The sequence below is a fragment of the Bifidobacterium sp. LH_419 genome, from assembly GCF_056356955.1.
Map to the genome: position 1 here is coordinate 115343 of NZ_JBKEVG010000004.1, position 40961 is coordinate 156303.

Consider the following 40961-nt stretch of genomic DNA (forward strand, 5'->3'; position numbering starts at 1 on the left):
ACAAGCGCGCGGCAATCCCCTTCGAAAGGCCGCCATCGCACGGCCGAATGCAACAAAAAGAAGTGAACATGACTGAGAACACGCATCACGATCCGGCGGCGCTCGACAAGCTGGTCGAGCCGTTCACCGTACTGCCGAACGAGAATCCGGCCTCCGACGCCAAGCGCGCCGAACTCATCGACAAGCCGGCCTTCGGCCAGGTCTTCTCCGACAACATGGCCCACATGACGTGGACCAAGGGCGAGGGCTGGGGCGACCGTCGCATCGAGCCGTACGCGCCGCTCAAGATGGACCCGGGCGCATCCGTGCTGCACTACGCGCAGGAGTGCTTCGAAGGCCTCAAGGCCTACCGTCACGCCGACGGCTCCACCTGGCTGTTCCGCCCGGACGCGAACGCCGAGCGTTTCCAGAACTCCGCGAAGCGCCTGTACCTGCCCGAGCTGCCGGTCGACGACTTCATCGGCTCCGTCGCCGCGCTCGTCAAGCGTGACGTGGACTGGGTCCCGTCCCGCCGCGAGTACACGCTGTACATGCGTCCGTTCATGTTCGCCTCCGAGCCGTTCCTCGGCGTGCGCGCCCCGCACGAGGTCGACTACTGCGTGATCGCCTCCCCGTCCGGCCCGTACTTCCCGGGCGGCGTCAAGCCGGTGAGCATCTGGGTGGAGGACAAGTGGTTCCGCACCGGCCCCGGCGGCACCGGCTTCGCCAAGTGCGGCGGCAACTACGCCGCCTCCCTGCTCGGCGAGTACACGGGCATCGAGAACGGCTGCGAGCAGGTCTGCTTCGTCGACGCGGCGACCAAGACCTACCTCGAGGAGCTGGGCGGCATGAACATGATGGTCGTCCACAAGGACGGCCATGTGGAGACCCCGTCGCTGACCGGCAACATCCTGCCGGGCGTGACCCGCCGCTCCCTCATCCAGCTGCTGCAGGACCGCGGTATCGACGTGGTCGAGACGATGATCGCCCTCGAGCAGCTGCTCGAGGACATCAAGTCCGGCGAGGTCACCGAGGTGTTCGCCTGCGGCACCGCCGCCATCATCACGCCGATCGGCCGCTTCAAGTCCCCGAAGTTCGACGTGACCGTCGCCGAGGGCGGCGTCGGCGAGCTCACCCAGTCGCTGCGCGACGAACTGCTCGGCATCCAGCTCGGCGAGATCGAGGATCCGCACAACTGGATGTGGAAGGTCTGCTGAGGCGTTTCGCCGAATCCGGCCCCCGCGGTGCGATTCGCACCCGCGGGGGCCTTGCAGTAGGGGGACGATGCCGTTCGCGGCGGGGAAAATGGAGCCATATACGAGGATGCGCTGACCGCCATGCTATTATGTGGAGCAGCATACACGGCGAGGCATCCATGAGAAAGGGATAGGGCAGATGGAGATGGGGTTTCCTACAGCGTTCCGCGGCTATGACAAGGAGTCGGTCGACGGATACGTCACGCACATGGCCCAGGAAACTTCGACGCTGCAGCAGCAGATCGACGATCTGAAGAACTCCCTCTCCCAGCTGCAGAGCGACTACCAGTCCTCCCAGATGCAGCTCGCCGATGCACGCAAGCATGCCGCCAAGGCCGAGGAGGAGGCCCAGAACACGGCCCAGAACTCGGTGAAGTATCTGGGTGCCAGCGCGCAGCAGCTGCTCAACGCCGCCGAGAAGACCAGCACGGAGCTCATCGCCCGCGCCAAGAGGGAGGCGGCCGACCACAAGCGTGAATCCACGCAGCAGATCGCGGACATGGTCCAGCAGGCCAACAACGACGTGCAGCTCATCCTCGCCGAGGCACGCAAGAAGTCCGCGGGCATCCTCGAACGTGCCAACGAGGAGGCCAAGCTGCTGCAGAAGAACACGGCGGAGAAGATCGACGCCGACAAGAAGCGTGCCGCCAAGGAGATCTCGGAACGTCGCAGCGCCCTGGACATGGAACTCGAGAACATGCGCGAGGCCACCAAGGCCGATCTGGAGAAGCAGCGCGCCATCTGGCAGACCACGCTCGCCGCCGAGAAGGTGGAGCAGGCGAAGACCCTCGCCGCACAGCGCCAGGACGCCGAGCAGGAGGCCGCACGCATCAAGGCCGGCGCCAGCGAGGAGGCCCAGCGCAATCTCACGGAATCCCGTCGCCAGCTCGACGAGGCCCGCAGCAAGTCCGAAGCGATGCTGAACGACGCGAAGGCGAAATCGGCGAAGATGCTCAGCGACGCGAACGAACGTTCCAAGCAGATTCTCGGCGATGCGGAGATCTCGAAGGCCGAGACGCTCAAGAAGGCCGCCGACGAGCTCGAGCAGGCCCGTTCCGTGATCACCAAGCAGCGCGAGGACACCTCCGCCGAGATCAACGACATGCTCAAGAGCATCAACCAGCGCCGTCTGGAGGCCCAGCAGGAGTCCGACAACATCCTCGCCAAGGCCAAGTCGGTGCTCGCCAACGCGAATCAGGTGGCCACCGAGAAGGAGGAGGAGGCGGAGAAGTTCCGCGTCTCCATCATCCAGGAGGCCAAGGAGACCTCCGAGCAAGAGACCCGCCAGCGCCGCGCCGCCGCCGACCGCGAGATCTCGCGTCTGCAGTCGCGCATCGACAGCCTGCGCGACATGGAATCCCAGCTCATGACCCGTGTGAGCGACATGCGCTCGGTGCTGCTGAGCTCCTTCGACTCCCTGGACGACGGCTCCCTGTCCGCGGCGGCGGGACGCTCCCGCGTCTCGGGCGGCGAATACGCCAAGAAGACGATCCAGAACGTGCTGGTGGGCGTGGACGCCGGCGGCGACACGGATCCCTCGCTGGTCGATCCGTCGAAGTTCCCCGGCAGCCTGAAGTCGTCGTCGGGGGCCACCGACAGCTTCATCTGATCCATCCCGCCGGGGAGCCGGGACATGGTCATTGCATACTAGATTCGATTGACGGGTGCGTTCGTGGACGTTGCACAGACTAGGGAAACGGAGACTCACGGTGCATCGCGACATGTGCCGGAGTCCCGCTCCGTCCTGCTCGATCTCGATGAGAACCTCCATATCGACGTCCACTCGTATGTGAACGATCTGATCGAGCGCCAGCATATGGCCGGATTCGAGGATGACGAGAGCGAATCCACGCATGCGGACGAGGAGTCCTTCGACCTCATGCTCAACCGCGTGAGGCGCATCGCGGAGCAATGCTCCGAATCCCACGTCAGCGCCGAACTTACCGCCTTGGCGCGCACGATGCCGGAATACGACATCTCGCGGCTGCGGACCGAGGACGACGAGGAGCCGGCGGTCTCCGCATCATCGGAAGCGGACGATATCGACGGGAACGACGATGCGGATGCATCGAGGCCGGCGCGTACCCGACGACGGCACGGGGCCGCCGCCGGCAGGAAGAGGGGGACGGGGCGCGGACGCCATCGACGCGGGGGTGCCGATGAGCCGCGGGGGGACCGCAAACGCCAGGCGAGGCGGCACGCCGCCCGCAGGCGTGGACCGTCCGTCGGCCTGTTGGCGGGATCCGCGGTCGCCGTCGTGCTGATCGCGGTCGTCGTATGCGTCGTCGTCCTGTAACGACGGAAGGGGGCTGCTCATGCAGGTGGCGTTGGAGAGCAACGCGTTCTTCATGGGCGTGGAATATCTCGCGGTGTTCTGCTGCGGTCTCGTCGGCGGGCTCGCGGCCGTGCGCAAGCGGTACGACCTGTTCGCCATCCTCGTGATCGCGTGGCTCACCGCCCTGGGGGGCGGCATCCTGCGTGACGTGCTGCTCGAGGTGCCTCCCGTCGGCATCACCGATCGATGGTCGGTGGTCACCGCGCTCGTCTCCGGCGTCGCCATCGCGATCGTCCACCCGGAGGTCAACAAGCTCAAATGGTCGATGATCACGCTCGACGCGCTCGCGCTCGGCCTGTTCGCGGTCAACGGCACGGCGAAGGCCATGTACCTCGGCACGTCCGGCATGACCGCCGGGTTCCTCGGCATGGCGACCGCGCTGGGCGGCGGCCTCACCCGCGACATCCTGCTCAACGACGTGCCGATGATCATCCGCGACAAACACTGGTATGCGGTGCCCTCCGCCATCGGATGCGTGTGCACCGTGTTCGTGTGCAAGGGGCGTATAGCGGGACTGCTGAACGCCGAACAGGAGATCGGGCTCGACGTGCTCATCATCGTGCTCATCGTCGGGATGCGTCTGGCCTCCGTGATCTACAACATCACGTTCCCGGGCGCCGTGGAACGGCACAACGTCTATCTGCCGGGGGAGAGCCATTACCTCAGGCGCCCCGACATCACACCGCAATCCGGCTCCGCGGGCCGCGGGCCGCGCGCCCGTTGGGACGATGACGACGACGTCTGACATCCCTCCCGACGCCCGTCCGGTACGGGGACGGGCGGGCCGCGCCGGCCGGCCGCAGACGGCGCGTCGTGTTATCCGCATGGCGTGCTATCATCTACGTCTCGTATGTCCTTATAGCAAACGTCGTTTGGAGTTACATTGGCAAACATCAAGTCGCAGAAGAAGCGCGTCATCACCAACGAGAAGGCGCACAAGCGCAACGTGGCCGTCAAGTCCGGTCTGAAGACCGCCGTCCGCGCCACCCGCGAGGCCATCGCCGCCGGTGACAAGGCCGCCGCCCAGGCCGCCTACCAGGTCGCCGCCCGCAAGCTCGACAAGGCCGCCGGCGCCGGCGTGATCCACAAGAACCAGGCCGCCAACCGCAAGTCCGGCCTCGCCCTCGCGATCAACGCCCTGTGAGACTGAATCCGCTCCGTTGAGCGGATGGTCGAGGAACCCCGCAAACCCGTCGGTTTGCGGGGTCTCTTATTTCGCGTACACTAATGTAGGTTTGACTACAGTCGATTAGGAGGCATGCTCAGTGGCCACCCAGCACAACCAGCCCGGTTCCACCGACCAGTCGTTGATCCGCAACTTCTGCATCATCGCGCACATCGATCACGGCAAGTCCACCGTGGCGGACCGCATCCTGCAGCTGAGCGGCATCGTGCCGGAACGCGAGATGCGCGACCGCTTCCTCGACCGCATGGACATCGAACAGGAGCGCGGCATCACCATCAAGTCGCAGGCCGTGCGCGTGCCGTGGACGTTCGACGGCACCGAATACACGCTGGGAATGATCGACACCCCCGGCCATGTGGACTTCACCTACGAGGTGTCGCGCGCGCTGGCCGCATGCGAGGGCGCGGTGCTGCTCGTCGACGCGACGCAGGGCATCGAGGCGCAGACGCTGTCGAACCTGTACATGGCCATCGACCATAATCTCACCATCATCCCGGTGCTCAACAAGATCGACCTGCCGAGCGCCGAACCGGACAAACACGCCGAGGAAATCGCCGGCCTGATCGGCTGCGAGCCGAGCGACGTGCTGCGTGTGTCCGGCAAGACCGGCGAAGGCGTCGCCGACCTGCTCGACCAGATCGTCATGGAGGTGCCGGCTCCGGAAGGCGACCCCGAGGCGCCGGCACGCGCCCTGATCTTCGATTCCGTGTACGACTCCTACCGCGGCATCGTCACCTACATCCGCATGGAGGACGGCGAGCTGCACGACCGCGAGAAGGTGCACATGATGGGCATCGGCATGACGCACGATCCGATCGAGATCGGCGTGATCAGCCCGGACATGACCCGCACCAAGGCGCTCGGTGCCGGCGAGGTCGGCTACATCATCACCGGCGCGAAGGACGTGAGCCAGTCGAAGGTGGGCGACACCCTGACCTCCGCCGTGCGCCCCGCCACGGAGCCGCTGCCTGGCTACCGCGATCCGAAGCCGATGGTCTACTCCGGCCTGTTCCCGATCGACAACGCGCAGTTCCCCGAACTGCGCGAGGCGCTCGACAAGCTCAAGCTCAATGACGCCGCCCTCGTCTACACGCCGGAGACGTCCGTCGCGCTGGGCTTCGGATTCCGCTGCGGCTTCCTCGGCCTGCTGCACATGGAGATCGTCTCCGAGCGTCTCAGTCGTGAATTCGGACTCGACCTCATCCAGACCGCGCCGAACGTCACCTACGAGGTGACCAGCGAGGACGGATCCGAGCACCACGTCACCAATCCGAGCGAGTTCCCGGACGGCAAGATCAAGAAGATCGTCGAGCCGATGGTCGCGGCGGACATCATCACGCCGAAGGATTTCATCGGCGCGGTCATGGACCTGTGCCAGGACCATCGCGGCCAGATGGGCACGATGGAGTACATCTCCACCGACCGCGTGGAGATGCACTACCGCATTCCGCTGGCGGAGATCGTGTTCGACTTCTTCGACCAGCTGAAGTCCCGCACCAAGGGCTACGCCTCGCTCGACTACCATGAGGACGGCGAGCAGTCGGCCGACCTCGTCAAGGTGGACATCCTCATCCAGGGCGAGAAGGTGGACGCGTTCAGCGCCATCGTGCACCGCGACAAGGCGTACTCCTACGGCGTGATGATGACGAAGAAGCTGCGCGAGCTCATCCCGCGCCAGCAGTTCGAGATCCCGATCCAGGCGGCGATCGGCTCGCGCATCATCGCGCGTGAGAACATCCGCGCGCTCAGGAAGGACGTGCTCGCCAAGTGCTACGGCGGCGACATCACGCGTAAGCGCAAGCTCCTCGAGAAGCAGAAGGCCGGCAAGAAGCGCATGAAGATGCTCGGCCACGTCGAAGTGCCGCAGGAGGCGTTCATCGCCGCCCTGTCCACCGGCGAGGATGCGAACGACCGCGACACCAAGGACAAGATCCGCGCCGCCCAGAAGACCGAAGGCTGATGTTCGAGGTCTACGTCCACGTGCCGTTCTGCATGCGGCGCTGCGGGTACTGCGATTTCAACACGTACACCGCGCGCGACCTCGGAGCGGGGGCGTCGCGCGGCAACTATGCGAACATGGTCGTGCGCGAGATGGAGCTCACGCGTGAATGGCAGCTGGCGCACGGCATCGAGGAGCCTCCGGCCGACACCGTGTTCTTCGGCGGCGGCACGCCCACCATCCTCTCCGCGGACGACCTCGTGGCCATGCTGGACGCCGTCCGCCGCATCTGGGGCATCGCTCCCGGCGCGGAGATCACCACCGAAGCCAATCCGGACACGGTCAACGAGTACTACATCGACCGTCTCGCCGAAGGCGGGTTCACCCGTGTCTCCTTCGGCATGCAGTCCGCCGTGCCGCACGTGCTCGAAACCCTCGACCGTACGCATACGCCCGAAAACGTGGCAGCCGGTGTGCACGCGGCGGACAAGGCCGGTCTGCGTTCCAGCGTCGACCTCATCTACGGCGCGCCGGGGGAGAGCCTCGATGATTGGCGCACGTCGGTGCGCACGGCCATCGATCTCGGCGTGAACCACATCTCCGCCTATGCGTTGACCGTGGAGCCGACCACCAAGATGGGCCGTCGGATCGCCGCCGGCACCCTGCCCAAGCCGGACGACGACGACGAGGCGGCGAAATACGAGATCGCCGACGACCTGCTCACGGCCGCGGGTCTCGCATGGTACGAGGTGTCCAATTGGGCGAAACCCGGGTATGAGAGCCGGCACAACCTCGGCTATTGGCGCAACGTCGACTGGGCCGGCATCGGCCCCGGCGCGCACTCGCACTACAACGCCGTCGCCTCCGGGGGCAACGCCGCGACGCACGCCCTGCGCGCGTGGGACATCGCCCACCCGCGCATGTGGGCCACAGCCATCAACGAGAGCCGCGTCCCGTGGGGAGGCAGCGAGGCGATCACGCCTGGCGAGAACCTCGAGGAGCTCATCATGCTCGGCCTGCGCATCCGCGAAGGTCTCGACCTGACCCGCATCAACCGGGCCATCGCCTCCGCGCGCGGTGCGCACGGCTCCACGTCCCTGCGACCCATCGACGCCGCGCAACTGCGGCCGATGGTCGAGGACGGCCTCATCGTCATCGAGACCGATGCGCAAGGCCGCACCCATGTCATCCCCACACGCAAGGGGCGTCTGCTCAACGACGCCGTCATCGAACGCGTCTTCGACCTCGCCGGCGTGTGAACCCCAGAAACGAAACCGTACGAAGCAGCACCATGTCCTATCTTGAACCCACCTCGTTGAGCGAGCGTCGCCGCGCGCTCATCTTCGTCAACATCATGCTTTCGTGCATCGCGACGACCATCATGGCCACGGCGCTCACCACGGCGCTGCCGCCCATCGTGCACGATCTGGGTATCGACATGCGGACCGGCCAGTGGCTCACCAGCGGCTACTCGCTCGCCATGGGCATCGTCATGCCGTTGACCGCGTTCCTCATCACGCGGTTCCCGACCAAGCCGCTCTACCTCGCCGGCGCCGTGCTGTTCATCGTCGGTTCGCTGGTCTGCGTGGCGCCGGTGCCGTTCGCCGTCATCATGGTCGGCCGCGTGATCCAGGCGTGCGGCAACGGACTGCTCATGTCGATGGCGCAGGTCGTGCTCATGACCATCTACCCGGACGATCGCGGCACGGTCATGGGCTGGTACGGGCTCGCCGTCGGCGTCACGCCGGTGATCGCGCCGACGTTGTCCGGACTGATGGTCGACGCGTTCGGCTGGCGTTCCATCTTCTACCTGGTGACCGGCGTGATGGCGGTGTCGCTGGCCGCCGCGTGCCTCGTGTTCGACAACGTGCTCAACACGTCCGAACGGTCCTTCGACATGCTGTCGTTCGCGGTGAGCGTCGTCGCGTTCGGCGGCGTGACGCTCGGCATCGGCAACATCGGCTCCATACCGTTCACGAGCATGACGGTGCTGCTCCCGTTGGCGGCGGGCGTCGCGGCGTCCGTATGGTTCGTGATGCTGCAGCTGAGGCGCGAACGCCCGTTCCTCGACGTGCGCATCCTGCGTCGTCGCGGATTCGCGTTGAGCGTGGTCGGCAGTATGCTGCTGTACTTCGCGATGATGGGATCGTCGGTGATGCTGCCGCTCTACGTGCAGACCATCAAAGGCGGCTCCGCGTCGATGGCCGGTCTGGTGAGCCTGCCCGGCTCGCTCGCCATGGCCGTCATCAGCCCGATGGCAGGCCGTCTCTACGACCGGTTCGGCGTGAAGCGCCTGTTCCTCGTCGGCGGCGTCTGCCTGACCGCCAGCAACCTGTGCATGGGACTGCTGCCGTTGTCCGCGTCGATCTGGGTGGCCGCCACGATCAACGTGGCGCGCTCGCTGGCGATCGGCTGCCTGATGATGCCGCTGGTCACCTGGGGCACGAGCGCGGCGGGCGAGGGGCGTCTCGCCGACGCGAACGCGCTGCTCACCGCGCTGCGCACCATCGCCGGAGCGATCGGCCAGGCCGTGTTCGTCGGGATGATGACGGCGCTGGCGGCGTCCGCGCACGCCGGCGGCATGGGCATGGCCGCCGCCGACATGCACGGCCTGAACCTGACGTATCTGGCCATGGGCGCATGCGCCGTCCCGCTGATCGTCATCCCGCTCGTGTTCCTGCGCGGCGAAGGCGCGGGCCGTCGCAGGGGCTGACGGTCCGGTACGGCGGGGATAATCGAAGGAACGCCGGAGACGCCATGGCGTCCGCGTCCGCTGACGGATCCGGAGCGTCCGGAGCATAGGGGGAGGGGCCGATGATCATCGCCGGATTGTTCATAGTGCTGATCGCGCTGTATATCGTCATGCTCGCCGTCATGGCCGTCGAGCTGGCCATCTTGGGCGTGGGCGCGGCCCTGGCCGTCGGAGCGGGCGTATGCCTCGGCATCGCCTTCCTGCTCGCCGTCGAAGGGGCGGCGCTGCTGGCGTGGAGGGCCTGGCGCGTGTACCGCCGCAAGCCCGTGCCGTCATGGTGCAAGGGCGTCGGCATCGGAACCGCGGTGGTCGGCGGCGTGTGGTTCGTCATCTCCTGCGCCCTGCTGATCGCGTTGGCGGCGCAGATGGTCGGCCTGTTCGTCTGAGATGCGGAGTGCTCCCGCCCGGTGATTCGCGGTGGGCCTTCGCCTATCCCCGCTCCATGCCGGCGAGCAGCGTATGCGTATAGGTGTGCAGCTGCTCGCGGGTGAGCGTGTGCCCGCGCAGATACGCCCAGTCGAGGACGAGCATCACGGTGTTCGCGTAATGGTCGGCGATCAGATCGGCCGGCAGGTCGAAGCGGTCACGGTCGACGCAGGTGCTCATGATCTCATGCGACTTCCGCTCGATGAACATGCGCAGACTGGAGAACAGCGGCCCCTCGGGCGGATTGTGCTCCAGCACCGCGCGCAGCAGGTCCGCGTTGGACTCCAGCAGGTCGGCCATCGCGTCGAGCGCCGTATCCACCCGATGTTCCGGTTCCGATGACGCGAGATCGGAGAGATTCGCCTGATCGGACAACGCCGTCCAGCAGTAGTCGAGCAGGTCGTCGCGGTCCTCGAAATAGTTGTAGAACGTGGCGCGCGGATAGCCGGCCCGTTCGCACAGCGCGTTGACGCTGATTCCGGTGAACGGCTTCTCGGCGAGCAGGGCGGTCATCGCGTCGAAGAACGCGTCGAGCGTGCGCTGCGTGCCGCGCGTGAGTTTGGCGTTGAGATCCTTCTTCATGATCGTCCAGCATAGCCCATCGTCCATGATTTTGCATATGTCCAACTTTATGATAGATTGGACAACTGTATAAATATGGACGTATGGAAAGTTGGAATCATGACGAACGACAGGACCGTGACCGCACCCGCGACGCCGATCGCCGAACCGTTGACCCTGCCCTGCGGCGTGAGAGTGAAGAACCGGTTCTACAAATCCGCGATGAACGAGGCGCTCGCCGGCCGCGGCTGCGAGCCGACCGAAGCCCATGTGCGCCTCTACCGCACGTGGGCGAGGGGAGGGGTCGGCGTGCTCGTCACCGGCAACGTGATGGTCGACCGCACGCAGCTCGGCGAACCCGGCAACGTGGCCGTCGAGGACGAACGCGACCTGAACATGCTGCGCCGGTGGGCGGCCGCCGGTACCGGGCACGGCGTGCACTGCTGGATGCAGATCAACCATCCCGGCCGCCAGTCGCCCATCACCATCAACCCGCATCCGCTCGCCCCGAGCGCCGGCGGCGTCGACGGCGAATACGGCAGGTTCTTCGCCGAACCGACCGAACTCACCCACGGGCAGATCCGCGACATCGTCCGCCGGTTCGCCGTCACGGCGCGCATCGCGAAGAAGGCGGGCTTCACCGGCGTGGAGATCCACGCGGCGCACGGCTACCTCATCAACCAGTTCCTCTCGCCGCTCGACAACCGGCGCGCCGACGAATACGGCGGAAGCCTCGAAAACCGTGCCCGATTCCTGTTCGACGTGTTCGACGCGGTGCGCGAGGCGGTGGGCCCCGATTTCCCCGTGGCGGTCAAGCTCAATGCGCAGGACGGCGTGCCTGGCGGCTTCAGCGAGGAGGAATCCATCTGGGTCATGAAGCAGCTGGAGAGACGCGGCGTCGATCTCATCGACATCTCCGGCGGCACCTACGCCAAACCGGTCATCCAGACCAGCGGCGGCGCTGCGGAGGACCGCCGTCGCGGCGTCTACTTCACCGATTTCGCGCGCCGCATCAAAGGCGAACTGACCGTGCCGGTCGCCCTGACCGGCGGCTTCCGCAACGCGCGCGACATGGAACGCGCGCTGGACGAAGGCATCACGCAGATGATCGGCATCGCCCGCCCTCTGGCGCTCGTGCCCGACCTGCCGAACCGCATCATCCGCGACCGGTGGGACGGCTCCGTCGACCTGCCGCGTGTGACGACCGGCATCACGCCGCTCGACAAGGTGTTCGGCGGCATCCTCGTCATCAGCTGGTTCGAACTGCAGATGAACCGCATCGCGCGGGGCGAACGCCCCGACCTGCGCATCGGCGGCCTCAGGGCGCTCATGTTCGCCATCAAGCGGCATGGCCCGGCCGCCCTCGCTCCGCGCCGTCGCAAAGGGCGGCAGTGATGACCGTGTCCGGCCCGCCGGTGACGTGTTCCCGCACGGTTGCGGCGATGGCCCAGCGCCCGATGGGCCATCGCGTCACCACAGCACGTCGATGGGGGCGGTGGTCTTGTTCTTCTCGATGATGTGGCAGATCTCCTCGGGCGTCTCCCGGCATCCTCGGCGGATCCACAGCCAGATGATCGAGGAGACCGCGGAAACGAGGATTTCCATCGCATAGTCCGCCGGGATGCCGTTGTAGGCTGACTGCGGGTCGGCGCCGAGCCGTTGCGCCTGCGTGACGATCAGCTGCTTCAGCACCTTCTTCAGCTTGTCGTAGAGCTGCATGTCGTTGCCGGAACGGGAGATCGCGTTGAAGAACGCATAGTCGTCGCGCACGTAGCGCAACGCGGCGGAGATCGATTCGGCCTGGAACGCGTCGCAGATCGCCCGCCCGGTGGTGTCGGACACGGTGCGGGCGTCGGAGTCGGCGTTGCCGATGAGGATGGTCGTCAGATCGGCGATCGTGTCGTCGATGAGCTGCTGACGCAGATCGAACTTGTCGAGATAGTGCATGTAGAACGTGCCGCGGTTGATGCCGGCCGTGCGGGCGATGTCGCTCACCGTCATCGCGTCGAATCCCTTCGACTGCACAAGCGTGGTGAACGCGGCCTTGATCTTCGCCTCCGTCTTCGTGTGGCGTTTGCCTGCCATGATCCTCCCGTCTTCGTCGAACCTGACACCCGATTCTATCAACATGTTGTCGATATAGGGTGGTGAATCACCAATTTCCTCCGATGTGTCCAATCTGAACGCAATCGGGGAAACCGTTCATTGACCGCCGTTCCCATGCGTCCCTACCATCGTGACAACACAATCAACACGTTGTTCATTCATGGTACGCAGGCGGCGACCTGCGACTACCCCTCAGTCGGCTTCACCGACAGCTCCCCTGACAGGGGGAGCCGAGGAAACACAGGGAAAGGAAGACCGTCATGGCATACATCGAAATGGTGCACAGCTTCAAGCGGTACCACATGGGAGACACCACGATCACGGCCAACAACGACGTGAGCTTCGGCATCGAGCAAGGCGAGCTCGCCATCATCCTCGGCGCATCCGGCGCCGGCAAATCGACGGTGCTCAACATCCTCGGCGGCATGGACACCAACTCCGAAGGCCAGGTGATCATCGACGACAAGGACATCTCGAACTACACCGCGCGCCAGCTCACCGACTACCGCCGTTACGACATCGGCTTCGTGTTCCAGTTCTATAATCTCGTCGCCAACCTCACCGCGCGCGAGAACGTGGAACTCGCCTCCGAGATCGTGCGCGACGCGCAGGACCCGGTGCAGGCGCTCGTCGACGTCGGCCTCGAACACCGCATCGACAATTTCCCGGCGCAGCTCTCCGGCGGCGAACAGCAGCGCGTCGCCATCGCCCGCGCCGTCGCCAAGAACCCGAAGATCCTCCTATGCGACGAACCCACCGGCGCGCTCGACTACAACACCGGCAAACAGGTCCTGAGGATCCTGCAGGACCAGAGCCGCGAGAAAGGCGCCACCGTCGTCATCGTCACCCACAACTCGGCCATCGCGCCGATCGCCGACCGCGTCATCCATATGCACGACGCACGCGTCAAATCCATCGAGACCAACGCGCATCCGATGGACATCGAGGATCTGGAGTGGTGAGCATGGCATACCGTTCCCGCACACACCGCAAGGGCAGCACGGCGTACCCACGCAAACGGATGCTGTGGAAGGACATCCGCATCACCCTGCGCAAATCCAAAGGCCGGTTCCTCTCCATCGTGAGCCTCATGGTCCTCGGTTCGTTCGCGCTCGTCGGACGGTTCGTCACCGGACCCGACATGCGCATCACCGGCACCGACTTCTACGACCGCCACGACCTCGCCGACGTCACCGTCATCAGCGACTACGGGCTGAGCCGCGACGACGAGAGGATCATCCGCACGACCGACGGCGTCGCACAAGCCGAATTCGGCTACTTCAAGGACGTCGTCATCCGGAACTCGAACCACAGCCTGCGCGTCTATTCGAAACCCGACACGGTCTCCACCTACGAGGTGGTCGAAGGCCGCCTGCCCGAACACGCGAACGAAATCGCGCTCGACCGGGCGGAACGCGACACATACGCGGTCGGCAGCACCATCAGGCTCACCGAACGCCCCGACATCGCCGGCGACACCGTGCTCACGCGCGACAGCTTCACCGTCGTCGGATTCGTTGACGCCAGCGACACCGTCTCCAACCTCAACATGGGCCAATCCACCGCCGGAACGGGCGAACTCGACGGCTACGCGGTCGTCACGAAAACCGTATTCGACTCCGACGTGACGATGATCGGACGCATCACCTTCCGCGACACCCGCGGCGTCGACTATTGGACTGCCGACTACCGCGACCGGGTGAACGCGCACAAGACCGCACTGACCAAGCGGCTCGCCAACCAGCCAGACGCGCGCGCCGCCTCCATCCGCGAAAACCGACGCGCGCAGATCGACAAGGCGCAACGCAAGGTCGACGACGCCAAGCAACAGCTCGCCGACACGCAGCGACAACTCGACGACGCGAAAACCCAGATCGAAGACGGCAAGGACCAACTCGCCGACGGCACCATCCAAGCCGCCGACCAGGCGTCCTCCGCCGTGGCCGAACTCGCCGGAGCGACCGCCCAGATCGCCTCCGCCGACTCCCAGCTCGACGCCGCGCAGACCGCGCTCGCCGCCAGCGCACAGCAGCTCGGCCAAGGCCAAGACAAACTCGACGAATCATGGACCGAACTCGTCCAGGCGAAAAGCCAACTCGACCAGGCACGCACCCAGCTCGACACCGCCAAAACCGTGCTCGACAAGATCGGCGCGCTCCTCGCGCAATGGGAGTCGAGCGGACTGACCGGCGGTGCGTACGACAGCGCCGAAGCGCAATACGACAAGGCGCTCGCCGCCTACAACGCCGCCGCTGCGCAGTACAACACGAAACTCGCCGCCTATGACGACGCGCTCACGCAATGGAACGCCGGGGCGTCACAGCTCGAACAAGGCTCGCAGGAATACCAGAGCAACGCCGCCGCCATCGCCGACGCGCGAAACCAGCTCGCCGACAAGCAAAGCGAACTCGGCACGGCCGTCTCCACGTTGGCCGACAGCGGCTCCGATGGGGCAGAGACGGGATCCGGCGTCTCCCAGCTCGTCGAAGGCCAACGGCGGATCGAGAAGGCGCAGGACGAGTACGACGCGAGACTCGCCGAATTCAACGCCGCCAAACCCGCGGCCGAGAAGAAGATCGAGAAAGCCGAACACGACATCGCGCTCGCCCGCGAGAAGGTGGACACGCTCGAAGTACCCGCCTACTCGATCGACGGGCGGCGCGAGGGACTAACCTCCGAGGGCTACCGCGTGTACGAGATCATCGCGAACATCGTGGAGAAACTCGCCATGATCTTCCCCGTGTTCCTCTACCTCGTGGCCGCGCTCGTCACCTTCACCACGATGGGCCGCATGGTCGACGAGGAACGCGTCAACTCCGGCACGCTCAAAGCCCTCGGCTACGGGAACGCGGACATCCTCGGGAAATTCGTGTTCTACGGGTTCACCGCCTCCACGATCGGCACCGTCATCGGCGTGATCGCCGGACATACGCTGTTGCCGCTGATCGTCTACCACGCCTACGACAGCGGCTTCACGATGCCCCGCATCCGACTGGCGTTCCACCCCCTCGTCACCGTGGCGGCGTTCCTGCTCGCATGGGTGAGCGCCATCGTGCCCGCGATGCTCGCCACGGCCCGCGAGCTGCGCGACAAGCCGGCGGCCCTGCTGCTGCCCAAACCTCCAGCGAAAGGTTCGAAGATACTCCTCGAACGCGTGGGATTCATCTGGGGCAGGCTCAACTTCACGCGCAAGGTCACCGCGCGCAACCTGTTCCGCTACAAGTCGCGCGGGCTGATGACCATCCTCGGCGTGGCCGGCGCGGTCTCGCTGCTCACCGCCGGACTCGGCGTGCAGGCGTCCATCGGCCAGATCGGCGAACGGCAGTTCGACGAGCTCATCCACTACGACCTCATCGTGGCCGAACGCGCCGACGACAACCAGCAGGAACGCAAGGCCGTGGCCGACGCGATGCGCCGTGACGCCGTGGAATCCTCCACCCCGATCAGATACGAGGAACTCACCAAAACGGCGGGCGAGGAGCACGACAAGCAGACCATCACACTGCTCGTCACCGACGACGCCTACAACTTCGGCGACTACCTCACCCTGCGTTCGCGCATCGGGCACAAGCCCCAGGTGCTCACCGACCGCGGGGCGGTGATCTCCGAACGCATGGCGGACATGCTGGGCGCGGACGTGGGGGACACGATCACCGTCACCGACGCCGAAGGCGTGGACCGTCAGGTGCGCGTGGACGGCGTCAGCGAGATGTACATCGGGCATTTCATGGTGATGACCTCCGGCGGATACGGCCGCACGTTCCACAAGACCTACCGGTCGAACGCCTACATGGTCCGGCTCAAGGACGGCGGCATCGGCAATGCCGGGCGTCAGGGTGCCTCGTTCATGAACGTGGACGGCGTCAGGGGAGTGGTGCAGAACACCACGATGAAGAACCAGGTGGCCACGATCGTCGACTCGCTCGACCAGATCATGGAGGTGCTGATCCTCGTGGCGGGGCTCCTCGCCGTGGTGATCCTCTACAACCTCACCAACCTCAACGTGTCCGAACGCATACGCGAGCTGTCCACCATCAAAGTGCTCGGCTTCCACACCAACGAGACCACGATGTACATCTACCGGGAGACCATCCTGCTCTCCGCGATCGGCATCCTCGCCGGATACGGGATCGGCGCCGGCCTCCACCGGTACATCATCACCGAGGTGCCTCCGGACGAGGTCATGTTCGACCCCGCGCTCGGATGGGCGGCGTTCGCCGCGCCCTTGGTCCTCATCGCCCTCGTGCTCGCCGCGCTCGGGCTGATCGTCTACCGCAGGCTGTGCGACGTGGACATGCTCGCCGCCCTCAAGTCGGTGGAATGAACGGGGACCGGGCGATTATGCCGAACCAACGCGCGATCAACGCACGATCAACCACATCGGAACGAATCACACATCGGAATGAATCATGAGATACACGCACAAGATAGATTTCCAATCGCATTACCTGCCGCCCGCATACCTGGATTTCCTCAAACGACATCACCCCGGGGACCCGGACGGCTACCCGACGCCGGACTACTGGGACATGGACTGGCAGCGCGACAAGATGGAGTTGCTGGGCGTCTCCTATGCACACCTGATGCTCTCCTCACCGAACATCTGGCTGCCGGACGCCTACGAATGCCTCGGCCTGGCACGGCGCATCAACGATCAGGGCGCCGCGATGGCGGCCTCCGACCCCTCGCGTTTCGGCCTGATCGCCACGTTGCCGCTGCCCTATGAGCGTGAATCCGTGGCCGAGGCGAGGCGAGCGATGGACGAGCTGCATGCGGACGGCGTCGGATTGACCACCAACCACCACGGATGCTATCTGGGCGACCCCCGGCTCGACCCGCTGATGCGCGAACTCGACGCGCGCGGAGCCCTGGCGATCATCCATCCCACGGCGCCGGCCGCACACGTGCCCGGCGCATGCGAGGGGCTGTCCCTGCCCGCGTTCGAATACTTCGTGGAGACCACGCGCGCGTTCGCCAACATGGTGATGAACGACACGTTCGTCAGATTCCCGGACATCACATGGGTGCTGCCGCACGCCGGCGCGTTCACGTCGATCCTCGCCGACAGGTTCGAAAGCTTCGCGTTGATCCTGCGCATGGACGACCCCGACCGCCGCGCCGACTTCAAGGAGGCCATGGCCCACGTGTACTTCGACGTGGCGGGATTCAGCGAGCCCAAACAGCTCGCCGACCTGCTGCTCGACGTGCCCGAATCGCACCTGCTCTACGGATCGGACACGCCTTATACGCCGATCGAGGCGTGCCTCGGCCAGGCGCGCGCGTTGGAGGAGACCGACAAGCTCACCGACACGCAGAAGAGGGCGCTCTTCACTGGCAACGCGCTCGCCGTCAACCCGCGGTTGGCTTCGATCCCGGCCCTTGCCGAAGCCGCGCGCGAACCGTCGCCGGCCGCCCGGGACAAGATCCGCGTCCGATCGGTCGGGGCGTCCGGCGATGCCCCGCGTCCGCGCCCCGGCCGTCGCCATTGGATGGAGCGTCTCCGCCGTCGTCTGTTCGCCGAACGTCATGTGGCGTTGCCGGTTCCGGTGCCGCCGAAGGCCGCGCAGCTGGCCGTGCGGCATACCGTCGCCGAGGAGAGGGCGTTGCGGTTCGGTCTCGACGCCGCGGACGATCCGAAGCTCGCGGACCGGTACGTCGTGTATGTCGCATCGCCCGTCGGCGAGATCGTCATTCCGGTGATCGTCGTGTTCGATGACGCCGGCAGGACGACGTTCCACGGCAAGGCGAAGGTCATGGGCCTCGTCGCCGCATATCGTGACGGACGCCGCGTGGCCCGGGAAGCGGGAGCGCAGGACGCGGAATACGTTTTCGACATTCGTGTGCGGCTGCCCTTCGGTCTGCTGGACGTGCATCTCGACGTGACGATGGATGAAGGCTCCGGCGAGGTGCGCGGCGTCGCGACGGCTCCCCACCGCAGACCCATGAGGCTCACCGGGAACCGGATTGCGGCGATTCCTCCGGCATCGTGATCTCCATCGCTCCCGCATGGACCCGCCGGAGGCATGCGGCCCCGTTGCCGGTCCATGAGGTCCCGGGTCTTTCGGGTCTTTCACCGCGCCACCCTTGTCCTGCTTGGCCTCTTATATATAACTGCGTTTTGATATGTCGACATCGGCCGGATGGCCGTGCAGAGGGAGATCGGGAGGGACGCATGGCGAGAAGCACGGGACATTCCCGTCCGGTGATCAAGGACGTCGCCAAACTCGCCGGCGTCTCCGCGCCCACCGTCTCCCGCTACCTCAACGGCACGGTGAAGGTCTCTGAGGAGAAGCGCGCGCGCATCGCCAAGGCCATCGAGGAGCTCGGCTACGAGCCGAGCGTCGTCGCACGCGCCCTGTCCAACCGGGAGATGGACACGGTGGTCGTGTTCGCCGCCAACCCGGAGGCCTTCTCCACGTCCGAGACCAATCACGGCGTCGAGAAGGCGGCGCGCGCATGCCGGTTCCTCATGAACATCGTCTCCCTGGACGAATCCGACATGGACTCCGTCGAGGCGCGCGTCAGGATGGGCCTGTCCGTGCGTCCCGCCGGCGCCATCGTCTACCAGTACGACCGCGCCGGCATCAAGGCGCTCGACTACCTGCCGAAGGACCTGCCGCTGGTTGTCGTCGGCGGCGGATTCGGCGATGCCGACCGGCAGATCGTCAACGCGGAACGCGAGGCCGGACGATGGATGACCATGCACCTGCTCGACCTGGGGCACGAGACCGTCTTCCACGTGACCCGTCCGAAAGGCCCCACCGACAACACGCGCACCGACGGTTGGCGCGACGCGCTCGAGGAACGCGGCGCCGCGATCCACGAGCCGATTGTCGTCTCCCGTGATCTGGAGGAGGCCGCCGCGGCCGGCCGCGCGCTGGGGGAGCGCGACGACGTGACCGCCGTCTTCGCCGGCGACGACGAGACCGCCATCGCCGTGATCCGCGGATTGAAGGAGAAGGAACGCCAGGTGCCGGACGACGTGAGCGTCGTCGGATTCGACGACCGCAACTTCGCCGCCATGTGGTCGCCCGCGCTGACCAGCTACGGCCAGAACTATCTCGAGATGGGGCGGCGCGCCTTCCGCATGCTCTACGAGCAGGTGAAGGCGCGACGTGACGGCGTGGAACCGCCGCCCGCCCGCGTCGACGTGGTCGAAGGCCAGCCCGCGCTCCGCGACTCCGAGACCGAATACGTTCCCTGGCGTTGACACGCCGTCAAGCGTCGCGGCGGGCCGCGCCGCGGAAACGGTTAAAATTGGGTATTGACTTTTTCAGCAACTCGGTATATGGACAGCGAAACGCGGAGGACATAGTGCGACGCTACGCTGTCAACAGCAACTGACCCAAGTGGCGCGTTTCCGCGCGCCCGCAACCAATTGAGGTGATTTCGGTGACATTCAAAGCCCCGCTTGATCTCACGGTCCACGCTCCGGATGGAATGTACGACCCCTCCAACGAGCATGACGCCTGCGGTGTGGGCATGGTCACCACGCTCAACAAGCGCCCCGAACACAAGATCGTCAAGGACGCCATCGAGGTGCTGGTCAACCTCGACCACCGCGGCGCGGTCGGCGCCGAGGAGAACACGGGCGACGGCGCCGGCATCCTGATGAGCATGCCGGACGAGTTCATGCGCGCCACCGTGCCCGCCGAGCTGCCCGAAGCCGGACACTACGCCGCCGGCATCGCGTTCCTCGACCGCGACATCGAGACCTCCGGTCAGCAGGAGCAGGCCATCGCGAAGATCGCCCGCGAGGAGGGCCTCGAAGTCCTCGCCTGGCGCGTCGTGCCCACCAATCCCGACGGCCTCGGCCTGCAGGCGCTCGCCGCCATGCCGAGCTTCAAGACGCTCGTCCTCGCGGACCCGGAAGGCGGCCTCGCCGGCATCGAACTCGACCGCAGGACGTTCCGCGTCCGCAAGCGCGTCGAACACGAGGTGGGCGTGTACTTCGCCTCCCTGTCCGCCCGCACCATCACGTACAAGGGCATGCTGACCACCATGCAGCTGACCCACTTCTTCCCGGATCTGGTCGACGAGCGCATGAAGGCCACCGTCGCCATCGTCCACTCCCGCTTCTCCACGAACACGTTCCCGAGCTGGCCGCTCGCCCAGCCGTTCCGCCTGCTCGCCCACAACGGCGAGATCAACACCATCCAGGGCAACCGCAACTGGCTGTCCGCGCGCGAAGGCCGCCTGAGCTCCGAACTGCTCGGCGAGTTCGAGCCGCTGCTGCCGATCACCACGCCCGGCTACTCCGATTCCGGCACCTTCGACGAGTGCCTCGAACTGCTGCACCTCGCCGGCCGCTCCCTGCCGCACGCCATCTGCATGATGCTGCCGCCGGCCTGGGAGAAGAACGACGACCTCGACCCGGACCTCAAGGCGTTCTACGAGTACAACAACACGCTCATCGAGCCGTGGGACGGCCCGGCCGACATCGTCTTTACCGACGGCATCCAGGTGGGCGCCCTGCTCGACCGCAACGGCTTCCGCCCCGGACGCTGGCAGCTCACCGACGACGGTTACCTCGTGCTCGCCTCCGAGGCGGGCGTCCTGCCCGAGACCGAGCAGGAGCACATCGTCGCCAAGGGTCGTCTCGAGCCCGGCAAGATGTTCCTGGTCGACACGGCCGAAGGCCGCATCATCCCGGACGAGGAGATCAAGAAGTCCCTCGCCGCCCAGCACCCGTACCGCAAGTGGGTGGAGGGCAACTCCGTGGAGATGAGCGACCTGCCCGCCCGCGAGCACGTCAACCACTCCGGCCAGTCCGTGCAGCGCCGCCAGCGCGCCTTCGGCTACACCGAGGAGGACCTCAAGATCGTCCTCACGCCGATGGCCAACACCGGCAAGGAGCCGCTCGGCTCCATGGGCAACGACACCCCGCTGCCCGCGCTCTCCAAGCGCCCGCGCATGCTCTTCGACTACTTCCACCAGAAGTTCGCGCAGGTGACCAACCCGCCGCTCGACTGGGAGCGCGAGGAGATCGTCACCTGCCTCGAATCCGCGATCGGCCCCGAGCCGAACCTGCTCGCCGATTCCGAACTGCACGCGAAGAAGATCCTCATCCCGCTGCCCGTCATCGACTCCGACGAGATGGCGCAACTCAAGCGCCTCGACAAGGCGCGCATCCTCGGCGGCTACTACCGTCCGTACGTCGTCAAGGGCCTCTACCAGGTGGCCGGCGGCGGCGACGCCCTCCAGGAGCGCCTGGACGAGATCTTCGCCGAGATCGACGAGGCCATCGACAACGGCAGCAACTTCATCGTGCTGTCCGACCGCGACTCCAACCACACGTGGGGCCCGATCCCGTCGCTGCTGCTCACCTCCGCCGTGCAGCACCACCTGCTGCGCCGTCACACCCGCACACAGATCTCCATGGCCGTCGAAGCCGGCGACGTGCGCGAGATCCATCACGTGGCGCTGCTCATCGCCTACGGCGCGGCCTGCGTGAACCCGTACCTCGCGTTCGAATCCGTCGAGAACCTGTCGCGCGAAGGCTACGTGAAGGTCGATCCGGCCACCGCCGTGAAGAACCTCACCAAGGCCCTCTCCATCGGCGTGCTCAAGATCATGGCGAAGATGGGCGTCTCCACCATCATGAGCTACCGCGGCGCCCAGCTGTTCGAAGCCGTGGGTCTGAGCCAGAACGTCGTCGACGAGTACTTCACCGGCACCACCACCCGCGTGGGCGGCGTCGGTCTCGACGAGATCGCCGAGGAGGTCGCCTCCCGCCACCGCGTCGCCTATCCGAACCAGTGGACCGCCTCGCCGCACCGCAACCTCAGGACCGGGGGCATCTACAAGTGGCGTCGCACCGGCGAGGACCACCTCAACGATCCGGAGGCCATCTTCCTGCTGCAGCAGTCCACCCAGCGCGGCGACTACGGCATGTTCAAGAAGTACACGCACCACATCGACGACACTTCGAACCGTTTGATGACCCTGCGTGGCCTGATGAAGTTCAACCACAACCGCAAGCCGATCGACATCTCCGAGGTCGAGCCGGCCAGCGAGATCGTCAAGCGCTTCTCCACCGGCGCGATGAGCTACGGCTCCATCTCCCAGGAGGCGCATGAGACGCTCGCCATCGCCATGAACCAGATCGGCGCGCGCTCCAACTCCGGCGAAGGCGGCGAATCCGACGACCGCATCGAGGATCCGCTGCGCTACAGCCGCATCAAGCAGATCGCCTCCGCGCGCTTCGGCGTCACCTCCGACTACCTCGTGCACGCCACCGACCTGCAGATCAAGCTCGCCCAAGGCGCCAAGCCGGGCGAGGGCGGCCACCTGCCGGGCGCGAAGGTCCCGCCGTGGATCGCGACCGTGCGTCACGCGACGCCGGGCGTGGAGCTCATCTCCCCGCCGCCTCACCACGACATCTACTCCATCGAGGACCTGAAGCAGCTGATCAACGATGCGAAGATGGCGAACCCGAAGGCCCGCGTCCACGTCAAGCTCGTCTCCGAGTTCGGCGTCGGCACCATCGCCGCCGGCGTGGCCAAGTGCCATGCCGACGTGGTGCTCATCTCCGGCTACGACGGCGGCACCGGCGCGGCCCCGCTCAACGCGATCCGCCACGCGGGCACCCCGTGGGAGATCGGCCTGTCCGAGACGCAGCAGACGCTGATCCTCAACGGCCTGCGCTCCCGCATCGTCGTCCAGTGCGACGGTGAGCTCAAGACCGGCCGCGACGTCGTCATCGCCGCCCTGCTCGGCGCCGAGGAATTCGGCTTCGCGACCGCGGCTCTGATCGTCGAAGGCTGCGTCATGATGCGCGCCTGCCAGAAGAACACGTGCCCGCAGGGCATCGCCACCCAGGATCCGGAGCTGCGCGCCCGCTTCCGCGGCAAGCCCGAGCACGTGGTCAACTTCTTCATGTTCATCGCCGAGGAGGTGCGCGAGATCCTCGCCCAGCTCGGCTTCCGCACGCTCGAGGAGGCCGTCGGCCACGTCGAATGCCTCGACCAGGACGAGGCCATCAAGCGCTGGAAGGCGGACGGCATCGACCTGACCAACGTGCTCAAGCAGGCGGGCCCGGTGCCCGGCACCATCCTGCACAACACCGAGCCGCAGAACCACGAGCTGGAGAAGGCGCTCGACAACCGTCTCATCGAACTCGCCCAGCCGGCGTTGGAGAAGAAGGAGCCGGTGCGCATCGACGTGCCGATCCGCAACGTCAACCGCACCGTCGGCACGATGGTCGGTTATGAGATCACCCGCCGCTACGGTGCCGCCGGCCTGCCCGACGACACGATCGACATGACCCTGCACGGCTCCGGCGGCCAGTCCATCGGCGCGTTCATACCGCGCGGCGAGACCATCCGCGTGTACGGCGAGGTCAACGACTACGCAGGCAAGGGCCTGTCCGGCGGACGCCTCATCGTCCGCGCCGAGGACGGCGTCACCTTCGACCGCCACGAGAACGTGATCGCAGGCAACGTGACCGGCTTCGGCGCCACCTCCGGCGAGATGTTCGTCGCGGGTCGTGCCGGCGAACGCTTCGCCGTGCGCAACTCCGGCGCGACCTTCGTGGTCGAGGGCGTCGGCGACCACGGCTGCGAGTACATGACCGGCGGCACCGTCGTCGTGCTCGGCCCCACCGGCCGCAACTTCGGCGCCGGCTTCTCCGGCGGCAACACGTATGTGCTCGACCTCGACATGAAGCAGGTCAACCCGGAGGGCGTCGAATCCGGCGCGCTGCTGTTCGAGCCGCTCGACGCGGAGACCTCCGACCTCGTGCGCGCGCTCGTCAAGAAGCACGCCGAGGAGACCGGCTCCGAGTTCGCTGCCTCGCTGCTCGAGAACTGGGACGAGAGCGCCAAGCGCTTCACGCACGTCGTGCCGAAGCACTTCATCGCCATGGAGAAGGCCATGGCCGACGCGGAAGCCGCACACATCGATTTCAATACGCCCGGCGCCTGGGAGCAGGTGTACGAGCACGTCATGGAAGGAGCGCGCTGAACATGGGCGACCCGAGAGGATTCCTGAAAGTCCGCACCCGCCGCGAGCTGGCCGAGCGTCCGGTCGAGCAGCGCATCAAGGACTGGTTCGACGTGCACGCCGAATCCGGTCTGCAGTCGTGGACCACCGAACAGGCGGCCCGCTGCATGGACTGCGGCACCCCGTTCTGCATGACCGGCTGCCCGCTCGGCAACCTCATCCCCGAGTGGAACGACCTGGTCCGCCAGGAGCAGTGGGAGGACGCCTACCAGCGTCTGAGCCTGACCAACAACTTCCCGGAAGTGACCGGCCGCATCTGTCCTGCCCTGTGCGAGCAGGCGTGCGTGCTCGGCATCCACCAGCCGCCGACGATGATCAAGAACGACGAGTGCACGATCATCGACCAGGCGTGGGATCTCGACTACGTCAAGCCGATGCCGCCGCAGCGACTCACCGACCAGACCGTCGCCGTCGTCGGCTCCGGCCCCGCCGGCCTCTCCGCCGCGCAGCAGCTCACGCGCGCCGGCCACACTGTCGTCGTCTACGAGAAGGACGACGCTCTGGGCGGCCTCATGCGCTACGGCATCCCGAACTTCAAGCTCGAGAAGACGCTGCTCGACCGACGCGTCAAGCAGATGGAGGCCGAAGGCACCCGCTTCGAGACCGGCGTGGAGATCGGCAAGGACATCAGCTGGGACGATCTGCGTGACCGGTACGACGCGGTCGTCGTCGCCATCGGTTCCCGCGTGCCGCGTGACATGAAGATCCCCGGCCGCGAGCTCGATGGCATCCACTTCGCGATGGACTTCCTGCCCGACGCGACCCGCCGCATCTACGGCGCTCCGCTCGAGCACGACATCACCGCCAAGGACAAGCACGTCATCGTCATCGGCGGCGGCGATACCGGTTCCGACTGCCTCGGCACGTCCATCCGCCAGGGGGCGAAGGACGTCACCGTGCTGCAGATCATGCCGAAGGAGCCTTCGACACGTCCCGACAACCAGCCGTGGCCGACGTTCGCGCGTCTCTACCAGAAGACCACGTCGATGGCCGAGGGCGGCGAGTACCTGTACTCCACGGATTCGGTGAACTTCATCGGCTCCGACGAGGAGCAGGAGCGTATCCACATCGAGAACTCCACCACCGCGGAAGGCTTCGTGGCGGACGAGCACGGCCACGTGACCGGCCTCAAGGTCGTGTCCGTCGCGCCCGGCGAGAACGGTCCGTTCACCCGCCAGCCCGGCACCGAACGCGTGCTGCCCGCCGATCTGGTGCTCATCTCCGTGGGCTTCCTCCACCCGGACACCACGACCATCGTCGACCAGCTGCCCGTCGAACTCGACAAGCGCGGCAACATCGCCCGCGACGACAAGTTCGCCACCTCGCAGGACGGCGTGTTCGTGTGCGGCGACGCCGGCCGCGGCCAGAGCCTCGTCGTGTGGGCCATCGCCGAAGGCCGCTCCTGCGCGGCCGCCGTCGACGAGTACCTGTCCAGCGAGCACACCAGCGAGCTGCCCGCCCCGATCAAGGCGAGCACCAGGCCGATGATGCTGCCCCGCTGATTCTCAAGCGGTCAGGGACGTGTATGGTCTCCTATGTCTGCGTCGCAGATATAGGAGACCTTTCGCTTTTCGGAGACATCGGAGACAAGGGGGATTCTCATCCACATGTCCGTCCACGTGTGATGTCGGTTCCGAAAGCCTCGGTCAGATGCTCGTGACGGACACGTTCGTACCGGATAATCGGAATGGCAAACCGAATGAAAAAGCCGTGGATTGTGTATCATGTTGTTGGGATACCGCGGTTTTCGAACTGTGTTCCCCGCATACGCGGGGATGATCCGGTCTACGTCACCACCATCTACCCGATAGGGAAAGCCATGTCGAAGTCCTTGGCCGACATCCAGCTCGCCGAACGGCGTTATGACCAACTTGCCGCTGACATGATCGCCCTGCTCCGCACCAACGGGAACAATGACGGCGCGGATTTCGCGCAATCCATGCTCGACGAGGACGGCTCAGGCACCGCGGTCAACGCATGCGTCATCGACATCATCAACCGCCGCATCGACCCGACATCCGTCGCCCCGCTGTTCGAGACCGTCCACTCCGAATTCCCTGGATGCGATGAGGACTATCAGGACTTCCTCGAATACGTGCGAGACAGGGGCACGGAAACGGCAGCCGTCAAGTAACGCCGTTCATGAAAGCCGCTATTCGAGTGGCTTTTTCTCATACCCCTCGAATTTCACACCCGCATCCCCGTGCGGGTGGGCGCAGCCATGTGTGGCATCGCAACAAGAATGGCCGTCCACGCGCGGCGTCAGCGCGGAGGACGTCAAATGTTCCCTCGCGCGCGGGAATGATTGGTGTTCCGACATGGGCCTGCATGTGGTAAAAGATATCCGCCCATCATCGTCGAAATCCTGACGGATTGAAAGGCATAGAATGTATTCCGTGTGCGGCCGCGCTTGTCTGACCGTTTCATGGCATTCCGGACCATCATCTGAAGGAGAAAACTATGGTGACGGCAACACGGACGACTGTAGGGCAGTTGGTGCCGGGCAGGGCGTATTTCGTGGAGGTGGATGGCTCTGCTTATGAGATCGATGAGGAACAGGTGCGTTTGTTCCGAGATGTCATCGCTCGTGCTCCGTCGGATTGTCGGATGATGACCACTGCTGAGATGGCACGGTTGCTCCGTGTCTCTCCGAAGACCGTCGATCGTATCCTGGATTCCGGGGCGATTCCGTTCAAGAGGGACGGCCGCGCCGGGCAGCGGATGGTCATGGTCGACGACGTACTCAGGTTCAAGCGGGAGTCCGAGCGCCGGCGCAGGAGGGCATTGGAGAATATGCGGGATACCGCAGAGGAGATAGGCATGTACGACACCCCCGGGGAGCGTATCCCGGTCCGGACGAGATGACTTTAAGACCGTGGATGGTTGATTCCATCGAGATGGGATGCGTGCGTCTTTTGCCGGCGTAACGGCGACCCCTCGGTGATCGTCAGCCAGCGTCACCGGGAACGGTTCACGCGCGAAGGCCGGACGGTCCCTGACCACCGCGGTGTTCGACGGCAGGCTCGTGGTGACCGACGCCGACCTGTTCCGTCATGCGCTCTGCCATGGCATCGGCCGGGCGAAGGGGTTCGGATGCGGCCTGCTGATCGTGGCTTCCATCCGGGAGCCGCAGGCATGAGCGCCGGGCGACGGGTTCCCGGCACTCCGCCTCCCGAACTCGGCGAACTCGTGCGTGCCGAGGACCGTCTCTCGCTTGCATACTTCAAACACTCCCGAGGATTGTGACGGGTTGGAGCTCATCAAGCGCCCCGCGAACCGGCGGCAGACCGACAACGGCCCGCGGCGGACCGGGTGGAGTAACGCCAGCAAATGGAGGGCCGCGCGAAAATACGGCTGAGAACCGCGGTGAATGGATAAGATGGCGTAAAGTATCATGCAGCCGTCAATGAAGTGCTATGAAGGAGCAGCAACAATGCCGAATCGAGCGGAACGTCGCGCCAAGGCCAAGGCCGATCGCAGGGGAGTGCCTTCCCAGTATGATGCCACGCGCGGCCGCGGCCGTGCCGGAATGATCGACGAATACCAGCTGCAGGAGCGTTCCCGCAGGCTGCAGGAAGGCGAGAGCCTGGGACCGTGGAAGCCGAGCGGCGGGCCGGTCGCCGAGACCGACACCACGATGACCACCAATCCGAACTACCGCAATCCGAAGGCGTTCAAGGCGCCGCATTCGGTGCGCCAGTGGTTCCGCGTGGGCAGCTGGACGCTCATCGCCCTGTCCATCATCGCGTTCTTCGTGGTCATGTGGCTGCCGACCGCCGTGCGTCCCATGTGGCTGATCATCACCGTGTCCGCCGTGTTCATCGTCGGCGTGTTGAGCCTGTTCTTCACCGCCGGTGATTCGAAGCACAATCCGAACCTCGACGAAAACGGCACCGCGGTCTGATTTCGGCGTCGAAACCATGAACACACGCGAAACGCACGACGGAAGTCGTGCGTTTTCCGTATGTCGTGCCGTAAAGTTGGTTGTGCTTGAGTTTTCCGGATGGAAAGAGAGGTAGCAGACCAATGAAGGTTGACATTCTGACCCGCGAATACCCGCCGCACGTCTACGGTGGCGCAGGCGTGCACGCCGAGGAGCTGTCCAAGGTGCTCGCCGAGCGCGTGGACGTTACCGTGCGCGCGTTCGATGGCCCCCGCACCGAAGCGGACATCCCCGCCATCCCGAACGCCGCCGAGGCGAAGGGCTCCCTCAAGGTCGTCGGCTATGACACGCCCGCCGAGCTGAAGGACGCGAACCCCGCGTTGAAGACCTTCGGCGTCGACCTGCAGATCGCCAACGACGTGGACGCCGACATCGTGCACGCGCATACCTGGTATGCCTGCCTCGCCGGCTACGCGGCCAAGATGCTGCACGGCACGCCGCTCGTCATCACCGCGCACTCGCTCGAGCCGTTCCGCCCGTGGAAGCGCGAGCAACTCGGCGGCGGCTACAACCTGAGCTCTTGGGCCGAAAAGGACGCCTACGAACACGCTGATCGCGTCATCGCCGTGTCCGGCGGCATGCGCGAGGACATCCTCACCGCCTACCCGAACCTCGATCCGGACAAGGTCGTCGTCGTGTACAACGGCATCACCATGTCCGAATTCGCCACCCCGGCGGACGACGATCCGGGCTGGAAGGTGTTCGAGCGTTACCACATCGACCGCAGCAAGCCGACCCTGCTGTTCGTCGGGCGCATCACCCGTCAGAAGGGCCTGCCGTACCTGCTCAAGGCGCTGCATTTCGTCAATCCGGGCATCCAGGTCGTGCTGTGCGCCGGCGCTCCCGACACCCCGGAGATCATGGAGGAGGTCAAGAACTCCTTCGCCGAGCTCGACGAGAAGCGCGGCAACATCATCTGGATCGAGGAGATGCTGCCGAAGAATGAGCTCTCCGCGCTGGAGCACGGCTGCGACGCGTTCATCTGCCCGTCCATCTACGAGCCGCTCGGCATCGTCAACCTCGAGGCCATGGCGTGCGGCCTGCCGGTCGTCGCCTCCGCCACCGGCGGCATCCCCGAGGTCGTCGTCGACGGCGAGACCGGCTACCTCGTGCCGATCGACCAGCTGCGCGACGGCACCGGCACCCCCACGGACCCGGACAAGTTCGTGCACGACATGGCCGACGCGATCAACAAGGTCATGGCCGACCCGGAGCTCGCGAAGAAGATGGGCCAGGCCGGCTACGAGCGCGCCCGCGACGTGTTCAGCTGGGAGTCCATCGCCGACGCCACCGTCAAGGTCTATGAGGACGTCCTCGCCGAACAGAAGTAAGACCATCAAAGGCCTCCCTCCGATGAGGGAGGCGGCACGCGAAGCGTGACGGAGGGAGAGATTGCGGCGCTCAACGGGAGCCCGCATCTCTCCCTCGGCTTTCCATACTTGACGGCTCCCCGTTCGCGGGAGCCGGTTTTTCATTCATTGAGGAGATCCGCATGACCGACAACGTCGTACTCCAACTCGAAAACGTCGAATTCCGCCGCAACCGCCGCGTCATCATCACCGACGTGAACCTGACGATCCGCGCGGGGGAGCGGTGGGTGCTGTTCGGACCGAACGGCATCGGCAAATCCACGGCCGTCGGCATGCTTGCCACGCGCACGTTCCCGTCCGAGGGCCGCGTGTTCATCCTCGGCCACCAACTCGGCAAATACGACGTGTTCAAGCTGCGCACACGCATCGGCCTCGCCTCCGCCGATCTGGGCCGCCAGTTCCCCGAATTCGAGGATCCGCTCGACGCGGTCGTCACCGGCCTGAGCGCCGTGACTGGCCGTTGGCGCGACACGTACACCGAAGCCGAATACGAGCGCGCCCGCGGCCTGCTGCGCGACTTCCGCGTGAGCTACCTCGAAGGCAAGGAGATGTGGCGGCTCTCGGAGGGCGAACGCACGCGCGTGCTCATCGCGAGGGCGCTCATGGGCAACCCGGAGCTGCTCATCATGGACGAGCCGACCACCGGTCTCGACCTGGGCGGCCGCGAACAGGTGATGCGCACGCTGAGCCGCATCGGCGAGGAGAACTCCGACCGCGCGGTCGTGCTCGTCACGCACCGTCTGGAGGAGATCCCCGCCGGATTCGACCACATCGCCATCATGGGCAGGAAGCCGATCCCCGCCGAGGACGCGACCGAGGATGGCGTCGACTCGATGGGCAACCCCGGCGCCGGTACCATCGTCTACACCGGCCCGCTCGAGCAGGGCCTGACCGACGAACGCCTCTCCGACCTGTTCGGCATGCCCATCGAAGTCGAACGCTCCCACAACCGCTGGGCCGCCTACGCGGTGTGAGAAGGAGCTGCGTTTCATTTGTACTCCTAGATTGTTCCCCGTTTGACGACGATGAAGGGGGGCGATGCACACTGACATGTTGAGGTAACTAGGTGCGAGCCCCGAGCTCTCATGGTTTGCTGGAGCCTTCGCACTCTAAGATCAATAAATCGGGCGAGTAGAATTCGTGTTTCATTGTGGTTTGAGAAATGAATAGTGTTGCATCCTCGTGCAATCTGGAGGCAGACGCTGATTTCTGAAATCTGGTGGTAAAATATTTACGAGAATGGGCGCTTGATGTTCATAATGCGGCTATCGAATGTCCATATCCGCCGTCGCTCCCCACTCGGGGAGCGTGGATTGAAATAAGAAATACCTGAAGACCATACAGGCGTCCCCGCGTCGCTCCCCACTCGGGGAGCGTGGATTGAAATTCTTGGGTCTCCGACCTATGGGGCAAGATCACGGTCGCTCCCCACTCGGGGAGCGTGGATTGAAATATATCCAATGACTCGGTCACGAAGAACAGCAGCGTCGCTCCCCACTCGGGGAGCGTGGATTGAAATAAGTCGGTTGCCATGGTGATGACGCAGACGGCCGGTCGCTCCCCACTCGGGGAGCGTGGATTGAAATTGGCTGGCACACAACTGGTACTGAGGAGCCCGAGGTCGCTCCCCACTCGGGGAGCGTGGATTGAAATCCCTTCGAATTCCGCGGCTACCAGCAAAACTACGTCGCTCCCCACTCGGGGAGCGTGGATTGAAATGTCAAGGGCCAGGCCGCGTGGGCGCTGTACGCGTGTCGCTCCCCACTCGGGGAGCGTGGATTGAAATTCTTCGACGCGATCGACAAGGCTTCGCCGAAGATGTCGCTCCCCACTCGGGGAGCGTGGATTGAAATACGACGTGACCGGACAGGAATCCGGATTGGTCATGTCGCTCCCCACTCGGGGAGCGTGGATTGAAATTTGCGGGCGGTGTGGCCGGCCCCCGCTACCTCGTGTCGCTCCCCACTCGGGGAGCGTGGATTGAAATTGCAACTGGCGTAGTGTCGGCGTGTCAGTGTCGTCGTCGCTCCCCACTCGGGGAGCGTGGATTGAAATAAGGACCTGCCGATCACGGCCATCCGAGTCGCCGGGTCGCTCCCCACTCGGGGAGCGTGGATTGAAATATGAAGTACATGGGCATCGCGGGCATCGTCGCGGCGTCGCTCCCCACTCGGGGAGCGTGGATTGAAATCACCACGTCGGGGTGATGGTATCGATGCCGAGCAGGTCGCTCCCCACTCGGGGAGCGTGGATTGAAATGCTGACCCCCACGACCGGAACGGCGAAGCCGGCGTCGCTCCCCACTCGGGGAGCGTGGATTGAAATCTCGACGGCTCTTCGGACGCCGGCGCTCAGACGAGTCGCTCCCCACTCGGGGAGCGTGGATTGAAATTCGTCGTCGAACAGGCTTCCGGCACCGGACTGGGCGTCGCTCCCCACTCGGGGAGCGTGGATTGAAATCTCGACAAGCTCGACGAACTGCTCGCGGCCGTGTCGCTCCCCACTCGGGGAGCGTGGATTGAAATACCGCTCGCGGTGACGAGGGCTTCGCCGGGGGCGGTCGCTCCCCACTCGGGGAGCGTGGATTGAAATTTAATGTCTGCCGTTTGTGTAGTCATGCTTAATAGTCGCTCCCCACTCGGGGAGCGTGGATTGAAATTGCTTCGCGTCGATGTTGATGACGTAGCGGCCGGTCGCTCCCCACTCGGGGAGCGTGGATTGAAATGGAGAGTCGGTCCTGCACGTATTTGGGGCTTCGGTCGCTCCCCACTCGGGGAGCGTGGATTGAAATAACAACGTGGCGTTGCGTAAGTTTGACGCCACGCGTCGCTCCCCACTCGGGGAGCGTGGATTGAAATACCGTGAACTTCGCGAACGGGAAGGGCGCGGAGGTCGCTCCCCACTCGGGGAGCGTGGATTGAAATAGCCCGGACAGGTCGTCCTCGGTCAGGGCGAGCGTGTCGCTCCCCACTCGGGGAGCGTGGATTGAAATAGTGTCTGCGTTGACGGTGATGTGCGCGTGAGCGTCGCTCCCCACTCGGGGAGCGTGGATTGAAATACGTTGGGGGCCCTGTTGGCGCCGTTGGTCGGCTGTCGCTCCCCACTCGGGGAGCGTGGATTGAAATACGAACGCAAAGCTCGTGCCGGCGGCCTTGGCCTGGTCGCTCCCCACTCGGGGAGCGTGGATTGAAATACCGCCGCCACGACCGTGACATGGGACGAGATCGTCGCTCCCCACTCGGGGAGCGTGGATTGAAATCTTTTGAAATGGTGTGGTTGTCAGTTGGCGGCGGTCGCTCCCCACTCGGGGAGCGTGGATTGAAATCAAGGCAGCGGTCAAATCAGTGATTGGGGCATCGGTCGCTCCCCACTCGGGGAGCGTGGATTGAAATCCCGCGGGCATCGGGCCACGTGTCATCGGTCGCCGTCGCTCCCCACTCGGGGAGCGTGGATTGAAATGACCTTCGAGCTGAGTGGCCGGCCGAATTGGTTGTCGCTCCCCACTCGGGGAGCGTGGATTGAAATCACCTCGACACGCTCGTAGCGCACGATCCGCGAGGTCGCTCCCCACTCGGGGAGCGTGGATTGAAATGAGCAGCACAAGGACGAGCTCATGGAACGGAGACGTCGCTCCCCACTCGGGGAGCGTGGATTGAAATGCATGACGGCGTTGAAGCTCGTCATTGAGCGCGAGTCGCTCCCCACTCGGGGAGCGTGGATTGAAATCTCCTCCTGCTTGTTGAGCTGGTCGGCGATCGTCGTCGCTCCCCACTCGGGGAGCGTGGATTGAAATCTCAATGACATGTCACGCATGGCGCTCAGCCTCGTCGCTCCCCACTCGGGGAGCGTGGATTGAAATGCAAACTTCCTTGACTTCAGCAAGATTAGTCAGGAGTCGCTCCCCACTCGGGGAGCGTGGATTGAAATAAACACGGGCGGCCGGTCGTCTGGCGCCAGTACGTCGCTCCCCACTCGGGGAGCGTGGATTGAAATTTGAAGGATGCGCCGAACGCGCGGCCGATGTTTGTCGCTCCCCACTCGGGGAGCGTGGATTGAAATGCCGCCGAACAGGCCGCCGCCAAGAATGACAACCGTCGCTCCCCACTCGGGGCGCGTGGATTGAAATTCCCAGTGCAGCGGCTTGTGCGTCGATGCCGCTGGTCGCTCCCCACTCGGGGAGCGTGGATTGAAATGCCCACGTGCGAGACAGAACACTCATGGATGCATGTCGCTCCCCACTCGGGGAGCGTGGATTGAAATACGGTGGTCCTCAGCGGGCCGGACGGGTTGTCGGGTCGCTCCCCACTCGGGGAGCGTGGATTGAAATGGGTCCGCGTCGAGCAAGGTCTGGAGCTACGTGGAGTCGCTCCCCACTCGGGGAGCGTGGATTGAAATGTGGACACCGTCGAGATCGTGCAGGACGCGAGCGTCGCTCCCCACTCGGGGAGCGTGGATTGAAATCTGATGTGCGACCGGGACGTGTCCGTGTCCGGGGGTCGCTCCCCACTCGGGGAGCGTGGATTGAAATGCCAACACGTTGAAGGCGGCGGCACCCTCGTTGGTCGCTCCCCACTCGGGGAGCGTGGATTGAAATCCCAAGGGCCGCCCATCAGGTCTACAAGTCCGCCGTCGCTCCCCACTCGGGGAGCGTGGATTGAAATCTCCACGATGGGGACACCGCGGACTTCCCCATGAGTCGCTCCCCACTCGGGGAGCGTGGATTGAAATTCGATTCTCGCCTAACCAACCAACCACGAAAGGAGTCGCTCCTCGCTCGGGGAGCGTGGATTGAAATGTGTCCTTGGGTACGCCAGTCGATGGCGCCGCCCGTCGCTCCCCACTCGGGGAGCGTGGATTGAAATTGTGGGTCTTGGTCTTTCGTGTGGTCCTCTTGGTGTCGCTCCCCACTCGGGGAGCGTGAAATGACTGTTTCATCATTTATGGGCATCGCCCAGTTGCATGGGACGAAAACGATACAGAGCTCTGTATCTCTGGTTGTCCGTCGGATTTCCGGATGCTCAATATGCTGCATGAGATTAGGGGAATACGGTTGTTGCACAATGTGAAGGATTCCCGACTGTCCAGAGAAGCCGCCGTCCCGCCCGTGATTGGCGTCCCCGCGTGTATCATCGTGCTCTATGAGTGAGACCGAACCGAAGTTCCGTTACAACGCCGCTCTGGCGCAGGACATCGAAAACAAATGGCAGAAGAAGTGGGATGAGGAGGGCACCTTCTGGGCCGCCAACGTCTCCGGCGACCTGAAGGACGGCAAGGGCCGCAACGCCGAGGGACGCCCCTCCTACTTCGCGATGGACATGTTCCCCTACCCGTCCGGCAAGGGCCTGCACGTGGGCCACCCGCTCGGCTACCTCGCCTCCGACGTGGTGTCCCGCTACCACCGCATGAAGGGCGAGAACGTGCTGCACGCCATGGGCTACGACGCCTTCGGCCTGCCCGCCGAGCAGTACGCCGTCCAGACCGGCCAGCACCCGCGCATCACCACCGAGCAGAACATCGCGAACATGTCGCGCCAGCTGCACCGCATGGGCCTGAGCTTCGACGACCGCCGCACCTTCGCGACCATCGATCCCGGCTACGTGCGCTGGACTCAGTGGATCTTCTCGCGCATCTACGATTCCTGGTACGACGAGGACGCCACGAACCCGTCCGGCACGAAGGGCTCCGCCCGTCCGATCTCCGAGCTCGTCGCCAAGTTCGAGAACGGCGAGAAGGCCATCCCGGGCCACGAGACGGACGGCAAGGCATGGGGCGACCTCACCGAGGCCGAGCAGCAGGACATCCTCAACGACTTCCGCCTCGCCTACATCTCCAAGTCCCCGGTGAACTGGTGCCCGGGCCTGGGCACCGTGCTCGCCAACGAGGAGGTCACCGCCGAAGGCAAGTCCGAACGCGGCAACTTCCCGGTCTTCCAGCGTGAGCTGCGCCAGTGGTCGATGCGCATCACCAAGTACGGCCACCGCCTCATCGAGGACCTCGACGGCATCGACTGGCCGGAGAAGGTCAAGCTCATGCAGCGCAACTGGATCGGCGAGAGCCACGGCGCCTCCGTGCACTTCCAGGTCGAGACCCCGAACGGCACGCGCGACATGGAGATCTACACCACGCGTCCGGACACCCTGTTCGGCACCACGTTCGCCGTCGTCTCCCCGGAACACCACCTGCTCGAGGACGTGCCCGCCGAATGGCCGGCCGAAACCCCCGAGGATTGGAAGGGCGGCTACGCCACCCCGGTCGAGGCCGTGAAGGCGTATCGTCTCGCCGCCGAATCGAAGACCGCGAAGGACCGCGTCGACGAGGCCGGCGAGAAGACCGGCCTGTTCACCGGCCTGTACGCCGTCAACCCGATCACCGGCGCGAAGCTGCCGCTGTTCACCGCCGACTACGTGCTCATGGACTACGGCACCGGCGCGATCATGGCCGTGCCGGGCGGCGACCAGCGCGACTACGATTTCGCCGTCAAGTTCGGCCTGCCGGTCATCTACACCGTCAAGCCATTGCCGGAATCCGGCGACGACCTCGCGGCCTACGAGGGCAAGGCGCCGTTCGTCTCCCACGACGGCATCGTCATCAACTCCTCCGTCGAAGCGACCAAGGCGAAGGGCGACGCGCTCTCCCTCGACGGCCTTCGCGTCGACGACGCCATCGCCAAGGTGAACGCATGGCTGGAATCCGCGGGCGTCGGCAAGGGCACCGTCTCCTACCGTCTGCGCGACTGGCTGTTCTCCCGCCAGCGCTACTGGGGCGAACCGTTCCCGATCGTCTACGGCGAGGACGGCACTCCGCACCTGCTGCCCGACTCCGCGCTGCCCATCAACCTGCCGGACGTGCCCGACTACCAGCCGCGCACCTTCGACCCGATGGACGCCGAATCCAACCCCGAGGCGCCGCTGAGCCGCAACGAGGATTGGGTGAAGGTCGAGCTCGATCTGGGCGACGGCGTGAAGACCTACTACCGCGACACGAACACGATGCCGAACTGGGCCGGCTCCTGCTGGTACTACATGCGCTACATCGACCCGACCGACACGGCCCACATGGTCGAGAAGGACGAGTTCGACTACTGGATGGGTCCGAACCACAACAAGTACTCGGGCGACGAAGGCGGCGTGGACCTGTACATCGGCGGCGTCGAGCACGCGGTGCTCCACCTGCTGTACTCGCGCTTCTGGCACAAGATCCTCTTCGACCTCGGCTACGTGGATTCCGCCGAACCGTTCCACAAGCTGTTCAACCAGGGCATGATCCAGGCGTACGCCTACACCGACGACCGCGGCCAGTACGTGCCGGCCGACGAGGTCGTGGAGGGCCCGGCCGACGAGAACGGCGAACCCACGTTCACCTGGAACGGCGAGCACGCGAACCGCGAGTTCGGCAAGATGGGCAAGAGCCTCAAGAACATCATCACGCCGGACTACATGTACGAGAACTACGGCGCGGACACGTTCCGCCTGTACGAGATGAGCATGGGCCCGCTGGACGAGTCCCGTCCGTGGAACACGCGCAACGTGGTCGGCGGCATGCGTTTCCTGCAGCGCCTGTGGCGCAACGTGGTCGACGAGACCACCGGCGAGGCGCATGTGAGCGAGGACGCGCCGGACGTGAAGACTTTGAAGCTCCTCAACAACACGATCGCCGAGGTGACCGTGGAGATGGAGAACATGCGTCCGAACACGGCCATCGCGAAGCTCATCGTGCTCAACAACCACCTGACGTCCCTCAAGGCCGTGCCGCGCTCCGCCGTCGAGCCGCTGATCCTCATGCTCGCCCCGATCGCCCCGCACATCTGCGAGGAGATGTGGCAGCGCCTCGGCCACGCCGAGTCCCTGTCCGCCGCGCCGTGGCCGGTCGCCGACGACAAGTACGTCGGCCAGGACACGGTCACCGCGGTCGTGCAGATCAAGGGCAAGGTACGCGCCAAGCTCGAGGTCTCCCCGGACATCGATCCGGCCGAGCTGGAGAAGCTCGCGCTCGAAGCTGTCGCCGTCCGTCTCGGCGGCAAGGAGCCGCGCAAGGTGATCGTCAAGGCCCCGAAGATCGTCTCGATCGTCCCGGCCGAATGATTCCGCCCGTGTCGTCCGCGTCTCGCGTTCCCGTGTGACGCGGACGACATGCGATAATTAGACACTCGCCGCGGCAAATGTGAAGAACTCTAGGGGCTCTATCCACATTCACCGCAGCGTTGGACTCGACGCCCATGCCTCATCCACAGTGGAGGCATGGGCGTTCGTCATAGTGGAAACGGAAACGGCCGCGCACGGCACGGCGGATACGGCATCGTCGACGGTATCGGAGGAGACGGTGCCGTCGGTTTCGATGATGCCGTCGGACGCGATGGCATCATCGGATGCGGTGGCGCGGCCGGATACGATGCGGTGGAGACGCCGACCGCGTATGACGCGTACGATGTCTGTCCGTCGTACGGCGGGTACCCGGCTTCCACGGTGCCGCCGGTCCCGCTGCCTCCCGCCGCAACGGCGGCGGCAGCGGAATCGGCGACATCGGTGGAACCGGCAGCCGTTCCGGATGCCGTAACCGTTCCGCCCCTGGCAGCCGTTCCGGACTCCGAGGCACGACCGAAAGCCGTGCTTTCGGAACTGTCCGGCGTGCGCGGAGGCGACAGGGACGAGCATTTCGCCGATCGCGCCCGCCATGGTAGACCACGATTGCGGTTCGGCGCCACGCAGGCGCTGGCGATGATTCTCATCATGGTGATGGCCACCTGCGCGAGCCTTACCCTGCTCATCCGGCAGGCCGTGAACTATGCGGCGATCGAAGCGGCGTCCGCCACGTCCGCCGTCGCTTCCGGCGGCGTGACGGAAGGCGACGACGTCGGGGGAGCGACGTCGGGCGGTACTGCGGCGGGTGACGAGACGCCAGAGGGTGATGCGTCGCAGTCTGGAGACGATATGGCGGCCGGTTCCGGCACGATGCCGGGGCAAGCACAGGCGCAACCGCCGCAACCGGCCGATACCCGCGTCGACCTGAACACGGCAACGTTGGAACAGCTTGATGCGATACCCGGCATCGGTCCGGTCACCGCGCAGAAGATCCTCGACCATCGTGCAACAATCGGACGATTCGGCAGCGTCGACCAGCTGCTTGACGTGCCCGGCATCGGCGCGAAGACGTTGAAGAAGATCAGGCCGGAGGTGAAGGTCTGATGGGCGGGCGGTTGGAGCGTGGCTGCGACGATCGGCGACTGCTGCCCGTCGCCGTCGTCCTGTGGGCGTCATGCTTGGGCGCGCACGGGTTGTTCTCCCGGTGCATGGCGCTGTTCGCCGGTGCGGACTCCGGGGAATCAGACGGATCGATGGCGCCGATCGTCGCCGTATGCGTCGTGACGATCGGTGTGCTTCTCGTATGGATTGTGGCGGAGCGGTGCGCGCGTCAGGGAATCGGCCGCGTTACGGTCGTCGTCTGCGTGGGAGCGTTCCTGCTGGGGGCCGTCACGACATGGGCCGCGGAATCGGCCGTATGGTTCGATTCTGCGATGACGCGCGCACGAGACGGCCCCGCCAGGGTCGTGGTACGACTGCGTGTCGTCGAGCCGGTCGAAACGTCGTCCATGCGTGACGCCGACTGTCAGGCGGAGACACGTCTCGTCGCGATGGACGACGGCGTCGTTTCGACACGATCGCATGCGCGAGTACGGCTTCTTGCGTCGGGCTCCGATTGCGGACGACTGCACCGTGGCGCCGGCTATGAGGCGAGCGGAGAACTGCGGGAGGCGGAACTCGGCGTGACGCCGCTCTGGTTGACCGTCTCCGAAGATGATGATGAGGCAGTGGCCGATGCCGGGATTCCCGGTTCGATATCAGACATGTCGGGCATACACATGACCGAACGCCAGCCATTGTTCGACGGTTGGCGCGAGCGTGTGCAGGAATCATTCTTCCAAGCGACCGACGGTCTCGATGATTCGGGGCGCATACTTGTGCCCGGACTCACCATGGGGTTCCTTGGACAGGATTACGTGGGGGTCCCGGAACCGGATTCGGCGGCGGATTCCAATCCGATCGACGAGACGTATGCGAGCCGGCTGGAAGACTGCTTCCGCCGCGCCGGGATCATGCACCTCATGGCCGTGTCCGGCGGACATTTCGTCATCGTCGCCGCGCTGATCCGCAGAATGGGCGCGTACCTGCTCATGCCCCGGCAGATGGTCGCATGCATGACCGTCATGTCCACGACGCTGATGGCGGCGATGATGGCTCCCGGCGACAGCGTCACCCGCGCGTTGGTCATGGGATGGCTCTCCGCAGCGGCGCTGTTCGTCGGCCGGCGCGCGCAGGCGTTGAGTGCGCTATGCGTCACCTCGATCATCATGCTGCTGACGAATCCCGCCTTGGCGTGGAGTTTCGGATTCGCCTTGTCCTGCGCCGCCGTACTCGGCATCATCCTCATGGCGCGCCCCATGGCCGGCGCTATGGCGTTGCTGTTGCCCGACGCCCTCGCCGATGCGATAGCCATGACCGTCGCCGCACAGGTGACGACATTGCCGATTCAGGTGCTGATGGAGCCGCAGCTGCCGGTATGGTCGGTGCTCGCGAACATCCTCGTCACGCCCGTGGTCGCCTTCTCCACGATGACCGGGCTCGCAGGGCTTGCACTCGCATGGGTGAACATGGATGCGGCGCGTCTATGCGCATGGCTCTCTTCATGGGGTACGCGAATCATGGAACAGGTCGCGATACGTCTGGGGGATGGGAATCAGGCGACGATTCCATGGATGGAGGGCGTGACAGGTGCGTTTGCGCTTGCCGCGGTGGAAGCGGCGATGGTGATCGGCGCCAAGTTGGTCCGACGATGGATTTCGCCGCCGCCCGGAGCCCATATGCTGCTCGGCGAACCCTTCACCAGCAATCCCCGGAACCGGCTTCGCCTTTGGTGGATGGACACCCACCGCATGATCAGTAAACTCACCTGGTAGCGGCGTCGGATGCTTGGCGGGCGTTTGCTTGGCCCCCTCTGTGGAGGGGGCTCCCGGCGGAGTGAACTGCGCCCCGATTGCTGGACGTGGTTTATTAAGGGTACCTGATCAGGCTGTGGGGGACATGTTCCGGAATTCCTCCGGGGTGTGTCCC

Annotated in this window: 26 protein-coding genes, 1 pseudogene and 1 CRISPR repeat array; of the genes and pseudogenes, 25 read left to right on the forward strand and 2 right to left on the reverse strand. The window is 65.1% G+C overall.

Annotated elements, in window-relative coordinates; translation table 11 throughout:
* Positions 1–68 precede the first annotated feature (68 nt).
* The 9 genes from AC1AYX_RS04610 (at position 69) to AC1AYX_RS04650 (ending at position 9833) form a co-directional block, all read left to right on the forward strand.
* Positions 69–1196 (forward strand): branched-chain amino acid aminotransferase, encoded by a 1128-nt coding sequence (locus AC1AYX_RS04610; RefSeq protein WP_476502390.1) that lies wholly within the window; start codon positions 69–71, stop codon positions 1194–1196.
* A gap of 184 nt (positions 1197–1380) precedes the next feature.
* On the forward strand, positions 1381–2844 hold the full coding sequence (locus tag AC1AYX_RS04615; RefSeq protein ID WP_476502391.1) for a DivIVA domain-containing protein: 1464 nt from the start codon (positions 1381–1383) through the stop codon (positions 2842–2844).
* 114 nt (positions 2845–2958) lie between these two features.
* On the forward strand, positions 2959–3531 hold the full coding sequence (locus AC1AYX_RS04620; protein WP_476502392.1) for a hypothetical protein: 573 nt from the start codon (positions 2959–2961) through the stop codon (positions 3529–3531).
* Positions 3532–3550: 19 nt separating this feature from the next.
* A complete protein-coding gene (locus AC1AYX_RS04625; RefSeq protein ID WP_476502393.1) occupies positions 3551–4315 on the forward strand; it encodes a trimeric intracellular cation channel family protein in 765 nt (254 codons plus the stop codon).
* Positions 4316–4453: 138 nt separating this feature from the next.
* On the forward strand, positions 4454–4714 hold the full coding sequence (gene rpsT / locus AC1AYX_RS04630) for a 30S ribosomal protein S20 (protein WP_476502394.1): 261 nt from the start codon (positions 4454–4456) through the stop codon (positions 4712–4714).
* Positions 4715–4835: 121 nt separating this feature from the next.
* Entirely contained in the window at positions 4836–6716 is a 1881-nt protein-coding gene (gene lepA, locus AC1AYX_RS04635; protein WP_476502395.1) for a translation elongation factor 4, read from the forward strand.
* Positions 6716–7954 carry a radical SAM family heme chaperone HemW gene (gene hemW / locus AC1AYX_RS04640; RefSeq protein ID WP_476502396.1) on the forward strand — a complete coding sequence of 413 codons (1239 nt, stop codon included), beginning with the start codon at positions 6716–6718 and terminating at the stop codon, positions 7952–7954. The genes lepA and hemW overlap by 1 nt, the downstream gene beginning before the upstream one ends.
* A 32-nt stretch (positions 7955–7986) precedes the next feature.
* Complete coding sequence (locus tag AC1AYX_RS04645) at positions 7987–9408, forward strand: DHA2 family efflux MFS transporter permease subunit (protein ID WP_476502397.1); 1422 nt, start codon at positions 7987–7989, stop codon at positions 9406–9408.
* Between the two features lie 101 nt (positions 9409–9509).
* Positions 9510–9833 (forward strand): hypothetical protein, encoded by a 324-nt coding sequence (locus AC1AYX_RS04650; protein WP_476502398.1) that lies wholly within the window; start codon positions 9510–9512, stop codon positions 9831–9833.
* A gap of 43 nt (positions 9834–9876) precedes the next feature.
* Here AC1AYX_RS04650 and AC1AYX_RS04655 read toward each other — a convergent pair whose 3' ends face one another.
* Positions 9877–10482, reverse strand: coding sequence for a TetR/AcrR family transcriptional regulator (locus tag AC1AYX_RS04655; protein ID WP_476502399.1), 606 nt, complete (start codon positions 10480–10482; stop codon positions 9877–9879).
* A 72-nt stretch (positions 10483–10554) separates the two neighbouring features.
* Between AC1AYX_RS04655 and AC1AYX_RS04660 the strand changes: the two genes are divergently transcribed.
* Positions 10555–11829 (forward strand): NADH:flavin oxidoreductase/NADH oxidase family protein, encoded by a 1275-nt coding sequence (locus AC1AYX_RS04660; protein ID WP_476502400.1) that lies wholly within the window; start codon positions 10555–10557, stop codon positions 11827–11829.
* A gap of 75 nt (positions 11830–11904) precedes the next feature.
* Here the strand turns inward: AC1AYX_RS04660 and AC1AYX_RS04665 are convergent, their stop codons facing one another.
* Positions 11905–12519, reverse strand: coding sequence for a TetR/AcrR family transcriptional regulator (locus AC1AYX_RS04665; protein WP_476502401.1), 615 nt, complete (start codon positions 12517–12519; stop codon positions 11905–11907).
* Between the two features lie 281 nt (positions 12520–12800).
* Here AC1AYX_RS04665 and AC1AYX_RS04670 point away from each other — a divergent pair, with 281 nt between their 5' ends.
* The 15 genes and pseudogenes from AC1AYX_RS04670 to AC1AYX_RS04740 all read left to right on the forward strand — a co-directional run bounded on the left by AC1AYX_RS04670 (position 12801) and on the right by AC1AYX_RS04740 (position 40807).
* Complete coding sequence (locus AC1AYX_RS04670) at positions 12801–13502, forward strand: ABC transporter ATP-binding protein (RefSeq protein WP_476502402.1); 702 nt, start codon at positions 12801–12803, stop codon at positions 13500–13502.
* Positions 13503–13504: 2 nt separating this feature from the next.
* Entirely contained in the window at positions 13505–16864 is a 3360-nt protein-coding gene (locus AC1AYX_RS04675; RefSeq protein ID WP_476502403.1) for an FtsX-like permease family protein, read from the forward strand.
* Between the two features lie 85 nt (positions 16865–16949).
* Positions 16950–18530 (forward strand): amidohydrolase family protein, encoded by a 1581-nt coding sequence (locus AC1AYX_RS04680; protein ID WP_476502404.1) that lies wholly within the window; start codon positions 16950–16952, stop codon positions 18528–18530.
* Between the two features lie 182 nt (positions 18531–18712).
* Entirely contained in the window at positions 18713–19750 is a 1038-nt protein-coding gene (locus tag AC1AYX_RS04685; RefSeq protein ID WP_476502405.1) for a LacI family DNA-binding transcriptional regulator, read from the forward strand.
* A 182-nt stretch (positions 19751–19932) separates the two neighbouring features.
* Positions 19933–24504 carry a glutamate synthase large subunit gene (gene gltB, locus AC1AYX_RS04690; RefSeq protein ID WP_476502406.1) on the forward strand — a complete coding sequence of 1524 codons (4572 nt, stop codon included), beginning with the start codon at positions 19933–19935 and terminating at the stop codon, positions 24502–24504.
* A 2-nt stretch (positions 24505–24506) separates the two neighbouring features.
* Positions 24507–26045: a glutamate synthase subunit beta gene (locus AC1AYX_RS04695; protein ID WP_476502407.1), complete on the forward strand. Its 1539-nt coding sequence runs from the start codon at positions 24507–24509 to the stop codon at positions 26043–26045.
* A gap of 317 nt (positions 26046–26362) precedes the next feature.
* Entirely contained in the window at positions 26363–26677 is a 315-nt protein-coding gene (locus AC1AYX_RS04700) for a hypothetical protein (RefSeq protein ID WP_476502408.1), read from the forward strand.
* Between the two features lie 326 nt (positions 26678–27003).
* Positions 27004–27408, forward strand: a complete 405-nt coding sequence (locus AC1AYX_RS04705; RefSeq protein ID WP_476502409.1) for a helix-turn-helix domain-containing protein — start codon at positions 27004–27006, stop codon at positions 27406–27408.
* A gap of 163 nt (positions 27409–27571) precedes the next feature.
* On the forward strand, positions 27572–27682 hold the full coding sequence (locus AC1AYX_RS04710; RefSeq protein ID WP_476502410.1) for a type I-E CRISPR-associated protein Cas6/Cse3/CasE: 111 nt from the start codon (positions 27572–27574) through the stop codon (positions 27680–27682).
* A gap of 294 nt (positions 27683–27976) precedes the next feature.
* Complete coding sequence (locus tag AC1AYX_RS04715) at positions 27977–28447, forward strand: tripartite tricarboxylate transporter TctB family protein (protein WP_476502411.1); 471 nt, start codon at positions 27977–27979, stop codon at positions 28445–28447.
* 122 nt (positions 28448–28569) lie between these two features.
* Positions 28570–29817, forward strand: a complete 1248-nt coding sequence (gene glgA / locus AC1AYX_RS04720; RefSeq protein WP_476502412.1) for a glycogen synthase — start codon at positions 28570–28572, stop codon at positions 29815–29817.
* A 161-nt stretch (positions 29818–29978) separates the two neighbouring features.
* Positions 29979–30510, forward strand: a pseudogene (locus tag AC1AYX_RS04725) (ABC transporter ATP-binding protein); the annotation flags it as partial.
* Between the two features lie 633 nt (positions 30511–31143).
* Positions 31144–34785: direct repeats of the CRISPR family, unit length 33 nt; unit sequence GTCGCTCCCCACTCGGGGAGCGTGGATTGAAAT.
* Positions 34786–34994: 209 nt separating this feature from the next.
* On the forward strand, positions 34995–37937 hold the full coding sequence (gene leuS, locus AC1AYX_RS04730) for a leucine--tRNA ligase (RefSeq protein ID WP_476502413.1): 2943 nt from the start codon (positions 34995–34997) through the stop codon (positions 37935–37937).
* A gap of 522 nt (positions 37938–38459) precedes the next feature.
* Positions 38460–39038 (forward strand): ComEA family DNA-binding protein, encoded by a 579-nt coding sequence (locus AC1AYX_RS04735; protein ID WP_476502414.1) that lies wholly within the window; start codon positions 38460–38462, stop codon positions 39036–39038.
* Between the two features lie 104 nt (positions 39039–39142).
* A complete protein-coding gene (locus tag AC1AYX_RS04740) occupies positions 39143–40807 on the forward strand; it encodes a ComEC/Rec2 family competence protein (RefSeq protein WP_476502415.1) in 1665 nt (554 codons plus the stop codon).
* The last annotated feature ends 154 nt before the right edge of the window (positions 40808–40961 follow it).

Bases quoted from the DNA above. Each gene is read 5' to 3' on its own strand.
- AC1AYX_RS04695 (WP_476502407.1), top strand. From the start codon at position 24,507: ATGGGCGACCCGAGAGGATTCCTGAAAGTCCGCACCCGCCGCGAGCTG.
- AC1AYX_RS04685 (WP_476502405.1), top strand. From the start codon at position 18,713: ATGGCGAGAAGCACGGGACATTCCCGTCCGGTGATCAAGGACGTCGCC.
- AC1AYX_RS04715 (WP_476502411.1), top strand. From the start codon at position 27,977: ATGCCGAATCGAGCGGAACGTCGCGCCAAGGCCAAGGCCGATCGCAGG.
- AC1AYX_RS04680 (WP_476502404.1), top strand. From the start codon at position 16,950: ATGAGATACACGCACAAGATAGATTTCCAATCGCATTACCTGCCGCCC.
- AC1AYX_RS04670 (WP_476502402.1), top strand. From the start codon at position 12,801: ATGGCATACATCGAAATGGTGCACAGCTTCAAGCGGTACCACATGGGA.
- AC1AYX_RS04610 (WP_476502390.1), top strand. From the start codon at position 69: ATGACTGAGAACACGCATCACGATCCGGCGGCGCTCGACAAGCTGGTC.
- AC1AYX_RS04740 (WP_476502415.1), top strand. From the start codon at position 39,143: ATGGCGCTGTTCGCCGGTGCGGACTCCGGGGAATCAGACGGATCGATG.
- AC1AYX_RS04705 (WP_476502409.1), top strand. From the start codon at position 27,004: ATGGTGACGGCAACACGGACGACTGTAGGGCAGTTGGTGCCGGGCAGG.
- hemW (WP_476502396.1), top strand. From the start codon at position 6,716: ATGTTCGAGGTCTACGTCCACGTGCCGTTCTGCATGCGGCGCTGCGGG.
- AC1AYX_RS04625 (WP_476502393.1), top strand. From the start codon at position 3,551: ATGCAGGTGGCGTTGGAGAGCAACGCGTTCTTCATGGGCGTGGAATAT.
- AC1AYX_RS04700 (WP_476502408.1), top strand. From the start codon at position 26,363: ATGTCGAAGTCCTTGGCCGACATCCAGCTCGCCGAACGGCGTTATGAC.
- AC1AYX_RS04675 (WP_476502403.1), top strand. From the start codon at position 13,505: ATGGCATACCGTTCCCGCACACACCGCAAGGGCAGCACGGCGTACCCA.
- AC1AYX_RS04660 (WP_476502400.1), top strand. From the start codon at position 10,555: ATGACGAACGACAGGACCGTGACCGCACCCGCGACGCCGATCGCCGAA.
- AC1AYX_RS04665 (WP_476502401.1), bottom strand. From the start codon at position 12,519: ATGGCAGGCAAACGCCACACGAAGACGGAGGCGAAGATCAAGGCCGCG.
- AC1AYX_RS04645 (WP_476502397.1), top strand. From the start codon at position 7,987: ATGTCCTATCTTGAACCCACCTCGTTGAGCGAGCGTCGCCGCGCGCTC.
- glgA (WP_476502412.1), top strand. From the start codon at position 28,570: ATGAAGGTTGACATTCTGACCCGCGAATACCCGCCGCACGTCTACGGT.
- leuS (WP_476502413.1), top strand. From the start codon at position 34,995: ATGAGTGAGACCGAACCGAAGTTCCGTTACAACGCCGCTCTGGCGCAG.
- AC1AYX_RS04650 (WP_476502398.1), top strand. From the start codon at position 9,510: ATGATCATCGCCGGATTGTTCATAGTGCTGATCGCGCTGTATATCGTC.
- AC1AYX_RS04615 (WP_476502391.1), top strand. From the start codon at position 1,381: ATGGGGTTTCCTACAGCGTTCCGCGGCTATGACAAGGAGTCGGTCGAC.
- AC1AYX_RS04655 (WP_476502399.1), bottom strand. From the start codon at position 10,482: ATGGACGATGGGCTATGCTGGACGATCATGAAGAAGGATCTCAACGCC.